Genomic DNA, 56214 nt, shown 5'->3' with positions numbered 1-56214 from the left:
CCGGGCCGGTGATCGCCGCGCTGAACGGCCACGCCCTGGGCGGCGGGGCCGAGGTCGCGGTGGCCGCCGACATCCGGGTCGCGGCCGACGACATCCGGATCGGCTTCAACCAGGTGGCCCTGGCGATCATGCCGGCCTGGGGCGGCGCCGAACGGCTCGCCTCCCTCGTCGGCCGGGGCCGGGCGCTGATGCTGGCGGGCTCGGGCGAGATCCTCGGCGCCGCCGAGGCCGAACGGGTCGGCCTGGTGGACCGGATACTGCCCCGCGCCTCCTTCGAGAAGGGCTGGCACGCCCTCGCCTCGTCACTGGCGAACGGCTCGGCGCCGTCCATCAAGCGGGTCATGGCAGGCGTCTCCCCGGACGAGGCGGCGCGCGCCTTCGCCCGGCTGTGGGTGGCGGACGCCCACTGGGAAGCAGCGGAAAGGGTGATGAACCGTGGCAGATGAAGTGCAAGTCGAGACGAGCCGCACCGGCCTGGTCGTACGCCCGCCGGACCCGGCCGGGATGGCCGTCCTCTACCTGCACGGCGACCCGTCCTTCTCCGGCGAACCGGAGCAGGCGCTCGAGGCCGCCGAGCGCCTCAGCCTGCGGACGAGCGCCACCGTCGTCTGCGCCCGCTACCGCCCCGTCTTCCCCTCCGCGCTCGTGGACGTCCAGACCGCCTACCACTACGGCCAGGCCATGGGCGGCCCGGTCGCCGTGGCAGGCGAAGGCGCAGGCGCCGGCCTGGCCGCCGCCCTGCTCATCCGCCTACGCGACGCCGGATCCACCCTCCCCTCCTGCACGACACTCGTCTCCCCGCTGCTCGACCTGAGCCTCCAGGCCCCGAGCCTGCTCTTCAACGCCAGTGCCAACCCCGAGTTCGACCTCACCGAACTCCGCACCCGAGTCACCCGCTACACCGCCGACCGAGACCTCACTGATCCTTTCGTGAGCCCCCTGCACGGCAACCTCCACGGCCTGTCCCCCGTCCAACTCCTCACCGCCGGAACCGACCCCCTACTGGACGACGCCCTGGCCTTCGCCGCCCGCGCCGCCCACTCCAGCGTCTCCGTCGACCTGCGCGTCCACCCGGACGCCGCGACCCTGCGCACCGAGACCATCCCCGCCATGGCCGCCTTCATCAGGACCCACACCCATGCGGACCACATCGCCCGCCCCGCCTGACCCCGCGTGAACGGCACGGCTGAGTCGCGAAGCCAGCGGATGACCGCAGCGACGAACGCCTTGACCGCCGCTTACCGCCCGGCCGCGGTCTGCGCGTTGGGCTCGCCCCGTCCGGGGGCGCGTTCCCGTCCCGTCCTCCAGCTGCGACCCAGCCCTCGTCGACCTTCCGCGCGAATGGAAACCGCCCTGGCCTGCTGCTTCCGACGTCCGTGGCGCTCGAGGCCGCTTGCGGCAGTGTGCGGACGCCGTGCGGAACCACCCGGGTGGTCTTCGAGCGGAGGCGCTACAGGCCCAGGGCCGCCACGACCAGGGCGGTGACGGTGTCGCGGTGGCCGGGGGTGTTCTCCCAGTGGAGGGCGCGGCCGGTTTCGACCACCACGCCGAGGCCCGCGTGGGCCAGGATCCGGGTCCGGCGGGGATCCAGGTCGGGGCGGGCGAGGCGGAGCTGCTGCTCCCAGACGGCGATGTGGTCGCGTTGGGCGAGGGCGAGCGGGCGGCGGACGTCCGGGGGGAGGCCGGGCATCTCGGCTCTGGCGACGCTGGTCATCGCGGTGTACTCGAAGCTGTAGGCCACATAGGTCGCCGCCAGGGCGTGCACCGACTCGTGGGGGTCCGCCACTCCGTGCAGGTTCTGCTCGACGGCCTGGCCCAGGATTCCGGCGGCCTGCAGGCAGGCCGCCGCCAGGATGTCGACCTTGCTGGAATAGTGCCGGTAGAGCGCGGAAGGGGCCACCCCGACCGCTTTCGCGATCTGCCCGCTCGTGACATCGGCGAACCCGTCCCGGGCGAACAGCGGGATGGCCGCCGCGAGGATCTCCGCCCGTCGCGTGCGCGGCACGGGCCGGGCGGGCAGGTCGGCCGAACGGACGCGCCCGTCCGGAACCGCATCGGCCGCCGCCACCCGGAGCGCGGCCGAAAGGAGCACCTCCTCCAGGCGGCGCTGCGCGATGGAGGTGCGGTGCGTCGTGACGGACCCGATCGCGCCGAGCGCCGCGACGGTGCGCAGCCCCTCCAGCGGCAGCGGGTGCTCGCGGCGCACCGCCACCGTCACCTTCTCGACGACCTGCGCGAACTTGGCCCTGACCCGCCGGCGGTCTTCGTCCTCCAGATACCGGGACAGCCACCGGTACACGCCGCCCGACTCCCGGCGCTCCACCGTCACCCGGACGACCGCGCCGAGCACCTCCGCCAGCGAAGCCTCGGGGGGCACCTCGTCGAGTGCCCCGGCGAGCCTCGTCACCATCGAGTCCGCGCACTCGGCGAACAGCGCGTACTTGTTCGGAAAGTGCCGGTACAGGGCGGCCGCGGTGATGCCCACTCCACCGGCGATCTCCTCCATGGAGGCCGCGTGGTAGCCCCGTTCGCTGAACACCGGGCCGGCGGCCTCGATGATCTGCTGCCTGCGGTTGCGCGGACGGGTCGCCACGCCCGGCGCCGGCGTCACGGCGACACTCGCTGAGAATTGCAGACGAACATGGCCATACCGCAGTCAACCACACGGTGATGGCCATGCGCGCAGCATCGATCACCCGGTGTGCATCGTTCAGGCCCCGGTGCGGAGGCGGTCCGCCAGCCGGGTGGCGTTCATGTAGGCGATGGCCTCGATGGAGACCATGGGGTTCACACCGGACGAGGTCGGGAAGCAGGAGGCGTCCGCCACCACGACGTTGGGCACTTCCCAGGTCGCTCCGTCGGGGTCGGTCGCGCTCGTCTTCCGGTCGCCGCCCATGCGCGCGGTGCCCATGATGTGCAGGGCGGCGATCGCGCAGCGGCCCGGCTGGAGGCCCGCGGAACGGCAGGCCGCGACGAACTCCTCGTAGGTGCTCCGTCGTCCCGGCTCGTAGGACGGCCCGGACTGGTGCGCCGAGGAGATCCGGCGGGCTCCGGCGGCCTCCAGGATCCGGGTCGCGCCCTCGATCCCCTTCTGAAGGTGGGCCGCGTCGTGGTCCGACAGCCGGTAGTGCGGCACGGGCTCGCCGTCACGGGCCACCTTGACCTCGCCGGAGTCGCGGTCCCGGGTGATGATCCCGATCCCGCCCGTGCGGGCCAGGTCCTTCGTCGCGGCCAGGTGGGCGGCGCCGCCGCGCCAGTTCATGAAGCCCTGCAGCGAGGCGGGGTTGCCCGGACCGGTCTCGTAGATGACGCCGTACCCGTCGCCGTCGAGGTCGCTGTCCTGGCGGGAGTACCGGGTCTGCATCCCGCCCTCCCACGGGCGGATCTCCTCGTCGAAGAGGCCCCACACGGCCGTGGCGGGGTGCAGCCGCAGGTGGCGGCCGATGGTCGGGTCGGTGAACCCGGAGCGGCGCAGCAGCGCCGGGGTCTGGACGGCGCCCGCGGCCACCACGACGGCGCGGGCGTGCACGGTCACCGCGTGGCCCTGGCCGGTGACGCCGCGCACGCCGACGGCGCGCCCGCGCTTCGTCTCGATGGTCCGGACGTCGGTGTCGATGACCAGCCGCGCCCCGGCGGCCTCGGCGTCGGCGAGCCAGGTCTTGGTGACCGACTGCTTGGCCCCGGGCCGGCAGCCGTACCCGCACCGTCCGCAGTCGGTTCCCATGTCGCAGCCCACCACGTTGCGGGGCATCGCGTCGACGTGCCAGCCGAGTGCGCGCAGGCCGCGCTCCAGGACCTCGTCACGGGCCGAGGGAGTGCTGTGGTCGGTGTTCACCGAGAGCCGGCTCATCACCGCGTCGGTGGCGCGGGTGTACTCCTCGTCCGCGAACTGCCCGGCGCCGAGGGCCGCCCACTCGGCGCGCACTTCGTCGGGTGTGGGGAAGGATGTCGTCCAGTTGACGACGGTGCCGCCGCCCAGGCACGAGCCCGCGACGAGCGCGACCTGGCCCTCGGCGGTGGAGGCCGGACCGGCCGCGTACAACCGGCTCAGGCCTGCCAGCTCCTGTCCGTCGAAGTCGGCGTCGTCGTAGTAGCCGCCGCGTTCCAGGACGACCACGCTCAGGCCCGCGGCGGCGAGGACCCCGGCCGCGGTGCCGCCTCCGGCACCGGATCCGACGACCACGACGTCGCAGTCGAGCGCGGTGTCGGCGGTCGGCGACAGCGGGGAGAGTTTCGGGCGCGGTGCGGACGCCAGTGGCCCCAGGGGGCCGGGGTATCCGATGGCGTCCCAGACCGGCGAGGTCCCGGTCGGGCCGGGGGCCAGCATGTAGGCGGAGGTCGCCAGGCCGCGCAGGGACTGGAACAGCACCCGTTTGGTCTCCGAGGACGAGTCGCCCAGTCCCAGCAGCACCCGTTCCCGCTCCGCGGCGGCCAGCCGCGAGAACCGGCGCCCGCCCGTGCCCAGGACCAGCCCCATCGCACGCGAATCCCACAGGGACAGCAGCAGCTCCAGCTGCTTGCGGTCCCTGGCGCGGGGCTGGCCGCCGGCGAGCGCCTCGGCGATGTCCACGGCTCCCAGCGCGCCGGCGGACGGGATCGCCGCGCCGTCGCCGGGAGTGAAGGTGTCGCAGATGGCGGTGAGCGCCGCCCGCTGTCGAGCGTCGAAGGTCATGAGCGTCCCTTGTCTGCGGAGGAGGGCCCGTCGGCCAGGGGGTGTGAGCCGCATCACGCGGGGCATGAAAGTACCTAAGACTGAGATTGACGTCAATCTCTACCTTTCCCGCCAGCGAGCCGCGGGAGGCGGCACCGCGTGCGCCGCTGGTAACGTCACTGCCTCCAACGATCGTCGAGACGAGGTGCAACCGTGTCCGCCGAGAGCGACGGGGCGAGCAGGAGACGCACCCGTGTCGACCGGCGCCGCGAGACCACGCCGCGGCGCCTTCGCGACGCGGCGCGCGTCGTCTTCGAGCGGGACGGCTTCCACAACGCCCGGCTCTCCGACATCAGCGCCGAGGCGAAGGTCGGGGCGGGGACGCTCTACAACTACTTCCGGTCCAAGCACGATCTGCTGTTCGAGCTGATGAAGGATGTCTCCGCCGATCTGACCGGGACCGCGCCCGATCACGCCGGCGCCCAGCAGGACCCCGTCCGCCGCATCGAGGAGGTCAACCGGATCTACCTCGAGGCGTTCCGGCGCAACGCCCGCGTGCTGCAGGCGGTCTACCAGGCGCGCGACGAGGACGAGCGGCTCCGGGCCCAGTGGGACGAGGTCGCCGACCACTTCCAGAGCAGGGCCACGCGGGCGATCGCCGCGTGGCAGAAGGCCGGCCTGGCGTACGGGGATCTGGACCCGCGCCACACCGCGCACGCCCTGACGCTGATGGTCGAGCGCGTGGTCATGGCCTGGTCGTACGAGGGCATCGAGTACGACGCGGAGACCCTGATCGCCACCATCAACAAGATCTGGATCCGCTCGCTGGGGCTGGCGGGCGGCGCCGGGCCGCGCCCCGGTACCGCCGCGCGGCCCGGCGCCGAGTAGGACGCGGCCCGCCTTCCGGGCGAGACGCTCGGCCCGATCGTTCCCACGCGGCGCTGAGAAGTACCCCGACGCGGCCGACCGCACACCTTCGCGTAACCGAAAAAATCACCCAAAACAGACCCTTGTCGACCCCGATCCGCCTGGCTATGTTAATTGAGATTCACCTCAGTTTTCCTTCATTCACCCGGTCGATCCGCTCCCACCCCCCAAGTCACAGACGTGCCGAGCTGCCGTCTTGGCTTTACGCGGAAGTAGGTAAGTAAATGGAGAATCTCAGCAGAAGGCGTGCCATGTCGCTCGGCGCCGCCCTGGGGCTCACCGGCCTCGCGCTCGAAGCACCCACGCTGTGGTCGTGGTCGTCCCTGGGGTCGATCGCCAAGGCCGACGCGGTCACCGACCCGTTCCAGGTGTGGGACCCCGCGGCGGACCAGGTCGCGGCACGGCTGCTCGCCGACGGCTCGATCCCGGCGGTCAACGCCGCCTGGGACTCGTGGCGCCTCAACAAGGACCCGCTGCCGTCCGGCATGCCCGACCACCTGGTCTCCTACCTCCAGCAGGTCAACAAGCTCCCCGCATGGGCCGACCGCAGCAAACTCGCCCGGGCCCAGACGCTCTACAAGCGCCTGAGCGGCTACCTGTTCATCTCCGAGAGCCTCGGCAGCGGATTCCTGAGCACCGTGATCCCGCGGGAGGCCCGCTCGGTCTACTGGTCGGCGGGCGGCGCCGACATGCAGGACCGCGCGGCCAAGACCTTCACCTTCGGATACGACCTGCACCACGAGGACGCCTTCGACCCGGAGGGCGCCTTCATCACCTCCGCCAACAAGACGCGCCTGGTGCACGCCATGGTGCGCAACCTGCTCCCGCTCTCACCGCAGTTCCAGGCGACCACCGACCAGCCGTCGCCGATCAGCAACGGCGACATCCTGGTCACCTTCCACTCCGTGGGCACCGTCGCGTGGAAGAACATGAGGAAGTGGGGCGTGCGGTACTGGTCCGCCGACCAGGAGGCGGACCTGCACGCCTGGCAGGTCGCCCTCTCCCTGCTCGGCGTCCAGGACCGGTTCATCCCGCAGACCTGGAAGGACGCCGAGGAGCAGGCGGAGCAGATGCTGTGGCCCAGGGTGGCCCCCACGGTCGAGGGCAACGCCCTGGCCCAGATGCTGCTCGACGCCGTGGCGGGGCTCGGCACGGAACTGAGCACGGGCTTCGTCAGCGAGATGGTCCGCTACCTCATCGGCGACACCTACTGGCGCTGGCTCGACCTGCCGGCGGACCTCGCCGCACGTGTCCTGATCAAGGCCAACTGGCCGCTCTACGTCGCCTTCCGCGAAGGCCTGTCCCTCGTCGCCCCCAGCAGCTTCAACCTCTTCGACGGGTTCGTCCGCGGCATCTCCATGCTGTACCTCAACAACGGCTCATCGACGACGCACACTCCCATCACCCTCCCCTCGGCGAACCGCCCCGGCTCCTGACCGCTGAACCCCACCCGCCTGTGCGGGCCGGAAGGCGTGCCGCCTTCCGGCCCGGTCCGCGGTGCCGGTGGTCGTCCGGCTCGCTCAGGTGACGGCGCCGGCGGTTTTGAGTTCGATGATGCGTTCCCAGTCCAGGCCGAGTTCCAGGAGGATCTCCTCGGTCTGGGCGGCGAACTCCGGGGCGGGGGCCAGGTCGGGGGCGGTGACGTCGAACTGCACCGGGTTGGCGACCAGTTCCAGCTCTCCGGCCTTGAGCAGGTAGTCGTTCGCGCGGACCTGGGGGTCCGCGCCCACCTGGAGGGAGTCCTGGACGGGGGCCCAGGGGCCGGCCAGGGTGGCGAAGCGCTCGGTCCACTCCGGGAGGGTGCGGGAGGCGATCACCTCGCGGAGGATCTCGACGGCCTGCGCGGTGTTGGCGGCGATGAGCTCGCCGGTGGTGAAGCGCGGGTCGTCGATGAGGTCGGGGCGGTCGATGTGGCGGCACACGTCGGCCCAGAACTTGGCGGGCTGCAGCATGACGAAGGAGATGTGGCGGTCGTCGGCGGTGCGGTACAGGCCCGAGAGGGGGTTGGCCGTCGAGCCGTGGGTGCCCAGCGGAGGCGCCTGCCACGCCCGGTCCAGGTGCAGGGACAGGGCGATGCCGTGGCCCATGGCCCACAGGCCGCTGCTCAGCAGGGAGACGTCCACGACCGACGGCTCGCCCGTGCGCTCGCGCCGGAACAGGGCGGCGGCGATGCCTCCGGCGAGGTTCGTGCCGGAGATGGTGTCGCCGTAGGCGGGGGCGGGCGGGTTGATCAGCCCTTCCGAGCCGGCCGGCGTGATGCTGGCGGCGGTGGCCCCGCGCGCCCAGAAGGCGGTCATGTCGTAGCCGCCGCGCTCGGACTCCACGCCGCGCGGGCCCAGCGCGCTGCCCCGCGCGTAGACGGCCTTCGGGTTCACCTCGCGGATGTCGTCCACGTCGATGCCGAACTTCCGCCGGTGGCCGGGCAGGAAGCTGGTGAGGAACACGTCGGCGCGGCGCGCCAGCTCCAGCAGCACCTCCCGGCCCTCGGGCGTGGACAGGTCGAGGCCGATGCTGCGCTTGCCGCGGTTGGCGTGCTCGATGTTGGGGTTCGGGTCGCCCTCGACCTTGAACGAGCCGGTCTGGCGGAGCCCGCGCTGCGGGTCGCCGTTGACGGCGTGCTCGACCTTGACGACGTCGGCGCCCCAGTCGGCGAGCACCGCCCCGGCGGACGGCACGAAGCCGTACATCGCCACCTCCAGGACGCGGACGCCCTCCAGCGGCCTCACGCGACCACCGCCGCCAGGGTCTTGATCTGCAGGAACTCCTCAAGCCCCTGGACGCCCATCTCGCGGCCCAGGCCCGACTGCTTGTAGCCGCCGAAGGGCGCGTCGGGCGCGAAGTAGTTGCCGCCGTTGATGCTGAACGTGCCGGTGCGGATCCGGCGCGCCACCCGCAGCGCTCTCTCCTGGTCGCGGCCGTGCACCGCGCCGGAGAGCCCGAAGATGGAGTTGTTGGCGATGCGCACCGCGTCCTCCTCGTCGGTGTAGGGGATGACGGCGAGGACGGGCCCGAACACCTCGCTCTGCGCGATCTCGCTGTCGGGGTCGACGTTCGCCAGCAGGGTCGGCCGGTAGAAGTAGCCGGGGTCGACCTTCTTGCCGCCGGTCACCAGGGTCGCGCCCGCCTCGACGGCCCGCTGGACCATGCCGTGCACCTTGTCGCGCTGCTTCTCGCTGATGAGCGGGCCCATGTAGGTGGCCGGGTCTCCGGGGTCGCCGTACTTGACGCGCTCCATGGACGCGGCGACCTTCGCCGTGATCTCGTCGTGGCTCTCCCGGGGCACGAGCAGCCGGGTGGTGAGCGCGCAGCCCTGCCCGGCGTGCGAGCAGATGGTGAACGCGGCGAACATGGCGGCGGCGTCGAAGTCCGCGTCGTCCAGGACGATCATCGCGGACTTGCCGCCGAGCTCCAGGAACACCCGCTTCAGGGTGCCGCTCGCCGCGGCCATGATCTGGCGGCCGACCTGGGTGGAGCCGGTGAAGCTGACGATGTCCACGTCGGGGTGGGTGGTGAGCGCCTCGCCCACCGCCACCTCGGCCGAGGAGAGGACGTTGACCACGCCGGGCGGGATGTCGGTGTGCTCGGCGATGAGCTCGCCGAGGGCCAGCGTGACCAGCGGCGTGTCCGGCGCGGCCTTGAGCACGACCGTGCAGCCGGCGGCGAGCGCGGGCGCGAGCTTGGCCAGCGCGAGCTGGTTGGGGTAGTTGTACGGCAGGATCGCCGCGACGACTCCCCCCGCCTCCTTCTCGATCCAGCGGCGGTGGCGCTGCCCGCGCTCCTCGATCTCGCCGAGCTCCTCGCTCAGGGGGTAGGTCCGCAGCAGGTCCGCGTAGTAGCGGACGATCTTGATGGGCGCCTCGAGCTGGTTGCCGTGGGTGAGCATGCGGCTGGCGCCCGCCTCGGCGATCGTCAGCTCGCGCAGCTCCTCCTTGTGGTCGACCAGCGCCTGGTGGAGCTGGTCGAGGCAGCGCACGCGCAGCTCCCGGTCGCCCGCCCAGTCCGTGGCGTCGAAGGCGCGGCGCGCGGCCGCGACCGCCGCCTCGGCCTCGGCGACCCCGGCGTCCGGGGCGTGGCCGAACACCTCCCCCGTCGCCGGGGCGTACGACGGATACGTCCGTCCGGCCTCCACCAGCTTCCCGTCGATGAGCAGGCGCTTCACCACGCCCGCCCCCTTCGCGTCAGTTCCCATGCCGCCTCCTCGTCACGGAGTGGAAACTACATTCTCAATTATTGCAAATCAAGCTCTAGCACACAGGCCCCGAGGACGGGACTTCCGGAAGCGCCACCCTGGAGAGTAATGTTCTCGTATTCGGAAGGGAGATTCTCGTGATCCTTGCGGCAACACCGGCCCCCTCTCCCGGAGGTGGGGCATGAGGACCGCGGTAGTGACCGGCGGCGGCTCGGGCATCGGCCGCGCCATCGCCGAGCGGCTGAGGGCCGACGGGCACCGGGTCGCCGTGCTCGACCTCAACCCCCCGGACGACGGCCTCTCCCACAAGGCCGACGTGACCAGCCGGGAGCAGGTCGACGAGGCGCTCGCCCGCGTCAGGGCGGACCTGGGGCCCGTCACCATCCTGGTCAACGCGGCGGGGCTCGACGGGTTCAAGCGCTTCACCGAGCTGTCGTTCGACGCCTGGCAGCGGGTGATCGACGTCAACCTGAACGGCGTCTTCCACTGCGTCCAGGCGGTGCTGCCCGACATGCTGGAGGCCGGCTGGGGCAGGATCGTCAACATCTCCTCCTCCAGCGCCCACTCCGGGCAGCAGTACATGGCGCACTACGTGTCGGCCAAGTCGGCGGTCAACGGGCTGACCAAGGCGCTGGCCCTGGAGCTCGGCCCCGCCGGCGTCACCGTCAACGCGGTGCCGCCGGGCTTCATCGACACCCCCATGCTGCGCAAGGCCGAGGAGCGCGGGCTGCTCGGCGGGACGATCGAGGACCACATCCGGCGCACGCCCGTCCGCCGGGTCGGCACGCCCGAGGACCTCGCCGCGACCTGCTCCTTCCTGATCTCGGAGGAGGCCGGCTACATCACCGGGCAGATCGTGGGCGTCAACGGCGGGCGCAACACCTGACCCGCCGCCCCCCACCACCACCAGCGAGCACCGAGGAGACGATGTGACCGGGCCGTCCGGGCGCCCCCTGCCCCAGCTCACCGAGGAGACCGCCTTCTTCTGGACGTCCGGGGCCGATGGCCGGCTGCGGCTCCAGGAGTGCGGGTCCTGCTCGGCCCTGATCCACCCGCCCCAGCCGGTCTGCCGGTACTGCCGGAGCCACGACAGGGGGGTGCGGGCCGTCTCCGGGCATGCGACGCTCATCGGCTTCACCGTCAACGAGCGGTTCGGGCCGCCCGGGCTGCCCGCGCCCTACGTCGTGGCGCAGGTCGCGGTCGAGGAGGACCCCCGGGTGCGCCTCACCACCAACGTCGTCGGGTGCGACCCCGCCGAGCTCACGCTGGGCATGCGGATGGAGGTGGTCTTCGAGCGGGTCGAGGACGTGTGGCTGCCGCTGTTCCGGCCCGCCGCCGACCAGGGCGAGCCCGCCCCGCCGGTCCGCGACGAGATCGAGCCCGACCAGATGTGGCGCCACGTCCGCCCCATGGCCACGCCGGAGAAGTTCGAGGACAAGGTCGCCCTCACCGGCATCGGCGCCTCCCGGATCGGCCGCCGCCTCATGGCCGACCCGCTCTCGCTGACCGTCCAGGCGTGCGAGCGGGCCGTCGCCGACGCCGGGCTGAGCCTGGACGACATCGACGGCCTGGCCACCTATCCGGGCGCCGGGCCGTTCGGCGGGTTCGGCGAAGGCGGCGTCACCGCGCTGGAGTCGGCGCTGGGCATCCGGCCCACCTGGCACAACGGCGGCGGCGAGACCTTCGGGCCGGGCGGCTCGGTCATCGCCGCGATGATGGCGGTCGCCACCGGCATGGCCCGCCACGTGCTGTGCTTCCGCACCCTGTGGGAGGCCACGTACAACGAGCTCATGCGGCAGGGGAAGATCACCCGGTCGGGCGGGCGGTCGGGCGGGTCCGGGGCCTGGCGGATGCCCTTCGGCTCGGTGTCGGCGGCGCACACCCTGGCGATGAACGCCCAGCGGCACTTCCAGCGCTACGGCACCACCCGCGAGACCCTCGGCTGGATCGCCCTCAACCAGCGCGCCAACGCCGCGCTCAACCCCACGGCGGTCTACCGCGACCCGATGACGATGGACGACTACCTGAACGCCCGTCCCATCACCACGCCGTTCGGGCTCTACGACTGCGACGTGCCCTGCGACGGCGCCGTCGCGGTGATCGTCTCGGCCAAAGACGCGGCCCGGGACCTGGCCAAGCCGCCGGTGCTCGTCGAGGCGGTCGGCACCCAGATCATCGAGCGGATCGAATGGGACCAGAGCACGCTCACCCACGAGCCGCAGGTGCTCGGGCAGGCCGCGCACATGTGGACGCGCACCGACCTGCGGCCCGCCGACGTCGACGTCGCCCAGCTCTACGACGGCTTCACCATCAACTGCCTGTCGTGGATCGAGGCGCTGGGCTTCTGCGGCATCGGCGAGGCCAAGGACTTCCTCGACGGCGGCAAGAACATCGCCCGCGACGGCGTCCTGCCGCTGAACACCCACGGCGGTCAGCTCTCCCACGGCCGCACCCACGGCATGGGCCTGCTGCACGAGGCCGTCGTCCAGCTGCGCGGCGAGGGCGGGGAGCGGCAGGTGCCCAACGCGCGGACCGCCGTGGTCAGCAGCGGCGGCCTCACCCCCAGCGGGGCGATCCTGCTCAGGACCGCGTCGTGACGTCCGGCGGTTTCCGCGTCGTCCGGGTCGGCGGCATCCCCGTGTCGGCGCTGGTGCAGGAGGCGGAGCGGCCCCGCGCCGTCGTCCTCGCCCTGCACGGCGGGGCGACGAGCAGCGTGTACTACGACGCGCCGGACCATCCGCGGCTGTCGCTGCTGCGGGCCGGTCCCGCGCTCGGCTTCACCGTCGTCGCGCTGGACCGGCCGGGGTACGGCGCCTCCGCGCCCTACAAGGAGGAGCTGGCCTCGCCCGAGCAGCGCGTCGACCTGGCCTACGGGGCACTGGACCTGCTGCTGGAGTCCTCCGGCGCGGGGGTGTTCCTGATGGCGCACTCCAGCGGGTGCGAGCTGGCCGTCCGCATGGCCGGCGCCGAGCGGGGCGCGGACCTGCTCGGCCTGGAGATCGCCGGCACGGGGCGGCACCGCCACGAGCGCGCCATGCGGCTGTGGCGGGAGTGGGACCGCGCGCGCTCCGCGGGTCCCGCCCTGCGCGAGCTCCTGTGGGGTCCGCCTCGCGCCTACCCGGAGGGCCTCGTCGGCGGGGCCCGGATCGCCTCACCCGCTCCCGCGTACGAGGGCGTGGAGGCCGAGGGCTGGCCGGAGAACCTCCCGGAGCTCGCGGCCCGGGTACGCGTCCCGGTGCACTACAGCCTCGGCGAGCACGAGATGTGGTGGCGTCCGGGGGCCGAGGCGCTGGCGGACGTCGCGTCCCTGTTCACCGCCTCCCCGCGGGTGGCCGTCCACGAGCAGGTGGGCGCCGGCCACAACCTCAGCCTCGGCCACTGCGCCCTGGCCTACCACCTTGAGGTCCTGTCGTTCGTCGAGGAATGCGTCCTGGCCCGCGGGGCCGCGGAGCGCGAAAGGGTGAGCCCCCGGTGAGAGAACCCCTCCGTGTCGTCCAGTGGGCCACCGGGAACATCGGCACCCGGTCGCTGAAGAACGTCATCGAGCATCCGCGCCTGGAGCTGGCCGGGCTCTACGTGCACTCCGAGGGCAAGGCCGGAGTGGACGCCGGGGAGCTGTGCGGGCTGGAGCCGACCGGCGTCCGGGCCACCCGCGACCTCGGCGAGATCACGGCGCTGGGCGCGGACTGCGTGCTGTACATGCCCGCCGCCTGCGACTTCGACGAGGTCTGCCGGCTGCTGGAGTCCGGCGCGAACATCGTCACCACGCGGGGCGAGTTCCACCGCCCCGACGGCATGGACCCCGCGGTCCGCGCGCGGGTCGAGGCCGCGTGCGGGCGCGGCGGCTCCTCGATCCACAGCACCGGCAGCAGCCCCGGGTTCATCACCGAGGCCGTTCCGCTGGTGCTCGCCTCGATCCAGCGGCGGCTCGACTCCCTGACCATCGACGAGTTCGCCGACCTGTCCCGGCGCGACTCGCCCGGCCTGCTCTTCGGCGTCATGGGTTTCGGGCAGCCGCCCGCGGCCCTGCCCGAAGGGCGGCTGACCCACGGCAGGACCAGCTTCGGCCCCTCGCTGATGCTCGTCGCCGAGGCTCTGGGGATGCCGCTGGACTCCCTGGAGGCGGGCGGGGAGGTCGCCGTCGCGCGCCGTCCCGTCGAGATCGCGGCGGGCACCCTGAAGGCCGGTACGGTGGCCGCCCAGCGCATCACGGTGTCGGGCATGCGAGGCGGCCGTGCGGTGCTGAACTTCCGCGCCACCTGGTACTGCACCACCGACCTCGACCCCGCCTGGAACGTACGATCTACCGGCTGGAGCGTCCGCGTCGACGGGGACGCCCCGCTCGACGTCGAGCTGCGCTTCCCGGTGCCCCTCGAGGAGATGGCGGCGGTGTCCCCCGGCTACACCGCCAACCGCGCCGTCAACGCCGTGCCCGCCGTCTGCGCCGCCCCTCCGGGCATCCGCACGAGCACCGAGCTCCCCCAGGTGATCGCCGAGCTCGGCTGATCTGGGATCATCATCGGCAGGATGCCGATCTCGAACGCGGTACCTTTCCGGGGACCGCCCGCTGAGCCGCCGCCGGCTCGGGACACCGCCGCGCCGGGCGATGCTCCCGGGCCAGGCGGTGTCATCCCGTGCGCGGCGCTCCCGTGACGGCGCTGCTGCTGCGCGACGTGGAGGTCGCCGGGCGCCGTGCCGACGTGCGCCTCGCCGGAGGCGTCGTCGCCGGGATCGGCGCGGGCCTGCCCCCTCTTCCGGGAGAAGAGGTGCTGGACGGGTGCGGCGGCGCGCTCATCCCCGGGCTGCACGACCACCACATCCACCTCATGGCGACCGCCGCGGCCGGGCGTTCGGTACACGTGGGCCCGCCCGAGGTGTCCTCGCGCGCCGAGCTCGCCGACGTGCTGCGGCGCGCCGACGCCGCCCTGCCCCCGGGCGCGTGGCTGCGCGCCGTGGGGTACCACGAGTCCGTCGCCGGCGACCTGGACCGGGAGGCACTGGACGGGCTCCTCCCCCACCGGCCGGTACGGGTGCAGCACCGTTCGGGGGCGCAGTGGAGCCTGAACGGCGCGGCCTGCCGCGCCGTCGGCCTGGACGACGGGCGGCTTCCCGAGGGCGCCGAGACGGACGGGGCCGGGCGGCCGACCGGGCGGCTGCTGCGCGCCGACGTCTGGCTGCGGGAGCGGCTCCCGGCGGAGCCCCTCCCCGATCTGGCCGGGCTGGGACGCCGGCTGGCCCGTTCGGGCGTCACCGGTGTCACCGACGCGACGCCCGTCGAACGCGTGGCGGACCTGCGGGTGCTGGCCGAGGCGGGACTGCCGCAGCGGCTGACGCTCACCGGCGGCCCCGCGCTGGCCGCGGCGGACTTCCCCGCGGGTGTGGCGCGCGGCCCGGTCAAGCTGGTGGTCACCGACCACGAGTTCCCCGAACTCGGCGCGCTGGCCGCGGCGATCGAGGCCGCGCACCGCGCGGAGCGGCCGGTGGCCGTGCACTGCGTCAGCCTCGTCGCCCTCGTCCTGGCCCTCGCCGCCTGGGAGCAGGCGGGCGTGCGGCACGGCGACCGGATCGAGCACGCCTCGGTGGTGTCGCCGGAACTCGTCCCGGTCCTGGCCGAACGCGGCCTGACCGTGGTGACGCAGCCCGGGTTCGTCGCCGAGCGCGGCGACCGCTACCTGCTCGACGTCCCTCCGGAGGACCACGCGGACCTCTACCGCTGCGGCTCCCTGCTGGCGGCGGGCGTACCCGTCGCCGGAAGCACCGACGCCCCCTACGGCCCGCCCGATCCCTGGCGCGCCGTCAAGGCCGCGATCGAGCGCCGCACGGCGGGCGGGCGGGTCCTCGGCGCCGGGGAGCGGATCCCCCCGCGCCGCGCCCTGGAGCTCTTCCTCACGCCGCCCGGCGCTCCCGGGGGGCGGCCGCGAAGCGTCGTTCCGGGCGTCACCGCCGATCTCGTCCTGCTGGCGGCGCCGCTGGGCGACGTGCTGACCGATCCTTCATCGGACGCGGTCGTCCGGACGTTCTTCGCCGGTACGCCGTTCCCGGCCTGAGAATCCGCGGCCTTCAGCAGTCGCTCCAGAACTCCTCGAGTTCCTCGCGGGAGAGCGCCTCGTAGGGGCGCCCGGGCATCGGTCGGCCGGTCTGGAGCGACCAGATGGTGTAAAGGCACAGGGCTATGGGGTCCTCTTCCGCGGGCTGCGGCGCGGGGGGCGTCTCAGGCACGGATCTACGATCCGCCCGGGGGCGGATCTTTCTTATGAAAAACCTCATTATCCAGACAAACCCGGATGCTCTAGTTACTCAACTCCTCTTACTGAAGTAACTTTACTTCACACTGAATATTGAAATCCGACATGTGCACGGGTTGCGAAACCCGCGTCGCGGCAGGATGCTCGGCATCGAACCGGAGTACGAGGATCCTGCGGAGGACCGATGCCCCACGGGTCCACCGAAGAGGTGGTGGCCGCCTTCATCGCCGAGCTCAGGGCGGTCTGGGCGGCGGCCTCGCCCACCTATGCCGCGGTGGAGCGGCACGCCGAGGAGCTCAGGAGGCGGCCGGCCCCGCACGGGCGGCGGATCGTCCCGCTGCCCGCGGCCACCGTCAACGACCTGCTCACCAAGCCGCGGCGCCGGCTGCCCCGCTGGGAGATGACGGCCTCGCTGCTGACCGTGCTCCGCGAGATCCTCGCCGAACGCGGCGAGGACCCCGACCGCGCCGGCACCCTCGCCCTGTGGAAGGCGCGGCACGAGGCGGCGCTCACGGCCATGGACGGGCTCCGCGGCCGCGGGCGCGGGCGAGGGGGCCCGGTGGGCGTGGCCTCCGGCGCGCCCGACCCCGAGGAGCAGGCGCGGGAGCGCCTGGCGATCGAGGACGCCCAGCGCGCCACCCTGCTGAAGGCCGCCGGGAGCGGGAAGCCGCAGTGGTGGCACCCCTACCGGGACGTCGTCCCCGCCGGGGCCGCGGCCTACCTGTCACTGGAGCAGTCGAGCCACCGGCTGCAGATCTACGAGCCGGGCGCCATCCCCGACCTGCTGTGGACCGAGGAGCACGCCCGGCGCGCGGCGCTGTGGGAGGACCCCGGCGCGCCGGAGGAGCTCATCGCCCGGAAGGTCGCGTTCCAGCTGAGCCGCCGCCGCATGCTCCTGCGCGGCGAGCCCGCCCGGCTGTGGGTGCTCCTGGACGAGGCGGCGGTCGCGCCCTTCGGCGACCGCGCCCTGTGGCGCGCGCAGACCGAGCACCTGCTCGCCCTCGCGGCGCTGCCGAACGTCAGCCTCCAGCTCCGCCGGTCGGAGCCGGACCGGGCGCTGATCGGCGGACCGGTCCGGCTGCTGCGCTTCCGCGAGACGGAGTTCCCCGACGTCATCTGCCTCCGGCAGGACGGGAACACGCTCTGCCCGCCGGAATCCCGTGTCGTCCAGCACTACACCGCACTTCTGAAAGGGCAGTTCTTCACCGCGGAGACCCCCGAAACCTCCCTGCAAATCCTCAGCGATCTCCTCAAGTGGCGCCATTAGTACCAATAGGTATATATCTCCTATACCTAGCCAACGGCCTTCGCCTTCTGTTGTCATGGGGAACCGTCCGAGCACCACCCGATGCCCTCCGGAGGCCCGACGTGACCGGGGAAGAAGAGCGCTTCGCCTGGCATGAGGCAGAAAAAGACCTCTACTCGGGGATCGACACGTCGGTACCGCACTCGGCCCGCATCTGGAACTACTGGCTCGGCGGCAAGGACAACTTCCCCGTCGACCAGCAGGCGGGCGAGGAGTACGTGCGGGTCTTCCCCGGCATCATCGAACTGGCCCGCCACTCCCGCGCCTTCCTGACCCGCGCCGTGCGCCACCTGGCGGCCGAGGAGGGCGTCCGCCAGTTCCTGGACATCGGCACCGGCCTCCCCACCCACGACAACACCCACGAGGTCGCCCAGCGCGTCGCCCCCGGCGCGCGCGTCGTCTACGTCGACAACGACCCCCTGGTCCTCCTGCACGCGCGCGCCCTGCTGACCGGCACCACCGAGGGGGTGACCGCCTACGTCGAGGCCGACCTGCACGACCCCCCGTCCATCCTGGAGAAGGCGGCCGCGACCCTGGACCTCACCGGCCGCCCGGTGGGCCTGATGCTCATGGGCATCATGGGCCACATCCCCGACGACGACGCCATCAAGCAGATCATCGACGCCCTCCTGGCCCCCCTCCCCTCCGGCAGCTTCCTCGCCCTCTACGACGGCACCGCCACCGACGACGACTTCGCCGAGGCCCAGGAGGGCTACGACGAGACGGGCGCCGTCCCCTACCGCCTGCGCCGCCCCGAACAGGTCATCGGCTGCTTCGACGGCCTGGAGGTCCTCGACCCCGGCATCGTCCCCGTCCACCTGTGGCGCCCCGAGCCCAGCCCCTTCGCCCCCGGCCCCCCGGCCCACGCCTACGGCGGCGTCGGCCGCAAACCCTGACCCCGGCGGAACGCCGAGGGCCGGCGCCGCTCGCGGGGCGAGGGCGCCGGCCCGGGGGTCGCGGGTCCTACCGGGAGGCCGGTGCCTCCCGCAGGGCCTGGGCCAGGGCGGTGAGGTCGGGGGCCTCGGGCAGGCCGTAGGTGAGTTCGGTGATGCGGTCGGCCTGGGCGGGGGTGAGGAGGCGGGTGGCGTTCAGGTGGAACTTGGCGGCCAACTCCTCGGAGCTCAGCGGGTTGCCGGGACCGCCTCGGTTGACGCTGACGCGCTCCTCCAGCACCTCGCCCGAGGCGAGGCGGACGCGGAGGACGGCCGGGAACTGGTGGGGGAAGACGCGGTCGCACTCGGCGTCGGGGACGCAGTGCACCTTCGCCGCCAGGGCCAGGCGGGCCGGGACGGCGTCGGGCTCGTCGGTGAAGTCCTCGTGGAAGAGGCCGAGGCCGCCGCCGCCCAGGAGCGCGGCCGCGACCGTGTAGGGGCCGGAGAACGCGGCGTGGTAGCCGGAACGGGGGTGGATCTTGTCCTCGCGGGGTTCGCCGATGGTGCGCAGGACGGGGGTGGGCGCGCCCAGCTCGATGCGGTCGATCTCCGAGACGTCCAGGCCGCGCTCGCGCAGCCGCCGTGCCGCGTCGACGCCGGCGTGGGTGAAGTGGTTGCACGGGTAGGGCTTGAAGAAGATGCCCGGCAGCTCCCACTTCTCGCCCAGGCCGTCCAGCAGCGGCTCCAGGTGGTACTGGTCGCCGCAAAACGCCTGGAGCAGGCCGAAGCGGCCCTCCAGCACGGTGGGCGGGCCGGTCAGGCCGGTGCGGGCCAGGCCCGCGGCGGTGACGGCGGCGTGCGCGGCCCAGCCGCAGTGCACGCGCTTGACGGTGCCGCCGGTGCGGTTGGCCTCCAGCAGGCCCGAGCCCATGCTCGCGGCGATGCCCAGCGCGTCGGCGACGCCCTGCGCGCCCAGGCCCGACAGCATCGCCCCGGCCGCGGCGCCGCCGAGCGCGCCGCAGATCGCGGTGGCGTGCAGGCCGCGCTCGAAGAACACCGAGTTGCCCAGCTCCGCGTCGTATCCGGCCATGCCGACGCGGACGGCGATCTCGACGCCGACGCCGATCGCGTCGAGCAGCTGCGCGCCGGTCGCGCCCCGCGACTCCGCGACGGCCAGCGCCGCGGGCACGACCGACGCGGACGGGTGCAGCACCGACGGCAGGTGCGTGTCGTCGAAGTCGAGGGAATGCGCGAGCGTGCCGTTCAGCAGGGCCGCGCTCGGCTCCGGCAGCGGCTCGGCGAAGCCGATCGCGGTGGCGCGGCCGCCGCCGCCCCACTCGCGGACCAGCGCGCCGACGGCCTTGGCGGGCGGCTCGCCGGTGGCGGCCAGGCTGTTGCCGAGCACGTCGAGGACGCGGCGCGCGGCGTCGGCGCGCAGTTCGGCGGGCAGCCCCTTGCTCCGGACGCCTTCGGCGAACTCGCCGAGCGTCTGGACGAGCGGCGCGGTCATGCGCTCACCGCCGCGAGCGGACGGACCGGGGAGCCGGTGCCGCCCTTGATGCGCAGCGGGGCCAGCACGAAGACGAACTCGTGGATCCCGACCTCGGCGATGTCCTCCAGGTAGAGGTGCTCCATGATGTAGATGCCGTTCTCCACCAGCAGCACCCGGTGGACGGGCAGGACCGCGTGGCCCGCGCCCGCGGGGATCTGCTCGTAGGCGGTGGTGTCGGAGCCGGTCGCGACGATGCCGCGGGCGGCCAGCCACTCGGCGGCCTCCACGGTCGCGCCGGGCACGCCCTCGGCCTTGCTCATGTAGGCCTCGGGGTCGCCGAAGTTGCGGGCCCAGCCGGTGCGGACGAGCGCCACGTCGCCCGCGCCGGGCTCGACGCCCGCGCGCTTCGCGGCGGCCTCCAGGTCCGCGGCGGTCACCCCGTAGCCGGGCGGCAGCGTCGGGACGCCGTGCACGGCCGCGACGTCGAGCAGCACCCCGCGGCGCAGCAGGCCGGGCAGCTTCTCGGCGCCGTGCTCCTTGAACGCGCCGCCGAGCTGGGCCTCGGCGGCGTCCACGCCGCCGTGCAGCCTGCCGCAGTGGCTGACGTGCGAGAGCGCGTCGATGTGGGTGCCCACGTGGCCGCCCGTGACGATGATCTCGTTGGCCGCCGAGCCTCCGTCGGGGCGCTCCATGTCGCCGTGCCGGCGGATCAGCGTCATCCGGAAACCGGGGTGGTTGGGCGAGCACGGCATGCCGGTGAAGAACGGATGGCCGAGCTCGATCAGCCGGACGCCGCCGGCGACGGCCGCCAGCAGCGGATCGGTGGTCTGGGTCATGGGACGTCGCCTTTCTTGGCGTTCTCGCGGTCGGCGGCATCGGCGAGGCGGAGCAGCCAGCGGGCCCGCTCCACGATCGCCCTGTCGACGAACCTTCCTGAGGAATCGATCCAGGCGGCCTCTCCGGCCGCCCCGGTGAACCGGCCGAGCAGCTCGCGCGCCCACTCCGTCTCCGCGGGATCGGGCGCGCAGACCTCGTGCACGACGGGGACCTGCGCGGGGTGGATGACCGAGCGGCCGAAGAAGCCGCCCTCGCGGCCCGCCTCGGTGTCGGCGCGCAGCCCGTCGAGGTCGCGCACCGCCGTCCAGACGCTCTGCGCCGGGCTGGGCAGCCCGGCGGCGCGCGCCGCGACGACGATGCGCGACCGGGACCAGGCCAGGGCCCGGCGGCCCGCCCGCAGGTCGGCGCGCAGATCCGCCTCGCCCAGCGAGATCCCTGCGACCAGCGGGTGGGCGGTCGCCAGCGCCAGGGCGTTCTCCACCCCGAGCGCCGACTCGATCAGGGGGTGCACCGGCACGCCGAGCCGGTCCGCGACGCGCCGCAGCCCGCCGGGGTCCTCGCTCTTGGGCACCCGGACGCCGGCGAGCGCGCCGGGCGCGGCGGCCAGCTCCTTCAGGTCGGCCTCTCCCGCCGGGGTGGCGGGGTCGTTGATCCGCACGTGCGCGGCACGCCCCGAGGCCAGGACGTCCAGCACGTTGCGCCGCGCCTCGTCCTTGGCCGCCGCCCCGACGGCGTCCTCCAGGTCGAGGACCACGGCGTCGGCGGGTCCGGCCAGCGCCTTGTCCATCCGGTCGGGCCGGTCCCCCGGCACGTACAGCCAGCTGCGGATCACTTGATGACGCCCTTGGCGCGCAGTTCCGCGAGCTCGTCGCCGGTGACGCCGTAGCGCGCGAGGAGCTCCTCGGTGTGGGCGCCGACGGGCGCGCCGGCGGACTCGATGCGGCCGGGCGTCTCCGAGAGGCGGAACAGGATGTTCTGCATTTTGATGGGACCGAGCTCGTCGTCCTGGACGGTGGCGATGGTGCCGAGCGCCTGGAACTGGGGGTCGGCCATGATGTCGGCGGCGTCGTAGATGGGGGCGACGGCGGCCTGCGCCTCCTCGAACGCCTTGATGACCTCGTCGCGGTCGCGCTCGGCGATCCAGCTCCCGACGGCCTCGTCGAGCTCGTCGGCGTGCTCGGCGCGCTGCGCGCCGGAGGCGAACCACGGCTCGTCGATGTACTCGGGGCGGCCGACCAGGCGCATCACGCGCTCGGCGATCGACTGGGCGCTGGTGGAGATGGCCACCCACCTGCCGTCGCGGGTCTGGTAGGTGTTGCGCGGCGCGTTGTTGCTGGAGCGGTTGCCGGTGCGCTGCTGCAGGAGGCCGAGCTGGTCGTAGTTGATGATCTGCGGCCCGAGCAGGGTGAGGATCGGCTCGATGATGGCCATGTCGACGACCTGGCCGCGGCCGGTGGCCTCGCGGGCGCGCAGCGCGGTCATCACGGCGAACGCGGTGGTCAGCGCGGTGATGCCGTCGGCGAGCCCGAACGGCGGGAGGGTCGGCGGGCCGTCGGGCTGCCCGGTGATGGCGGCGAAGCCGCTCATCGCCTCGGCGAGGGTGCCGAAGCCCGGCCGCTTGGCGTAGGGGCCGATCTGGCCGAAGCCGGTGACGCGGACCAGCACCAGGCGCGGGTTGATCCGGCTGAGCTCGTCGTAGCCCAGGCCCCAGCGCTCCAGCGTGCCGGGGCGGAAGTTCTCGATGACGACGTCGGCGTCGGCGACCATCCTGCGGAAGATCTCCTGGCCTTCGGGCGAGCCCAGGTAGAGCGTCATGGCCTTCTTGTTGCGGCCGATCATCTTCCACCAGAGGCCGACGCCGTCGCGCTGCGCGCCGTGGCTGCGCACCGGGTCGCCCTTGGGGTGCTCGACCTTGACGACCTCCGCCCCGAAGTCGCCGAGCAGGGTCGCGGCGAGGGGGCCCGCGAACAGGGTCGCGGTGTCGATGACCCGGATGCCTTCCAGCGCGCCTGCCATGGACGTGCACCTTCCTCTCGTCGTTCCGCTTAGCGGAACACTCTCGGCTCGCCTTCCCGGAGAGCGTCCCGGTCAAGGCTTTTTCAAGTTCGCACTGGTTACTGGCTATAGTCAAGTTCGCCAAGGATATTGACCCGCGACCGGGCCGGATGTCACGCTGGACCAGACCCCCGGCAACTGTTTCTCTTAGCGGAACAAGCACGGGAGCTGCGGGTCAGGAAGGAACCCAGTGAGCGGAACGGAATTCGACGGGCCCGACCTCGTCGTGGCGGGCGCCGGAGGCGGCCTCGCCGGCGCGCTGCGCGCCGCGGAGCACGGCCTGAGCGTCCTGGTGGTGGAGGCCAGCGAGCACTACCGCCGCGGCAACAACACCTCGATGTCGACCGCGATGTTCCCCGGCGCGGGATCCCGCTGGCAGGCCGAGGCCGGGGTGGCCGACTCCCCCGAGCTGTTCGCCGCCGACATGGCCGCCAAGACGAAGGGGCAGGTCGACGCCCGGCTCGCCCGTACGCTCGCCGGGGTCAGCGCCCCGCTCGTGGAGTGGCTCAACGACGGCGTCGGGCTGCCGATGTCGCTGGTCACCGACTTCACCTACCCCGGCCACTCGGTCACCCGCTGCCACACCGTGCCCGGCCGGCACGGCAACACCGTGATCGACCACCTGGCGCGCCGGGTGCGCGAGCACCCGAACATCGACATGCTCGTCCCCGCCCGGCTCACCGACGTGCTGACCGGCCCGGACGGCGCGGTGCGCGCCGCCGTCGTGCGCATGCCCGACGGCGCCGAGGAGGAGATCCCCACCCGCGGGGTCCTGCTGGCCACCAACGGCTACGGCGCCGACCGCGAGCTCGTCGCGCGGCACCTGCCGGAGATCGCCAAGGCCCTCTACCAGGGCGGCGAGCACTCCCGGGGCGACGCGCTGCGGATCGGCGAGCGGCTCGGCGCGGCCACCGGCTACCTGGACGCCTACCAGGGCCACGCCGGTGTCGCCGCCGGGGCGAGCACCCTGGTGACCTGGGCCACGATCGTCCTCGGCGGCATCCTGGTCGACCTGACCGGCCGCCGCTTCGGCGACGAGAGCCGCGGCTACTCCGAGTACGCCGCCGAGCTGGCGGCGCGGCCGGGATCGACGGGCTGGATCGTCATCGACGAGACCGTCCACGAGCGGTGCCTGGCGTTCCAGGACTACCTGGACGTCGTCGAGTCCGGCGTGCTGGTGCGGGCCGAGGGCGCCGCCGCCCTCGCCGAGGCGACCGGGCTGCCCGCCGAGGCGCTCGCCGCCGAGCTCGCCGCGTCCGCGTCCGCCGCCCGCGGCGAGAGCGAGGACCCGCACGGACGCACCCGCTGGGAGCGCCCGCTGGACCCCCGCTACGTCGCCGTCCGCGTCCTGCCCGCCCTCTTCCACACCCAGGGCGGCCTGATCGTCGACGAGCACGCCGCCGTCGTGGACGCGCGGGACCGGCCGATCCGGGGCCTGTACGCCTCGGGCGGCGCGGCCGCGGGCGTCTCCGGCCACGGCGCGGCCGGATACCTCGCCGGCAACGGCCTGCTGCCCGCCTTCGGGCTCGCCTACCTGGCGGCCGACGACCTCGCCCGCACACTCGCGGGCTGAAGAACTCCCCCCTTTCCCCCACTACACGCACGCGGAGGAGACCGCCCATGGCGTCCATCGAGCTGCTGATCAAGAACGTCCGGGTCGTCCGCCCCGGGGACGCCGACGGGACGCCCCCGCCGGTGGACATCGCCGTCAACGACGGGACCATCGTGCGGGTGGGCCCCGGCCTGCCCGAGGACGACGCGGCCACCGTGGTCGACGGCCGCGGGCTGCTGGCCTTCCCCGGCGTGGTCGACGCCCACCAGCACTGGGGCATCTACAACGACCTGGCCACCGACACCCGCACCGAGAGCCGCGCCAGCGTCCAGGGCGGCGTCACGACCGCGCTCACCTACATGCGGACCGGCCAGTACTACCTGAACAAGGGCGGCAGCTACAAGGACTTCTTCCCCGAGGTGCTCTCGCTGTCGGAAGGCAGGGCCTACACCGACTACGCCTTCCACCTGGCGCCGATGAGCGCCCAGCACATCGGCGAGATCCCGTACCTCGTCGAGGAGCACGGCGTCACCTCGTTCAAGATCTTCATGTTCTACGGCAGCTACGGCCTGCACGGCAGGTCGACCAGCCAGAGCGAGTTCCTGATGATCCCCGAGAACGAGCGCTACGACCTCGCGCACTTCGAGTTCGTCATGCGCGGCGTGCAGAACGCCCGGGAGATCCTCACCGAGTACGCCGACCACCTGTCGCTGTCGCTGCACTGCGAGACCGCCGAGATCATGACGGCGTACACCAAGATGGTCGAGCAGGACGGCTCCCTCTCCGGGCTGCGCGCCTACAGCGCCTCCCGCCCGCCGCACTCCGAGGGCCTGGCCGTCACGATCGCCTCCTACCTGGCGCACGAGACCGGCCTGCCCAACATCAACCTGCTGCACCTGTCCGGTGAGAAGGCCCTGTCGGCCGCGCTGACCATGGCCGGGGCGTTCCCGCACGTGGACTTCCGCCGCGAGGTCACCATCGGCCACCTGCTCGCCGACGTCGACACCGCCAGCGGCATCGGCGGCAAGGTCAACCCGCCGCTGCGCGAGCGCTCGGACGTCGACGCGCTGTGGCGGCACATGCTCGCCGGCGAGATCGACTGGGTGGTCAGCGACCACGCCTGCTGCCGCGACGAGCTGAAGTTCGGCGCCGACCGCGGCGACGTCTTCCTCGCCAAGTCCGGGTTCGGCGGCGCCGAGTACCTGCTGCCCGGCCTCGTCGGCGAGGGCGTCAAGCGGGGGCTGTCCCTCCAGGCCGTCGCCCGCATGTCCTCCGCCAACCCGGCGAAGCGCTACGGCCTGCTGCGCAAGGGCGACATCGCCGAGGGCTTCGACGCCGACATCGCGCTGGTCGACCCGGAGGCCGCCTGGACGGTCCGCGCCGCGGACTCCGAGTCCACCCAGGAGTACACGCCGTTCGAGGGCTTCACCATGACGGCGAGGGTCACCGACACGTTCGTGCGCGGCAACCGGGTGCTGGCCGACGGCAAGGTCGTCGGCGACCCCGTGGGCCGCTACCAGCCGCGCGGCCGCTGACCGTACAGGCGAGGCCCCGCGGACGAGGACGTCCGCGGGGCCTTTTCCGCATCCACCGAAGCCGACCGAGACCTAGGATCGAGACGTGACCGAGAAGACCGATTCGGCCCGTGCCGCGGTGCGGGCCGCGGAGAGTCCTGGCACCGAGACGGCGGCCCGCGTCGCCGACGTGCTCCTGCTCTTCGCCGGGGGACCGCAGTACCTGGGCGTCAGCGCCATCAGCAGGGAGCTCGGGCTGTCCAAGGCGGTCGTGCACCGCATCCTGCAGTCGCTGGTGTCCCGCGAGATGCTGCGGACCGATCCGGGGGTCCCGGGCTACCGGCTGGGGCCCGCCGCGGTGGCGCTCGGCGCCAGCGCGATGAGCCGGTTCGAGACCAGGACCGCGGCGATGCCCGTCCTGAGCCGGCTGCGCGACGCGACCGGGGAGACCACCACCCTGTCGGGGCTGGTCGGCGAGGAGCGGGTCTACCTCGCCCAGTTCGAGAGTCCCCACGAGGTCAAGATGACCGTCGACCTGGGCGTGCGCTTCCCGCTGCACGCCGGCTCCTCCGGCAAGGCCATCCTGGCGTTCCTGCCCGAGGCGCGCCGGGAGGCGCTGCTGGCGCGCCCGCTGCCCCCGCTCACCGAGCGCACGGTCACCGACACCGGCGCGCTGCGCGCCGAGCTGGCCGAGATCCTGCGCATGGGCGTGGCGGTCTCGGCCGGGGAGCGCCGCTCGGACGCCGGCTCGGTCGCCGCCCCCCTGTTCGGTCCGGACGGCGAGCCGCACGGCTCCATCAGCGTGTGCGGCCCCCGCCACCGCTTCACACCCGAGCGGGTGGAGCTGTGGCGGGGGCTCGTGCTCGCCGCCTCCGAGGAGATCGGCCGGAGCTGGACCTGGTCGCGCCCCGCGGGGTGAGCCGCTACCAGAGCTCGGGGTCGCTCTTGGTGCGGGCCGAGGGGTTGAGGGCGTCGCGGATCGCGTCGCCCAGCAGGTTGAACGCCACCACCACCAGCATGATCGCCAGGCCGGGGAAGACCGTGGCCCACCAGGTCAGGCGCAGCGTGGTGCGCGAGTCCGACAGCATGCTGCCCAGCGAGAAGTCCGGCGGCTGCACGCCCAGGCCCAGGAGGCTGAGCGCGCTCTCCACCAGGATCATCACGCCGGCGCTGGTCGACCACAGGATGATGACCGGGCCGAGCACGCTGGGCGCGATGTGCCGGAAGAGGATCGCCGGGGTGCGGGCGCCGATGGTGTGCGCCGCGGTGACGAAGTCCATGCGCTTGGTCTGGGAGACCGAGTTGACGATCGTGCGGGCGTAGTTCGCCCAGCCCCACACCGCCAGGATGATCATCAGCTTGACGATGCCGGGGCCGACGACCGCGGCGAGCGCGACACCGACCGCCACGAACGGGATGGCGAACTGGATGTCGGCCAGCCGCATGAGCAGCATGCCGACGCTGTTCTCGAAGTATCCGGCGAGCAGGCCGAGCACCAGGCCGCACAGGGCGGCGCCGGTGGCGGTCACCACGCCGACGACGAGGCTGAGCCGCAGCCCGTACAGCAGCCGGCTGAACACGTCGCGGCCCAGGGTGTCGGTGCCCAGCAGGTGGCCGCCGTCGCCGCCCAGCCAGACCGGGGCCTGGCCCGCCGCGGCGAGGTTCTGGTGGGTGGGGTCGTGCGGCACGATCCACGGGGCGAAGACCGCGATCAGCACCAGCGCTCCCAGCAGCGGGATCGCGATGCGCCCGGAGGTGTCGCCCCACACCCGGCCGAGGATCTCGGCCAGCCGGCCGCGGCTGCGCGGAGCGGGCTTGGACTTGGCGACCGGGACGGTGGCCGTGGTCATGGGGTCCTCCCTGTCGTCATGGGGGTCACGCCGCGGCCTTGGCGCGCAGCCGGGGGTCGATCAGCCGGACGATGAGGTCCATGGCGATGTTGACCAGGGTGATGAGCATGGCCATGCAGAACACGCTGGCCTGGACCAGCGGGAAGTCCTGGTTGCCGACGCTGCGGATGAGCAGCGCGCCCAGGCCGTTGTAGCCCAGCAGCGGCTCCAGCACGAGCAGGGCGCTGAACAGGAACGAGAACTCGATGCCCAGCCAGGCCAGCAGCGGGGGCATCGCGCCGGGCAGCGCGTGGCCGAACAGCACCTTCCACGGCGGCACGCCCTTGGAGCGGGCGGTGAGCACGTGCCCCTCGTTGAAGGAGTCCAGGAGCTGGCCGCGCACCAGCCGGGCGGTGGTCGACACCGCCGCGAGGGTCAGCGCGAGCACCGGGATCACCAGGCTGGACATGCCCTCGCTGCCGGTGGCCGGCAGCCACTGCAGGTTGACCGCCAGCAGCAGCACCAGCAGCAGCGCCATCCAGAAGTACGGCACGCTGCCGGTGACGAACGCGCCGACCATCAGCAGCCGGCCGGAGAGGCGGCTGGGCTTGAGCGCCGCGGCGATGCCGATGCCGAAGGACAGCAGCACGCACAGCACCAGCGACGGGATCACCAGCCACAGGCTGGGGCCGAGCCGCTCGGCGACCATCGTCATGGCGGGCTGGCCGAAGGAGAACGACTGCCCGAAGTCGAAGGTGACCGCGCTCAGCAGCGCGTCGCCGTACTGGACGAGGAAGGGCGCGTCGAGGCCGAGGCGCACCCGGGTCGCCTCGATCATCGCCTCGCTCGCGTCCGGCGGGGACATCAGCTCGGCCGGGTCGCCCGCCAGCCGGGACAGCACGAACAGGAAGGTGGTCACGCCCCAGGCGACCACGGCCACCAGCAGCAGCCGCCGGACGGCGTATCCGATCATCGGGGTCCCCCCGCGGCGGCAGCCTCCATGACGCGCTCGAGGAAGGCCCTGCGGTCGGCGGCCAGCCGGGCGCTCAGCTCCGGCCCGGGCTGGAAGAGGTCGAGGTCCTCGCGGGTGACCGAGCCGCGCTCGGCCAGCAGCTCCTCCAGGACGGTGAAGCGGTCGCGCAGGACCCATAGTTCGGAGGCGACCTCCATGAGCGCGTGGAACACCCCGTCGAGGTGCTGGGAGCGTTCCAGGTGCACGGGGTTCTCGGCGGCGAATCCGGGCATCGTCATCCGCCTTTCTTGAGGGTCATCAGGTCGGTGTCGGGAAGGACGAGCGGGGGCGGCGCGGGCACCGCCCGGTGCCCGAGCTCGCCGCCGAGCCGCAGCTCGCCGGGGAAGTGGCAGGCCGCCTGGCGGCCTTCGGCCACGGTGACCAGCGGCGGCGCCTGCTCGACGCACCTCGCGGTGGCCAGCGGGCAGCGGGAGCTGAACGCGCAGCCGGCGGGCCGGTCGACGGGCGAGGGGATGTCGCCGCTCGGCAGGATGCGGTGCTCGGCGTCCCGCTGCATCGAGGCCAGCACCGCGGTGTAGGGGTGGGCGGGGTCGGTGAACAGCTCGGCGGCGGGGCCGATCTCCACCACCCGGCCCAGGTACATGACCGCGATCCGGTGGCTGAGGTGCCGCACCAGGGCCAGGTCGTGGGTGATGAACAGGTAGGCCAGACCGCGCCGCCGCTGCAGGTCCTGCAGCAGGTTGACGACCTGTGCCTGCACCGAGACGTCCAGGGACGCGGTCGGCTCGTCCGCCACGATCAGCGACGGGTCGAGCATCAGGGCCCGCGCGATGCCGACGCGCTGGCGCTGTCCGCCGGAGAGCTCCTGCGGGTAGCGGCCGGCGAACGCCGGGTCCAGGCCCACCTGCTCCATCAGCTCGAACACCTTGCGGCGGCGCTCGGCGGCGTCGCCCGCCCTGTGCACCTGCAGCGGCTCGGCGAGCACGTCGCCCACCCGCTGGTAGGGGTTGAGCGAGGTCGACGGGTTCTGGAAGACCATCGCCATGCGGCGGCGGACCGCGGTGCGCAGCGCGGAGCCGCGCAGCGCGGTGACGTCGCGGCCCTCGAACTCGATACGGCCCGCGGTGGGCTTCTCCAGCCGGATCAGCATCCGGGCGACGGTGGTCTTGCCGCTGCCGGACTCGCCCACCAGGCCCAGGGTCTCGCCGCGGCGCACCTCGAAGGAGACGCCGTCGACGGCGCGCAGCGTGCGGCCGCCGCCCAGGCGGAACTCCTTGACCAGGCCGTCGACCCTGGCGACGTAAGGCTCAGTGCTCATCACGGGCTCCTGGGGTGATCGGGCCGTACCCTTCGGCCAGCAGGCAGGCGGCGGTCCGGCCCGGCGCGACCGGACGCGGCTCGGGGCGCGCCGACCCGCACACCTCGTGCGCGCTGGGGCAGCGGGCGGCGAAGGCGCAGCCGGTCAGCCTCTCGGCGGGGCCGGGCGGACGGCCCTCGATGGTGTGCAGCCGCCCGCCCGGCTCGTGGGAGCCGGGGGCCGAGCGCAGCAGCGACCAGGTGTAGGGGTGGCGCGGGCGGGTCAGGACCTCGGCGGTCGGCCCGGACTCCACGACCTCGCCCGCGTACATCACCACCAGCCGGTCGGCCAGGTCCGCGATCACGTCCAGGTCGTGTGTCGCGATCACGATCGACAGGCCGAGTTCCCGGTTGAGCTCCTTGAGCAGCTCCAGGATCTGGGCCTGGGTCGTCACGTCCAGAGCCGTGGTGGGCTCGTCGCAGAACAGGACGGCCGGTCCGGCCACCAGCGCCATCGCGATGACGATGCGCTGGGACTGCCCTCCGGAGACCTCGTGCGGGTAGGAGTTCATCCGGGAGGCCGGTTCGGGGATGCCGACCCGGGCCAGCATCTGCTCGGCCAGCCTCCGTGCCGCGTCGCGCGACAGCGAGGGGTCCGCCGTCCGCGCCGACTCGACCAGCTGGGCGCCGATGCGCTTCATCGGGTGCAGCGAGCGCCACGGGTCCTGGAACACCAGCCGCGCCCGCTTGGCGCGCAGGTCGCGCAGCCTCCGCTTGGGCATGGCCAGCACGCCCTGGCCGTCCAGGAGGATCGTGCCCTCCACCTGCGCGCCGGCGGGCAGCAGCCGCAGCGCGGCCATGATCGAGGTCGATTTGCCCGACCCCGACTCGCCCGCCAGCGCCACGATCTCGCCCTTCCCGACGTGGAAGGTGGCGTCGCGGATGATGCGCAGCCGGCCTCTGCCGGTCGGCAGCGTCACCCGGACGTCCCGCATCACCAGGGCGTCCTCGCGGGAGCCCTTCGGGGACGGCGCCTCCGCCGTCTCCAGCAGTCCCTCGCTCACGTCGGCTCCTTCCGCTCCAGTGGACGGCGGGCGATGGTGACCCACGGGTAGTTGCCCGGGCCGAGCGGCTGCTGCCGCACCTCGGTGAACCCGGCCGCCTCGGCCGTCTCCACCAGGTCGGCCGTGGCGGTGGTCCGCCACCACGGCTCGTTTCCGTTCTCGGCGTCCCAGTCGTCCAGCCAGGCGTTGTAGGCGGACCGCTCGCGGTACGGCGCGACGTCGGAGAACACCAGGTCGCCGCCCGGCTTCAGCAGCCGGAAGGCCTCCGCGAAGACCTTGCGGAGCGCGTGCGGGGGGATCTCGTGCAGCAGGATGAACGAGGTCACCAGGTCCTGGCCGCCCGCGGGCAGGCCGGTGTCCTCGGCCGCGGCCCGCACGAGGTCCCAGGTCAGCCCGCGGTCGGCGGCCCTGCGCTGGGCGTAGCGCAGGGACGCCTGGGAAAGGTCGACGCCGGTGATCCGGGCGCCGGGGTAGGTCTCCGCCAGCTTGAGCGTGTACTGGCCGGTACCGCAGCCGAGGTCGCAGATGGCGGCGTATTCCGTGCGCGGGGCCGCGGCCGCGACCTGGCCCCGCTGGCGGAAGATGTCGCCGTAGGCGGGCACCAGCAGGTACCGGTAGACCAGCTCGTGGTGCACGAACCCCATGTGCTCGTGGCCGTCCCACCCTCCGGTGGTGCCGTGGAACTCGTACTTCCAGTACCGCGGCACCACCTCGTCGCCCCGGTCGGTGATCGCCGCGGGATCCGGTGCCTGCGCGAGCTCCAGCAGTTCCTCGCGCTGGGCCTCGAAGGCCGCGACGGCGCGCGGGGTGAGCCGGCCGCGGCCCCAGGCCAGGGCCGCGCCGATCACCCCCGGCTCGGCGGAGCCCGCCAGGGCCCGCTCCGCCGCCGCGCGCAGCTCGCCGATCTCGGGATCGGCGGCCTCGCCCCACGACGCGGCCTCGGGGGAGGCCTCGATGCGGGCTTTGACCCGGTCCCGCAGCGGGTCGAGGGCGGCCCGCTGGGCGGCGAGGAACTCCAGCTCGGCCCGGCCGCGCTGGTGCAGCCTGAGCTCGGGGTTCATCCCGTCGGGAACCGGTGCGGCGATCACGTCCGGGGACAAGGGTCAGACCTCCTTGGCCACGTCGTCGAGCAGGAGCATCAGCCCGTTGCCGTTGTCGAAACCGCTCACGCCCTTGCGGTAACCGCCGACGGTGGGAGCGCCGTAGGTGTAGAGGATGTAGGCCTGGTCGTTGAGGTACCGGGCGCACTCGACGAGCTTCTTCTCGCGCTTCGCGGTGTCCATCTCGGTCCGCTCGGCCTGCAGCAGCTCGTCCCACTTGGCGTCCTTGACGAACGGCTTCTTCGACGAGGAGACGTGGTTGAACATGCGGTCCGCGTCGAAGATGCCGGTGTAGGACGCGCCCCGGTAGAAGATGTGGGCGTCGGAGCCGTTGCGGAACGACTGCACCCAGACCGGGACCTCCACCGAGGTGATCTTCGGCTTGAAGCCGGCCTCCTGGAGCTGCGCCCCGACCGCCTCGAACAGCTTCTTGTAGAGGTTCATGCCGAAGATCTCGACCTCGGCGCCCTGCGCGCCGGCCTCCTTGAGGAGGCTCTTGGCGCCCTCGAGGTCGTAGGCCGGGCGGGTGATCGACTTGCTGTTGCCGAAGACGCCCTCGGCCGAGACCTGGCCGTCCTCCAGCACGCCCGCGCCGTAGGTCAGCGCGTCCATCAGCGCCGGGGCGTTGATCGCCTTGATCGCGGCCTGGCGCACCCGGATGTCGTCGAAGGGGGCCTTGGTGGTGTTCAGCTGGAACATGTTCTGGTTGCCGCTGAAGTCCGCGGCGACCGTGAGCCCGTCCTGGCCGCTGAGCGTCTTCAGGCTCTCGGCGCTGAGGTTCTGCGCCGCGTCGATCTCGCCCGCCTCCAGCGCCGAGGCGAGCGCGCCCGCGTCGGTGAAGTAGCGCAGGAAGATCTCGGACGTCTGCGGCTTGCCGCCGTAGAAGGCGTCGTAGGCGGCGAACTCGATGCCGCGGTCCACCCCGAACGAGTTGATCTTGAACTGGCCGGAGCCGATCGGGCTCGCGTTGAAGCCGTCCTCGCCGACCTTCTTCCAGTGCGCCTCGGGCACCACGAAGATCTGGCCGAGCCGGGCCAGCAGCAGCGGGTCGGGCGCGCTGGTCTCGATCCGCACCGTGGTGGCGTCGATCTTCCGCACGTCCTTCACGCCGGTGAGGAACAACGCGCCCGCGTACTGCTCGGCGGTGACCTCGGTGAGGCTGAAGACGATGTCGTCGGCGGTGACCGGGGAGCCGTCGTGGAACGTGACGCCCTGGCGCAGCTTGAACTTCCAGACCGTGTCGCTGGTGCGCGACCACTCCTCGGCGAGCCGGGGCGCCGCCTCGGTGTCGCCGCGCAGCTGGCGCACCAGCGTGTCGAAGGCGTTGAACTGGAAGGTGGTGTACTGCTCGTTCATCGGGTTCAGCGTGTCGTCCACGATGACCGTGCCGATGGTCAGCAGGGAGGCCTTGGACCCGCTCCCGTCGGAGCCGCCCGGGCCGCCGCAGGCGCTCAGCGCGCCGCCGGCCGCGATGAGGCCGCCCAGGGCCAGGCCGCCGCGCAGGAAGTTCCTGCGGTCGATCGCCCGGCCCTGGCCGGAGAAGAAGCTCTTGCTCACTTGCCGTTCCTTATGATTCGACGGCCGCGACCGCGGCCTTCACCCGGGTGTCGGGGTCGAAGACCGCCCCGAACACGCGCCCGACCAGCGCCTCGCGCTCCTTGCGCAGCTTCGCCGCGAGCTCTTCGGACGGCCGCAGCCCGTCCACCGCGGCGGGGTCGACGCAACCCCGCTCGGCCAGCAGGTGCTCCAGCACCAGGGTGCGGTCCTTGAGGATCCACAGCTCGGAGGTCAGCTCGGCGATCATGCGCGCGAGCTCGTCCAGCCGGTCCGAGCCCAGGTAGCTCTGGCCGCTCACAGGCCGCCCTCCTTGCTTCCGCGGACGATCCACGGGTAGTCGCCCTTGTTCAGGCCGTAGGCCTTGACGTCGGTGAAGCCGACCTCCTCCATCAGGGCGGGCAGGTCGAGCTGCAGGTAGGAGCGCATGAACGGCTCGCCCCGGTGCTCGGTCTCCCAGTCCAGGACCACCGACCGGAAGGCGCCGTTGCGCTCGAAGGGCGCGATGTCGCCCATCACCAGGTCGCCGCCGGGCTCCAGCACCCGGAGCATCTCCCGGAGGATCTCCTTGGTGGCGTGCGGCGGGGTCTCGTGGAAGAGGGTGAAGATCGAGACCAGTCCGACGGAGGCGTCCGGCAGGCCGGTCTCCTCGACCGGCGCCTGCAGCAGGGTCCAGTCGTGGCCCTCGTGCACCGCGCGGGCGCGGGCGTAGCGCAGCTGGGTCTCCGACAGCTCGACGCCGATGATCTCGCTGTCGGGGAAGACCTGGGACAACGAGGTCAGCATGCGGCCGTTGCCGCACCCGGCCTCCAGAACCGTCCCGTAGTCCCGGCGCGGGGCCTCCATCGCCACCTGGGTGCGCTGGTCCTGCAGGTTCTCGCCGGTCCGGACGGCGCCGACGCCGCCGGGCATGAGGACGTAGCGGTAGCCCAGGTCGTGGATGACCACGCCCATCAGGTCGTGGCCGTCCCAGCCGCCGGTCGTCAGGTGGAAACCGGCGCGGAAGTAGGCGGGGACGTTCGCGTCCGGGTTCAAGGTGAGCGAACCGGGCGCGTCCTCGGGGACGTCCAGCCACTCCTCGATCACCGGGCGGGACTCCTCGGCCGCCGGGATGGCGCGGACGTAGATCTCCTCGGCCACGTACCGGGTGAAGAGGCGGTCGAAGAGCCAGGGGGCGTGGTCGGCCAGCTTCTCGTTCACCGAACGGCGCCGGTCGGCCGGCTCCGCGGGGGGCTCGGGCTCCAGCTGCGCGTACCGCTCGGCGGCCGCGGGCTGGAGCACTCCGCCGGCGTAGCCCTGGAGCGCGCCGAGGAATTCGAGTCCCGCACGGGACCTCTGCTGTACGGGGACGTCCAAGAGAACCTCCTTCTCGCAAGGGGGGAACAAGGGGGATGAAAGGCGTAGGGGGAATGTCGGAGAGGGCGGAAAGGGTCAGGCGGGAATGCGGGCGTCCGGGGAGACGCGGGAGGCGAGCATCGAGGAGCGGAGCAGATGCTCCCGGGCCAGCCGCGGGTCGGCCGAGACGCGGCGCAGGTGGTCGTTGCGGCGCCGCCGCTCCGCGGGGTCCTCCTCGCGGAGCATGTCCCGGTTCTCATGGGTGACGACCCGCACGTAGTCGTGCGCGACGGACCTGCGGGTCTCCTCGTAGGCGTCGAGCAGCGCGGTGTCCCCGGCCTCCGCGGCCAGGATCGCCTCGGCCGCCATGGCGGCGTCGTGGATCCCGCTGTTCATGCCCATGCCGCCGAGCGGGTTGTTGAGGTGGGCGGCGTCGCCCGCCAGCAGCACCCGGCCGTCGCGGAACCGCTCGGCGACCCGCTGGTGCACCCGGTAGATGCGGGAGTGGACGATGTCGTAGCCCTCGGCGCGGGGCGCGATCTCCTGGAGGCGGCGCTGGATCGCCGCGGGGTCCAGGGCGTCGGCGGCGTCCTGCTCGCCCGGCGGGATCGGGAAGAGCGCCCGCCAGTGCAGCGGGGTCCGCAGCAGCACCAGCCATTCGCGCGGGTCGGAGATGTAGTTGACCGACGCGATGCCGGGGATGAGCTCGGCGAAGTCGGCGCTGGTGGAGACCACGAGGAACTGCTCGGGGTAGGTGATGCCGGGGAAGCCGATGCCCAGGGCGTGCCGGATCGGGCTGTGCGCGCCGTCGGCGGCGATCGCCCAGCGGGCCCGGTACTCCACTTCCGGGGCCTCGGGGTCGGCCGAGCCGGCGACCCGCACGACGGCCTCCTCGCCGTCGGTCGCGGCCGAGCGCACGTGGGCGTTCTCGAACAACCGGACGTTCGGCAGCTCGGCGAGCCGGTCGCGGATGATGCGCACCAGGTTCTGCTGCTCGCTCTGCAGCCGGTACGGGAACGGGGTGTCCCCGGCGATCTCGGCCAGGTCGAAGTGGGCGACCAGGCCCTCGGTGCGGTCGCGGTACTGGTAGGTGTCGGACACCAGGCCGACCTCGTGCAGCGGCGCGGAGACGTCCAGCCCGTCGAGGATCTCCAGGGTCGGGGGGTGGAACGTCGAGGCCCGGGACTCGCCCAGGACGCCGTCCCCGGCCAGGCCCGCCTCGAAGACCGTCACGCGCAGGCCGTCGAGGGCGAGGGCGAGCGCCGCCGTGGCGCCCACGGGGCCGAGGCCCACGACCACCACATCGGAATCCTCCGGCGGCCGCGAGTCGTTGAAGCCGAGAAGCACGGAACCTCCAAAACTGCCAGCTCTCACACTGCGGTAACCATGCACTCGATATGCGGGAACGGTAACCAGCAGAAAGCGGCAAGTCAATGCTTTTCGGACAGGGTTTAACCGACCGATAACACGCAAAGATCGCCGAAACACAGCCGAAACATCGGAGAAGCACGGCGTCACCGTGCGGAAACGAAGGTCGCGACCTGCGGAAACGCGGACGGCGCGGCTCAGCCGCGGTGCGCGCGGTCCACGAGCGACTGGGAGATGTCCGCCGCGCCGGAGACGACCAGGTCGGTGATCCGGGCGCGGTCGGCGTGCTGCAGCCGGAAGAGCGGGCCGGCCACCCCGAGCGCGCCGACCACCTCGGCGCCGTCCCTGATCACGGCCGAGGCGCCCCAGATGCCCTCGTCCACCTCGCCGAAGCTCTCCAGCCAGCCCAGCCGGGCCACGACGTCGACGTCGGCCCTGATCTGCTCGCGCTCGGCGTCGGCGAGCCCGCTCATCGCCGCCAGGTAGCGCTCGCGCTCGGCGGTGCGCATGGAGGCCAGCAGCACCCGGGAGGCCGAGCCCTGGTGCAGGATCATCGGCTGGCCCCGGTCGAACTGCAGCCGCACCGGGTGCTGCGACTCCACGCGGTCCACGCAGATGGCGCTCCAGCCCACCCGCTTGATGAGGAGGGTGGTCTCACCGCCGGCCTCGGCCACCGCCCGCAGGACCGGCTTGGCCAGCACCTCCAGGGAGTCGCCGGCCTCCCGCGCGGCGCTGGCCAGGCTGACGAACCGCCAGCTCAGCCGGTACTCCCCCGGGCGCGCCTCCTCGACCAGGCCCTCCTCGCGCAGGACCGACAGGTAGCGGTAGACCGAGCTGATCGGCATGTCCAGCTCGGCGGCGAGCTCGGCGGCGGAGCGGGTGTGCCGCTGCGGGCTGAAGGCCAGCATCAGGTGCAGCACCTTGCGCGAGCTCTCCGCTCCGCTGCGGCGGGAGGAGCGGCCCTGGCCCGGCACCGCGTCCGCGACGGCCTCCTCGGACACCCCCGCCTCCTTCACTCCGGTGGCCGCGGCTTGACCTTGGCCGGTGTCGGGTTCTAGCTTGTCTCACATAACAATAAACACTCTCTCACACTGCGGGAACCGGGTACCTGTTCGTCACCCACATCCCGGAGGCACCCGCCATGATGCGGCACATCGTCCTGTTGCAGTGGACCGAAACGGCCACTGACCAGCAGAAGCGAGAGGCGGAGACAGCTTTTCACAACTTGCCCGCCAGGATTCCTGAGATCTTGGACTTTTTCGGCGGATCCGACCGGGGACTCACCGGCGGCGCCCACGACTTCGCCGCGGTGTTCACCTTCGCGGACGTCGAGGGATGGCGCGCCTACCAGGACCACGAGGCGCACAAGGCGCTGGTCGCCGACCACCTGAAGCCGATCCTCGCCGGTCGCGCGGTCATCCAGTTCGATGACTGAGGGGGCCGGAGCGGCGTTCACCCGCGACGCGCTCGCCGACGACTACCGGGAAGCGGGCTTCGGCGGGAGCCTCGGCCTCGGCACGCGCCCCGCGCTGGTCGTCGTCGACCTCGTCCGCGCCTACACCGACCCGGAGTCGCCGCTGTACGCCGGAGCCGAACGAGCCGTGGAACGGACGGCGACGCTGGTACGCGGCGCCCGCGAACTCGGGCACCCGGTCGTCTTCACCTACGTCGAGTACGCGCCTGGCGGCGCCGACGGCGGCCTCTTCTACCGCAAGGTGCCCGCGCTCCGGCTCTTCGAGCGCGCCTCGCCCTGGGGCGACCCGCCGGAGGAACTGGTGCCCGAGCCCGGCGACCTGGTGATCGTCAAGAAGTACCCGTCGGCGTTCTTCGGCACAGCGCTGGCCTCCACGCTGACCGCGCTGGGCGTCGACTCGGTCGTCATCACCGGGACGAGCACCAGCGGCTGCGTCCGCGCCACCGCGCTCGACGCGCTGTGCCACGGGTTCCGGCCGGTCGTGGTGTCCGACGCCGTGGCCGACCGCGACCTCCGGCCGCACGAGGCGGCGCTGTTCGACCTGGCCGCCAAGTACGCGGACGTCCACGAAGCTGTGAAGGTAGGGGAGTTGTGGAACAGAACGACATGACCTCCCGCAACGTCCATCCCGCCGACCGGCTGCGCGCCCGCCTCGCCGCCGGCACCCCGCTCCTGGCCGCCGGCTGCCACGACGCGCTCTCCGCGCGCCTGGCCGCCCAGGCCGGATTCGAGGCGATCCACCTGTCGGGCGCACTGGTCAGCGCCGTCACCTTCGGCCTGCCCGACCTGGGCTACGTCGGCGCGAGCGACATGGTCGACGCGCTGCGCCGGGTCGCCGCGGGCACCGACCTGCCGATCATCGCCGACGCCGACACCGGCTACGGCGACCCGCTCCAGGTGGCCGAGACCGTCCGCCGCTACGAGCGGGGCGGGGCCGCCGCCCTCCACCTGGAGGACCAGGTCATGCCCAAGCGCTGCGGCCACATGGCGGGCGTGCGGCTGGCCGGCCTGCCCGAGACCGTGGCGCGGCTGCGCGCCGCGGCCGGCGCGCGCGAGCGGCTGGTGCTCATCGCCCGCACCGACGCGCTGAACGCCGCGGGCGAGGACGAGGCGCTGCGCCGGGTCGAGGCGTTCGCCGCGGCCGGAGCCGACGCGGTCTTCGTCGAGGGCGCCCGCGACGCCGCCACCGTCCGGCGGGCGCACGAGGCCTCCGGCGGGCTGCCGGTCGTCGTCAACTTCTCCGCGGCCGGGCACGCGCCCGAGCCGATCGACGACCTGGCCGAGGCCGGCGCCCGCCTCGCGCTCTTCCCGGTCGCCGCCGCGCTCGCCGGGGCCGCCGCGATGAGCGCGGCCTACCGCGAGATCCTCAGCGGCCGCCGCGCCCCCGAACCCCCGCTGAGCTGGGGTGACTTCACCACCGTCCTGGGACTGCCCGACCTCGCCGAGCAGGAGGAGCGCTGGCGTCCCGCCGAACCCGAGGAGACCCCGTGACCACCGTCCTGGCCGACCGCCACGTCTTCGGCGTGATCGTCCCCTCCACCAACACCGCGGTGGAGGACGAGTACTACCGCTTCCGCGCCCCCGGCGTGTCCTTCCACGCCGGACGCATCCTCATCCGCAACGCCGTCCTCGACTCCGACGAGGACATGGAGAACTTCCTGGTGGACCTGCGCGGCGAGATCGGCGCCGCGGTGGAGTCCGTCCTGACCTGCAGGCCCGACTCCCTCATCATGGGGATGAGCGCCGAGACGTTCTGGGGCGGGGTGGAGGGCAACGCCGAGTTCGAGCGCTGGATCAAGGAGATGTCCGGGCTGGACGTCGTCACCGGCGCGTCCGCCACGCACACCGCGCTCCAGCGGCTCGGCGTGCGCAGGATCGGCGTGATCACCCCCTACCAGCCGGTCGCCGACGAGCAGGTGCGCGCCTACTTCACCGAGCTCGGCTACGAGGTGCACGCCGTGCACGGCCTGAAGTGCGGCTCGGCCACCTCGATCGCGGAGGTGACGCCGGAGGAGATCCGCGCCGCGTTCGCGAAGGTCGACGGGCCCGGCGTGGAGGCGCTCGTCCAGGCGGGCACCAACCTGCCGGTCATCGGCGTGGCCGCCGCGCTGGAGGAGGAGCTGAACAAGCCGGTCGTCCCGATCAACGCCGCGTCCCTCTGGCACGCCTACCGGACCCACGGCATCAAGGACCGCATCCCGGGCGCCGGCCGGCTGCTCGCGACGCTGTAAGAAAGGAAGAAGAGATGGCGAAGGTAAGGGTCGCAGCCGCCCAGTTCTTCTCGGGACCGGACCCGCTGGCCAACCTCGAGCTGGCCGCGGGCTACGTCCGCGACGCGGCGGCGCGGGGCGCCCGGCTGGTCGTCCTGCCCGAGAACGCCAACCGGGTGCGTGACTTCTCCTCCCGCGAGGAGTGCTGGGAGCACTCCGAGGACCTCGACGGGCCGTTCGTGACGGGCCTCGGCGCGCTCGCCGCCGAGCTCGGCGTGTACATCGCGGCCGGCGTCGACCTGCGCGGCGAGAGCGCGCCGACCGTGCACATCGGATCCGTCCTCCTCGGGCCCGACGGACGGATCATCGGCGTCCACCACAAGCACGTCCTGTGGGACTACGAGTACACGCTCTTCACGCCCGGCAACGCGCCGTACCAGGTGCACGACACCGAGATCGGCCGGATCGGGCTGCTGCTGTGCGCCGACGGGATCGTCCCCGACACCCCGCGCGCGCTCGGCCTGCTCGGCGCGCAGATCCTGTGCAACTCGCTGAACTCCCGCGGCCCCGACGAGTACCGCGTGCACGTGCCGCTGCGCGCGCTGGAGAACCGGGTCTGGCACGTGGCCGCCAACACCGTCGGCGGCCCCGAGCACGAGTGGCCGTGGATGGGCGGCAGCCAGATCGTCGCCCCCGACGGCACCCGCCTCGCCGACGCCGGGGAGGACGAGCCGGGCCTGGCGATCGCCGACATCGACGTCGAGCTCGCCGACGACAAGCGCATGCCCGGCGTGGGCGACGTGTTCGCCTGGCGGCGCCCCGACCTGTACGGCGCGCTCACCCGCCCGCTCGACGAGGTGCCCGCCGCGGCCATGTACGGGCCGGCCCCCGCCGACATGCCGTCGCGTCCGCTGCCCGTGGCGCTGCTGCAGGTCAGCTGGGTGCGCAACACCGAGTGGACGGTGCTGCGGGCCCTCGGCCAGGTCGCCTACGCCGGCGGGCGGGGGGCGCGGCTGGGCGTGCTGCCCGAGCTGTTCTGCCTGGAGCCCGGCGAGGCCGCCGAGGACCCCGGGCGGGCGGCGAACCTCTCCCGCGACGTCCTGCAGCGGCTCGCCGTGGCCTGCGCCGAGGCCAAGCTGTGGCTGGCCGTCAACCTGGTGGAGGCCGACGACGGGAAGTACTACTCGACCGTCTTCCTCCTGGACGACGCCGGCACGCTCGTGCACCGCTACCGCAAGACCCACCTCACCGACGAGGACCGCGCCTGGGCGACCCCCGGCGCGGAGCTGTCGGTCGCCGACACCCCGATCGGCCGCATCGGCTTCATGATCGGTGAGGAGGTGTGGGTGCCGGAGGTGGCGCGGGTCCTGGCCGTCGAGGGCGCCGAGCTGATCGTCCACCCGACGTCCTGGACGACGCCCGACGCCATGCACGTCGCGGCGACCGAGCGCACCGAGGAGAACCGCGTCCACCTCGTCTCGGTCACCCGCCTGGACTGCCCCGCCGGCCTGGGCAGCCAGATCGTCCGCGCCGACGACTTCCGGCCCGGCCAGCCCATCGCCGTGATGCGCTACCCCACCGGCTACTGGACCCGCCCCGGCTTCGAGGAGCAGCTCCTGCTCGACCTCGACCTGCGCGAGTCCAACGACAAGATGATGGGGTACCACCTCGACCCGCTGGCCACCCGCGCCCCGCAGCTGTACGGCTCCTTCACCGCGTCCTGACCGCCCGCCGCCCCGGCTTTCCGGGCCGGGGCGGCCGCGGTTTCCCGCCATGTGACATACCTGGTGAAACGGGTGGCCGGAAACGCTCGGTGACGCTAGCGTGACGGCCAAACGGCAAGAGCGGGCGCGGGGGTGGGAGTGCGGCCGGGTGCCAACCGGAACAAGGTGCTGCTGGGGCTGCTGCCCTACGCGGTGATGGGGGTCGTCGCGGTGGCCGACGCCGTGAGCGGACCGGAGTACGGGTTCCTCCCCCTGCTGTCCCTGGGGCCGGCGTTCGCCAGCCTGAGCGGCGGAGTGCGGCGGGCGCTGGCGATCGGCGCGCTGGCCCTGGTGCTGTGCGCGGTGCTCGCCGTTTACAACGACATCCTGTGGACGCGCCAGAACCACGTCACCTGGGGCACCCTCATCGGCGTGACCGGCGCGAGCGTCCTGGCCAGCATCTTCCGCCAGCGCCGCGAACGGGAGCTGGCCAACGTCCGCTCCATCGCCCAGGCCGCGCAACGCGTCCTCCTGAAACCGGTACCGCGCCAGGCCGGCCGCCTGCGCATCGCCGTCTCCTACACCTCCGCCGTCGCCGAGGCCCTGATCGGCGGCGACCTCTACGAGGTCACGGCCTTCCCCGGCGGCGTGCGCGTCATCGTCGGCGACGTCCAGGGCAAAGGCCTGGAGGCGGTGGAGACCGCCGCGATCGTCCTGGGCGCCTTCCGCGAGGCGGCCCCCGACGAGTGCGACCTCCGAGCGGTCGGCGCCCGCCTGGAGCGGGCCCTGAACCGCCGCCTGACCGGCGAGGACTTCGTCACCGCCATCCTCGTGGAGATCCGCGACGACGAAGCGGTCCTCCTCAACTACGGCCACCCCGCCCCCCTCGTCCTCCGCGCCGACGGGACCTCCCTCTTCGCCGTCCCCGAGGCCGCCGCTCCCCCGCTGGGCCTGGCCGACCTGAAACCGGACCCGCCCCTGCCCTACGGCCTCCCCTTCACCTCCGGCGACCAGCTCCTCCTCTACACCGACGGCGTCATCGAGGCCCGCGACCGCTCCGGCGAGTTCTACCCCCTCCCCGACCGCGTGGCCCTCCTCAAGGCCGACGACCCCGAACAGGCCCTGGAGAACCTCCGCCGCGACCTCCTGGACCACCTCTCCGGCCCCCTCCAGGACGACACCGCCATGCTCCTCATCCGCTGCCGCACCCACCTGGAGGCCCTGGAAACCGAGGCCCGCTGACACCCGCCGCCTTCGACGCCGCGGGCCTCAGTCCCGCCAGCCGTGCGGGTCGAGGCTCTTGCCGTGTCCGTTCGGGCAGCGTCCGAAGCCGCTGGTGCTCGGATTCCAGCAGCCGTGGCAATAGCCGGCGTCGCATTCGGCGCAGAAGCCGGCGTCATCATGAAAGCCCGCCTCGTGGACCTGCCGGTAGGACAGCGGAGGGGTGAACGCCCGCGAGATCCGCCGCGCTCTCGCTTCATCGATCAGGTCGCCCCGGCCGTTGCAACCGACGACGCCCTCGAAGACCAGCCACCACTTCCCGGGCCCCAGCGCGGCCTCTCCCCCTCTCGGGGTCTCACCGGGCCCGTAGACCTCGACCCGCGCGGCCACCGCACCGCAGCGCGCACACCTCACCTGCATCCTCGCGGCCTCCTTCTCCTTGCCGACCAGGTATACCGGTCAGAGTCCCCGATCTCAGTCGTCTCGGATGGCACGCTCCGGCCGCCCCGGCAAGAAGAAGAACGCCCCTGCCGTGGGGGGTGCGGCAGGGGCGGGCTCGTGCTGGTCGGGGCTAGCGGACGGGCAGGCCCGTGACGGCGCGGCCGATGACCAGGCGCTGGATCTCCGAGGTGCCCTCGAAGATGGTGAAGATCTCCTTCCCGCCGAACCACGACCTGCACGAGAACCGCACATAGGCGCTCTGACCTGCGAGAAGAGCTTTCCTCGCCTGTAGTTGTTCTTCAACGTCTTTCCGGGCCTCACGGAACACCGACGGAACAGGATCTGCTCCAGAGATTGGACTCGAACCAGCTGGACGCCGTCCAGCCCCGTCCGTGGCCGCCCATTCCCCGGCTAGACCAGCTCATCCCGTCCCGCTCGGCCCAGCCCCGTTCAGGCCCTCTTGCTCCCCGCTTGGCTCCCGTACGGCCGTCCAGCCGATCACGGCTGTGGGCTGTCACCGAATCGCGACCTGGGCAAGGTTACGCTTTGCAGCCATCTCCGGATATTCAGCGAGATCCGCCGCCCTTCCTCCCGACCGTCAGTACGTCAGGCACCAAATCTCCTCAGGCCCTGACCAGACTCCTACGATGCCGAAAATCGTTCATTGATCGGAACACTGAAATATACATTCACTGGATAGGAGAATTATGGAGATAGCGAGAAGATATCGCCGTTTTAAATGGCCAAAAATCAAGGTGTACGGCCCTCGCTCTCGTAGCGATATCAAGCTCCTTTCTGTACAGGAATTGGAGCGGCTCACAGTTGCGGCGTCCGCGAATCCAAAATGGAGTGCTGAGGGCCGCCCTGAATGGCTCCAGAAGCATCGAACCAGCATAAAGAGCTTGATGATGACAGTCTTCGGTACGGAAGGGGAGACCGCTTATCGATGCATGGTCATGGCCGTAATGGATGATCGGTCGAAATGCAACTTCACTTTGGATGTTTCTGTCGGTGACTTCGACCGTCTGCCGGATGTGCCACTGGAAGAGGTCATTTCTCTGGCCCATAGATACCTTCTAGGCTTCCCGCCACTCGAGCTTGACCCGGCGCAGAAGGAGGCATGGCGTCGGCTGAGGAGAAGCTCCGATGGTTGAGCCCCTGCTGCATGTGGCCACCTTCTCGCACGCTTTCGCTCCGATGCCACCCGACTCGTACGTGCAGTGCGCAGACCTCGCTCCGGAGTGCTCGTCCGCGCGAATGGCGAGACGCTGTGACGGAGGGATTCGCGCGGATGAGTGCTCCGGCCCGCGGGGGGCTGGGGGCCGCGAGGCCCCCGCTTCGGGCTCGACCAACCCCCAAGCCCTTCCCCAGCATCCGCCCCTGAGGTCTTCCCGTCTGCCGTCGTCCCACGCCCCGCGCGACCGGGCAGGCCCTGAGGGGTGAAGGTGGAGCCCCTGACTTGGAGGAACGACCTCCGCCCCTCAGGGCCTGGCTGGTAGTCCCCCTGGATGGGACGTCGGCAGACGGGAAGACCTCCCCACCCTCGCCCCTCCCCTCCTCCCGGAGCCGGAGTTCCCCGCCGGAGGCGCCCGCCCTTCCCTGGAGCCCAGAGGCCCCTGACTCGTCGGACAGGTGTCGCCCTGCTTTCCGAAGTTCTGGGCTGTGACGGTGCAGGAGCTCCTTCGCGAGCACCTGGAGGCGGACGACGGACAAGACTTCTCCCCCCTTTTGGTGGGAGGCGGGATCGAAGGCATGAGAAGCCTCACCGTTCCGCGCCATCGGCGCGGGCCGACGCCGCCCCCGACGGGTGGGCCCGAAGAGGCCAAGCCCGGCGGGGAGCGAGCGGCGGCAACCCTCCCCGGATCAGCCCCGGATCACGCGCTACTCGAACCAGTCGGCCTCGCCCCGCCCGATCCCACCGACCAACCTCCGGGGAAGAGAAGCCCCGCCGTCGGCGCCCAGCCCCTCCAACTCTCCGCGGAACTCCTCCTGCACGTCACGGCGGACCGTGGAAAGCGGGTGTCACCTCCGACGAAGGGGCCCGGCTCCCCACCCGCCGCGCGCAGCGGGGCGGGCTTGATGACGTGAAGAAACTTGGAACACCACGAAGCGGAGTCCTTCAGCCGACTCGATGCTCTTCAAGAAGAAGGGCGATCTCCGATCTCACTGAATCAACGGCTGCGGGTTCGCGGTCAAAGTAGTCGTTCCAGAAGCCAGGGCGTTGCCATGCCGCTGGTGCAAACCTCATGTGTCCCGCATTCATGGAAACGGTCCAGCGAGAGGAGACCCGCTGGTCAACAGTCTCAAACATCTCAGGAGCCCACAGAGTCCCCGGATCCTCTTCGTGATCACCCCAGATCCGGACGCAGTAGTAATCCGGCCCTGCCATGATCTCCAGGACTGTGTAGAGACCGCCTACATGGATCCCCGGATACTCCTCAACTTCGTCTTCGTCCCCTTTTGGGCTGATGATCTTCACGCATCTGACGATCATTCGCCAAGGGTACGGGTGCCGGGGTCGTCCTCTGGAGTCCTCTTAGCGAAGAGTTCAGGCAATGAGTCGGCCTGGAAGCCGACGATGCTGACCCTTGCTCGTCATGCCACGGGTAGGCGGTACGTCAGTTCGTACCTGTCTCCGGGGAAGACGATGTCGCAGGTCTCGACCGGCTTGCCGTCCACGAAGTGGGTCCGTTCGATGACCAGGACGTAGGCGGTGTGGGACGGGAGGTTGAGGCGTTCGGCCTCTTCCAGGCGGGCCGCCCGGGCATGCACCTTCTCCACGACTTCGGTCACGTGCCGGCCGATGAGGTCCATGCGGGCGACGACGCCGACCGTGGGGCTCTCTTCGGGGAACTCGATCGGCGTGCCTGCGGTGACCTCAAGGGGCTCCCATGAGGTCGAGATCTGGATCGGCTCGCCCTCGGCGAAGAAGCGGTAGGTCGTCTGCATGACGGGTGCGTCCGGAGCGACATCCAGCCGGCGGGCGACGGCGACCGATGCGGCCGTGCGCGAGCTGCTGTGCTCCCAACCGCCCTACTAGCCCGACTTCGTCGCGTCGCTCTTGAACGGAGAGGTGCTGGCGGCCTTCTGGCGCGAGTACCTCGTCGAGCTGTCACGGACGATCCGGTGGACCTCCTTGACGAAGCTGCCCTTGCCCGAGTGGCTGACGATGAGTCCTTCATTGCGCAGGACATCGATCGCCCGCCGGGCGACGACGCGCGACACGTCGTACTCGGCCATGAGCTCGGTCTCAGACGGCAGCTTCTCACCTGGGGCCAGGACACCATCAAGGATCTTGACCCGGTAGTCACCCGCGATCTGCTGGTAGAGCGGCTCTCCCCAGCGCGGCACTGCATCACCTCACTCTGGTCCTGTCCGCCAAGCCTCACAGGGTTTACCGTTCAGCGCTGCTCGACAGCGACTGGAGACAGGAGAATCAGGCGTCTGTGGCTGGTGGGATCGGCACCTTGTAGGCCAGGGTGTACCGGTCCGCGGCGACGATGATGTCCGCGGTCTCGACCGGTAGGTCGTCGGCGTAGTAGGTCCGCTCGATCGCCAGGACCGCGACTCCGGCGGGGACTCCCAGGTTCTCGGTCTCGTAGGGGCGCGGGGCCCGAGCGGTGACTTCCTCAGTGACGTGGGTGATGGTGACGCCGATGGAGTCCATCCGGGGGATGACGCCTGTGACAGCTCCGGCCTCGGGCTGCTCGATGGAGGTGCCCTGGGTGATGGCCAGGGGCTCATAGGACGTCGAGAGCATGACCGGGGTGTCGTCGGCGAAGAAGCGGTAGTTGGTCCGCATCACCGGATCGCCTGCGGTGATGTTCAAGCGGGTGGCGATCGCCTTCGGGGCCGTCGTCGCCCTCGACTGGTACTCCCACTCCGGTTCTTGGCCCGCGGCTTTGGAGGCTCGGGCGAACGGGGAGCTGGTGGGGCGGGAGCCGTAGAAGTCTCCGACGATCCTTCGCTGCTGAGGCTTCAGTGCTCGGACGAAGGTGCCGGCGCCTTGGCGCTTGACGACCAGGCCTTCGGACGCCAGGACCTTGACTGCATCGCGGACGACGATCCGCGACACGCCGTAGTCGGCCATCAGGTCGGCCTCGGAGGGGACGCGGTCTCCCTCCTGGAGGGAGCCGTCCAGGATCTGGCTTCTCAGGTCATCGGCGATCTGCAGGTACGCGGGTCGGCCTTGGAACTCGGGGATGGTCTCTCCTCTTCTCGATCTGACAAGTATCCCGTCCTGCTGGCCTCAAGCCTAGAAGTTCCTCACTACGTACTTCAACCAAGGGTGTTGCAGCCTCGTCCTACTCGTTATAACGTCTAGAGGAGTCAAGCCCGCAAGCAAGGAGTCAACGAGTGAAGAACATCCCGGTGGACACGTCGAACATGGAGTTCCGGCTGGCGGACGACGTCCAGCCCAAGATGAAGAACCGCGAGACCGGCGAGATGAAGATCAACCGTCAGGGCGTCCCGGTGTACGAGGCGACGGTGATGGTGCGTCGGCCGGAGCGGCGGGCGGAGCTGATGACGGTGTCGTTCCCGTCGGCGCAGCTGCCGGACCTGCATGCGGGCATGGCGGTGGAGCTGGTGGACCTGGTCGGGTTCTGGTGGGAGGCCAACGGCCGTCAGGGCCTGTCGTTCTCGGTGACCCAGATCCGGCCCGTGGGCGCGGAGCAGTACGCCGCCTGACTTTCAAGACTCCCGGGGAGCGGTTCCCGTGCCTGCCAGCCTGCCGCTCCCTGGGTCACTCACCCAAGGGGAACGCTCATGTCCAAGACGAACTGCAACTGCTGCGGCCAGTTCGATGACTGCAACAGTGCCGGTCTATGTGACGGGTGCTGGTGTTCCGGTTGCGACCGGTTCGGCGAGGCATGCATCTGCCACGTCCTGAACGAGCTCGACTACTAGCCGGAAATGCCACGGGGCGGATCCCTCAAGCCTGCCAGCTCTGGTCCGCCCCGTGGTCTCACTCACCCGAGGAAGAACCTCGGTCCCCTTCCGTGAAAAGCCTCGTCAGCCATCACTGAAAGGTGACTTCAGTATGTCTGCTCTTGAGTTGTCGGACTACGTGTACGGCTCGGTTCCGTTTGCTTCCGCTGCGGCTGGTCTGGCCTGGCGGCAGTGGGCACCCACATCGTTCTGGTACGCGGTCGGGTTCCCCGTCTGCGCGGTGCGCACCTACGGGACGTGGCACAACGTCGCCTTCGGCTGCGGGTTGACCAAGCGGCGCCGGGCGGTCCGCTGGTCCCTGGACGGGGTGCCGGGCTTCGACTCCGCCGGGAGGATGCGCCAGCGCCGTCGCCTGCGCAAGGTCGACGTCGACAAGGCCCCGCGGCTGGGGATGATGCGCCCGACCCGGGTCGGATTCACGGTGACGCTGCGGCTGGTCGACGGGCAGACGCCCGAGACGGTCACGGCCGCGCTGCCCGCGCTGGCGCACGCCTGGCGCTGCCACTCGGTTCGCGTCCTGTCGTGGACGCCCGGCAAGGTCACCATCGTCGCCACCGATGCCGATCCGCTGACGGACGTGCCGCTCCCCCAGCTGGCGGACGGGCTGCTGCGGGTGCGCATCGGGAACCTGGAGACGGGCGAACCCTGGGTGGTCGACTTCCGCCAGGTCCCGCACTGGTTCGTGGCCGGTGCCACCAACTCCGGCAAGTCCACCTGGCTCAACGCCCTCATCCTCGGCCTTGCTGCACAGCTCGCCGACGGCTCCAAGCTGCCCGAGCGGTTCGACCCTGCCGCGGTGCGCGGTCGTGGCGTGGCGCTGGTGGGCCTGGACCTCAAGGGCGGGGTGGAGTTCACCCCGTACGAGATGCGCATGTCCAAGCTCGCCACCGAACGGGACCAGTGCGGGGACCTCCTGGAAGACCTGGTCCTGATGGTCCGTCTCCGGATGGGGCTGTGCCGCCACTTCAAGACCCGCAACATCTGGCACGAGCGCATCCCCGACAAGCTGCGGCCGACTCCGATCGTGGTCCTGGTCGACGAAGTCGCCGAACTCTTCCTGATGGCCGACAAGTCCCAGAAGGACGAAGTCGCGCGCGTCTCCACGCTCCTGCTGCGCATCGCCCAGATCGCCCGCGCGTTCGGGATCTACCTGGTGGTGTGCGGCCAACGCATGGGCTCCGACCTCGGGCCCGGGGTGACCGCGCTGCGCTCCCAGCTGACCGGCCGCGTCTGCCACCGCGTCAACGACGACGCCACCGCCGAGATGACCCTCGGCGACCTCGACAAGGGCGCGACCGTGGCCGTGCGCTCCATCCCGCCCGACATGCCCGGCGTCGCCGTCGCCGTGGGCGCCGACGGCCGATGGCGCCGTGCCCGCTCCGCCTACATCACCGAGGAGCAGGCCGAAGCCGCGGCCGAGCGCTACGCCGTGCTCACCCCCTCGTGGGAGGACCTGCTCACCGAAGTCCCGCCGTATGCCGAGCAGCTGCCCGAGCTGGACGAGCTCGACGCCTTCGACGCCGAGGAGTCCCGGTCATGAGCCGAGCCCGCCGCCTGGGCAGGAGCGTGGTCCACCTGGTGATGGATTCGGGGCCCGTCGTGGTCCTGGCCATCATCGCCGCTGCCGGGTCCTTCTCCCACATCCGCAACCTCGCCGAACGCCAAGGGCAGGAGGGTTGGAAGGCTTGGGCGGTCGCGGTGTGCATCGACCTGCTGTGCGTCATGGCCGCCCGGGAACGCCACCGCGACGCCGTCATCGGCCGCACCTCCCGCGGCTGGGTGTCCTGGCCCGTCGTCGTCCTGGCCGGCGGCGTCATCCTGACCCTGGCGGCGAACCTGGCTGAGGCCCGGCCCGGCTGGTGGGCGCACATCCTGTCCGCCGTCCCGGCCGCCGCGTTCCTCATCGCCGTCTCGATGCTGGAACGCCGCGCGGGCTACCGCCCCGAACCGGCCGCCGACCTGCCCGACCCTGAGCCCGTCCAGGTCGGTCCTGAGCCGTCCCGGACGGAGGTCGTCCGTGAGGACCCGGTTGCCGGTCCTTCCGTCCCGGCTCTGGCTCCCGCCGCCGAACCCGTCCCGGAGTTGCCCGCCGTCCCGGCCCGTCCGGCTAGTCCGCCGCCTGCGGCTAAGGACGGGCCCGCTCCGGCCCTGCTCGACCTCGCCCGCCAGGTCGCCGATCAGCACCAGGCCAAGACCGGCAAGCCCATCACCCGAGACCAGCTCAAAGCCCGCCTGAGGGTCGGGACCGACCTGGCCACGACCTTGCACCGCACCATCCGAACCGCCTCCTGAAAGGAGCACCCATGACCCACCACCCGACCGGCGAAGCGTGCGCCAACTGCACCGCCCCTCTGGACCTGACCGTCGGCTGGCTGTGCCAGAGCTGCCACGACGACATCTTCCACATCGACTGACCGGAGCGACCGTGACCGCCGAACCCGCCGTCTTCGCCGCCGTCTTCGCGGCCCTGTACGCCGCTCATGAGCTGGGCGACCACTGGGTCCAGACCCACCACCAGGCCCTCACCAAAGGCCGCCTCGACACCACCGGACGCCTGGCCTGCCTGCGGCACGTCGCCTCCCTCACCGCGGTCAAGGTCGCCGCCCTCCTGCTGGTGGCGCTGGTCTGCGGGATCGTCTTCCCCTTCGGCGGCGCCCTGGTGGCCCTCGCGCTGGGCGTCGATGCCGTCTCGCACTACTGGGCCGACCGCCGTCACACCCTGGCCGCGCTGGCCGACCGCATCGGCAAGGGCGACTTCGTCCGCCTCGGCGACGGCTTCGCGGCTCCGGCCGGTACCGGCGCCTATGCCCTCGATCAGTCCTGGCACATCGCCTGGCTACTGGTCACCAGCTTGCTCGCCTCTCTCGGCACCGCCTGACCTCTACTGCCTGGAAGGAGGAGCCATGCCTCTCAACGCCTGCTGCTGGTGCGGCGGAACCGGCGTCTACGGCTGGAACGAGACCTGCGAGCACTGCAGCGGCTCCGGCCACTGCTGACCCCCATCGACCTCACGAGAAGGAAGGAGGAAGCGATGTACGACCCCGAGCAGGACGACGAGGAAGCGGCCTACTGCTGGGTCTGCGGCGACGACGGCCGCACCGCGGGCCTGTCCTGCATGACCGCCGCCGACATGCTCTGACGCGGACCCGGGAGGCGTTGCAGCGCCACCCCGGGCCCTTGACCGACACCACCTGACAAGACCAGGAGTGACAGCCCGAATGAAGGTTATCGACAACGACCCGACCCGCAACGGCGGGAGCCAGGGCGACCTGTCCAACTCCGGCGGCACCGGAGCCCGCGGCGAGGCCCAGGGCGTGCGCGACGCCTACGACCGGGGAGGCCGCAAGTGAAGCGTCTCCTGACCGCCCTGCGCGGCAGGTTCACCTGCACCATCTGCCAGCAGGACTACAGCACCTCGGGCGCGTGCCCGAACTGCGGGTGGTGGTAGCCATGGCGACCTCCGGCAAGACAGTGATCTGCGACCTGTGCGGGACGTCCATCCAGATCCTGAGGTCCGGGTCCGGTGGATGGGCCGTTCACCCGGCAGGCGGCGGAGACTACTGCGCGACGTGCGCACCGATGGCCGCAGGCCGGAACTAGGGAGCACGCGATCATGACAGCCTCTTGCTGCCCGCAGTGCGGGCGTGACGGCCTCTGGAACGGCCAGTCCGGCGTGGTCTCCGGCGACGTCCAGAAGATCGAGGACCGCTACCGCGACGCCCAGGGCCACGAGTGGAAGGTGGAGCGCTGATGATCGCACTCGCCTCCCGCTGGGTCTGTGTCCGGTGCGGGACCTACCACGCGAGCAGCTCGCCCTGCTCCACCACCGCGGCCCGCGAGGCCGACCGGTGAGCGCTCAGTGCCCGCAGTGCGGGAAGCCCGGCACCTGGTCCGGAAGCAGCGGTCTGGTCACCGATGACGACGGAACCCAGAGCGTCACCGACACCTACCAGTGCCCTCAGGGCCACGTCTGGACCAGCACCGTCACCTACGAATGATCCCCGTCCCGGGGCCCGGGTCCCTGCTCGTCAGTTGACTCGGGCCCCGGCCTCTCCTTCTCCCCTGCGCGCTACGCCTCGGTGTTCTCCGGCCCTCGGTGCGCAAGGGACGTGATCAAAGGAGTCCCGTGTCCCGCTCTGACACCCTGCTCTCCGGCTCCTCGGCCTCACCCGAGGAGTTGATCGGCACAGCGTTGAAGGATCTGTCCCGTAGTTCTCCGGCCGTGCTGCGGCGCTGGCTCGACCAGGTCCACACCCTGCGCGGCTGCTCCCAGCCCGTCCGCCTGGTCGGCGAGAAACTCACCCTCGACGGCCGTACCGGCGAGGTCCTCTCCCACTACAGCACCAGCGCCGAGCCGCACGGCCAGTTGATGGTCCGGTGCAAGAACCGGCGGCACTCGCGCTGCCCGGCCTGCTCCGAGGAGTACCGGGCCGACACCTTCCACCTCATCCGCTCCGGCCTGGCCGGCGGCAAGGGCGTCCCCGAACAAGTCGCCGCCCATCCTCGAGTGCTGGCCACGCTGACCGCTCCGCCCTTCGGCGCCGTGCACTCCGGCCTCGGCAAGGACGGCAAACCCCGCACCTGCCACCCTCGACGGACCGGCCCGGCCTGCTGGCGCAAGCACAAGGACGACGACCCGCTGATCGGCCAACCCCTCGACCCCGAGGACTACGACTACGTCCACCACGTGCTGTGGAACGCCTGCGCGGGCATCCTGTGGCGGCGCTTCGCCATCTACCTCCGCCGCCACCTCGCCCAGCACGCGGGCATGACGATCACCCGCTTCAACGAGACCGTCAGGGTCTCCTACGCCAAGGTCGCCGAATTCCAGAAGCGCGGCGTCGTCCACTTCCATGCCGTCATCCGCCTCGACGGCCGCGACCCGCACTCCCCTCCGCCGCCTTGGGCCAGCGTCGAACTCCTCCAGGCGGCCATCGTCTCGGCCGCTGCCGCCGTCCGCTACGACCTGCCCGGCTACGAGACGACACTGCGATGGGGCCGCCAGGTCGACGTCCGCCCGATCGACTCCGACCTCGAACTCACCGAACAGGCCGTGGCGGGCTACGTCGCCAAGTACGCCACCAAAGCCACCGAGACCGCGGGCGGCCTCGACAAGCCCGTCCGCTCCGCCGACCTCGGCCGCCTCCAAGACCTCGGCGCCAACCCGCACGCGGCCCGCCTGATCCGCACCTGCTGGCAGCTCGGCGACCTCACCCGACACCCCGCCTACGCCGAACTCCGCCTCCGTAAATGGGCCCACATGCTCGGCTTCCGCGGCCACTTCACCACCAAGAGCCGCACCTACTCCACCACCTACGGCGCGCTCCGCACCGCTCGGGCCGACTACCGCCTCCAGCAGCTCGGCCAGGAGCACGACCCCGAAACCACCCTCGTCATCAACCACTGGACCTACGCCGGTCAGGGCTTCACCCCCGCTGAGGCCGCTCTCGCCGAGTTCACAGCTGGTCCCTCCACGCAGCGAAGGAGCAGGAGCACATGAGCGTGATCGAGCGCCTGTGGAGCGTCGAAGACGTCGCCCGCTATCTCGGGGTGCCCGTCAGCACGCTCTACCAGTGGCGACACAAGGGAGTAGGCCCCAAAGGACGCCGCGTCGGCAAGCACGTCCGCTACGACCCGGCTGCCGTCCGGGCCTGGTTCGAGAGCCAGGAATAGCCGTGGGCTTCACCAAAGACCTCTGGACGCGCCCGGACCCCACAGGAGCCAAGGACAAGAACGGCAAGCCCGTCCGGCTCCGCAACGACCGGTGGGGCAAGGGCAAGCGCTGGCTCGCCTGCTGGATCGACCCGGACGGTTCGGAGAGGTCACAGGCGTTCCGCACGAGGGTCGAGGCCGACCAGCACTGGAAGGCCATGGAGACCGACATCCGCCGCGGGGACTACCACGACCCCAACGCAGGCAAGGTGCTCTTCGACGACATCGGCAAACGCTGGATCGGCTCCCGTGTCGTCGACCCGTCCACCAGGCTCCGCTACGAGACGGTCTACCGGCTGCACGTCGAGCCGTACTTCGGACGGCGGCAGGTCCGCACCATCAAGCCGTCGGAAATACAGGCCTGGCTCGGTCAGCTCTCGGAGCGCTTCGAGCCCTCGACGCCCATCGCGGCCTTCCTCGTCCTCCAGGGCGTCCTGGACCTGGCCGTCGCGGACGGCGCCATCAAGAAGAGCCCCGCCAAGTCGCCCGTGGTCCAACGGCCCAAGCAGCATGCCCGGGAGATCTCGGCATGGAGCGACGAGCGTGTCCGCCGGGTGATCGAGGCCCACCCGGACGGGCTGCGCTGCATCCCCGAGCTCGGGGCCTCCTGCGGCATGCGGGAAGGCGAGATCTTCGGCGTGGCTCTCGAGGACTTCGACTTCGCCGAGAAGGTCCTCCGCGTGCGGCGGCAGGTGAAGTCCCTCAACGGCCTCTTCGTGTTCGCGCTGCCGAAGAACGACCGGGAACGCCTCGTCCCCCTGCCGGACTGGACGATCGCCTCAGTCCAGCGCCACATCCAGACGTATCCGCCGCGCGCATGCACGCTCCCATGGGAGAAGCCTGACGGCCCGCTCCGCACTCACCGGATCCTCTTCCGGTGGCCGCTGGACGGCGGGCACGTCAACTCCCGCACCTACGCGGAGCAGGTCTGGAAGCCCGCCCTCGTCGTCGCCGAGGTCATCTCGCCGCCCACCAGGACCCCGCGGCCGGAGAAGCCCGGCCTGGACGGCAAGCGGCGCACCCGGCTGCGCTACGCCACGACCCGGCGTGAGGGCACCCACCAGCTCCGCCACTACTACGCCAGCATCACGCTGGCCGGCGGCGTCTCCATCAAGGAGCTCGCCGAGTACCTCGGCCACTCCGACCCGGCCTTCACCCTCCGCCGGTACGCGCACATGCTGCCCAGCTCGCACGAGCGGGCCCGCAGCGTCATCAACGAGCACTTCGGGTTCCGGCCGGAACAAGACTGACGACGGAACAGGCACGGAACAGAGCCTGATTTCCCGCCTTCGGGCGTCCGTACGAACAGATGTGCCCCTGCCGTGGGGGGAGCGGCAGGGGCACGTTCGTGCTGGTCAGACCTAGCGGACGGGGAGGCCCGTGACGGCGCGGCCGATGACCAGGCGCTGGATCTCCGAGGTGCCCTCGAAGATGGTGAAGATCTTGGAGTCGCGGTGCATGCGCTCGACGGGGTATTCGCGGGTGTAGCCGTTGCCGCCGAGGATCTGGATGGCCTCCTCCGTCACGCGGACGGCGGTTTCGGAGGCGTGGAGCTTGGCCATGGAGCCTTCGGCGTTCTCGAAGGGCTTGCCCTGGCGGGCCATCCAGGAGGCGCGCCAGATGAGGAGGCGGCTGGCGTCGACGCGGAGCTTCATGTCGGCGAGCTTGAAGGCGATGGCCTGGAAGTTGCCGATCTTCTGGCCGAACTGCTCGCGCTCGCGGGAGTACTCGAGGGCGTAGTCGTAGGCGGCGCGGGCGACGCCGAGGGCCATGGCGCCGACGGTGGGGCGGGTGGTCTCGAAGGTCTTCATCGCGGCCTGGCCGGCGGCGCTCTTGCCCTCGCGGACGCGGGCGATGCGGGCGTCGAACTTCTCCTTGCCGCCGATGAGGAGGCGGCCGGGGATGCGCACGTTGTCGAGGATGACCTCGGCGGTGTGCGAGGCGCGGATGCCGTGCTTCTTGAACTTCTGGCCCTGGGAGAAGCCGGGGGTGTTCGGCGGGATGATGAAGGAGGCCTGGCCGCGGGAGCCGAGCTCGGGGTGGACCGAGGCGACGACGATGTGCACGTGGGCGATGCCGCCGTTGGTGGCCCAGGTCTTGGTGCCGTTGAGGACCCACTCGTCCTTGGCCTCGTCGTAGACGGCGCGGCAGCGGATCGAGCCGACGTCCGAGCCGGCGCCCGGCTCGGAGGCGCAGAACGCGCCGAGCTTGACGTCGTCGGGGGTGCCGAACATCTGCGGCGCCCACTCGGCGATCTGCTCGGGGGTGCCGGTGGTGGCCAGGGAGGCGGCGGCCAGGCCGGTGCCGGTGATGGCCAGCGCGATGCCGGCGTCGCCCCAGTACA

General features: G+C 71.8%; 56 protein-coding genes and 1 pseudogene (2 of these 57 only partly in view). 31 read left to right on the top strand and 26 right to left on the bottom strand.

Annotated features, from left to right (window positions below; translation table 11 throughout):
• A protein-coding gene (locus tag ABD140_RS01300) for an enoyl-CoA hydratase/isomerase family protein (protein ID WP_344235741.1) crosses the window boundary here: on the top strand, nucleotides 1–446 show its 3' portion. It extends 277 nt beyond the left edge of the window; the window shows 446 of its 723 coding nt (coding positions 278–723); the start codon falls outside the window, past its left edge; it ends in the stop codon at nucleotides 444–446.
• Nucleotides 436–1167 (top strand): alpha/beta hydrolase fold domain-containing protein, encoded by a 732-nt coding sequence (locus ABD140_RS01295; protein WP_344235739.1) that lies wholly within the window; start codon nucleotides 436–438, stop codon nucleotides 1165–1167. The genes ABD140_RS01300 and ABD140_RS01295 overlap by 11 nt, the downstream gene beginning before the upstream one ends.
• Before the next feature lie 283 nt (nucleotides 1168–1450).
• Here the strand turns inward: ABD140_RS01295 and ABD140_RS01290 are convergent, their stop codons facing one another.
• Both ABD140_RS01290 and ABD140_RS01285 read right to left on the bottom strand, forming a co-directional pair.
• Entirely contained in the window at nucleotides 1451–2611 is a 1161-nt protein-coding gene (locus ABD140_RS01290; protein ID WP_344235737.1) for a TetR/AcrR family transcriptional regulator, read from the bottom strand.
• A 99-nt stretch (nucleotides 2612–2710) separates the two neighbouring features.
• A complete protein-coding gene (locus ABD140_RS01285; protein ID WP_344235735.1) occupies nucleotides 2711–4672 on the bottom strand; it encodes a GMC family oxidoreductase N-terminal domain-containing protein in 1962 nt (653 codons plus the stop codon).
• 192 nt (nucleotides 4673–4864) lie between these two features.
• Between ABD140_RS01285 and ABD140_RS01280 the strand changes: the two genes are divergently transcribed.
• Both ABD140_RS01280 and ABD140_RS01275 read left to right on the top strand, forming a co-directional pair.
• A complete protein-coding gene (locus ABD140_RS01280; RefSeq protein WP_344235733.1) occupies nucleotides 4865–5539 on the top strand; it encodes a TetR/AcrR family transcriptional regulator in 675 nt (224 codons plus the stop codon).
• 290 nt (nucleotides 5540–5829) lie between these two features.
• Complete coding sequence (locus tag ABD140_RS01275) at nucleotides 5830–7014, top strand: oxygenase MpaB family protein (RefSeq protein ID WP_344235731.1); 1185 nt, start codon at nucleotides 5830–5832, stop codon at nucleotides 7012–7014.
• 84 nt (nucleotides 7015–7098) lie between these two features.
• Here the strand turns inward: ABD140_RS01275 and ABD140_RS01270 are convergent, their stop codons facing one another.
• Entirely contained in the window at nucleotides 7099–8304 is a 1206-nt protein-coding gene (locus tag ABD140_RS01270) for a CaiB/BaiF CoA transferase family protein (protein WP_344235729.1), read from the bottom strand.
• Nucleotides 8301–9767: an aldehyde dehydrogenase family protein gene (locus ABD140_RS01265; RefSeq protein WP_344235727.1), complete on the bottom strand. Its 1467-nt coding sequence runs from the start codon at nucleotides 9765–9767 to the stop codon at nucleotides 8301–8303. The genes ABD140_RS01270 and ABD140_RS01265 overlap by 4 nt, the downstream gene beginning before the upstream one ends.
• 181 nt (nucleotides 9768–9948) lie before the next feature.
• Between ABD140_RS01265 and ABD140_RS01260 the strand changes: the two genes are divergently transcribed.
• From ABD140_RS01260 to ABD140_RS01240, 5 genes are all read left to right on the top strand, one after another.
• Nucleotides 9949–10653 (top strand): SDR family NAD(P)-dependent oxidoreductase, encoded by a 705-nt coding sequence (locus ABD140_RS01260; protein WP_344235725.1) that lies wholly within the window; start codon nucleotides 9949–9951, stop codon nucleotides 10651–10653.
• A 43-nt stretch (nucleotides 10654–10696) separates the two neighbouring features.
• The gene (locus tag ABD140_RS01255) at nucleotides 10697–12364 is read left to right on the top strand and encodes a thiolase C-terminal domain-containing protein (RefSeq protein WP_344235723.1); all 1668 of its coding nucleotides are present in this window, start codon (nucleotides 10697–10699) and stop codon (nucleotides 12362–12364) included.
• Entirely contained in the window at nucleotides 12361–13242 is an 882-nt protein-coding gene (locus ABD140_RS01250; RefSeq protein ID WP_344235721.1) for an alpha/beta hydrolase, read from the top strand. The genes ABD140_RS01255 and ABD140_RS01250 overlap by 4 nt, the downstream gene beginning before the upstream one ends.
• Nucleotides 13239–14273, top strand: coding sequence for an NAD(P)H-dependent amine dehydrogenase family protein (locus ABD140_RS01245; protein WP_344235719.1), 1035 nt, complete (start codon nucleotides 13239–13241; stop codon nucleotides 14271–14273). Before ABD140_RS01250 ends, ABD140_RS01245 begins: the two co-directional genes overlap by 4 nt.
• Before the next feature lie 128 nt (nucleotides 14274–14401).
• Nucleotides 14402–15814: an amidohydrolase family protein gene (locus ABD140_RS01240; RefSeq protein ID WP_344235717.1), complete on the top strand. Its 1413-nt coding sequence runs from the start codon at nucleotides 14402–14404 to the stop codon at nucleotides 15812–15814.
• Nucleotides 15815–15827: 13 nt separating this feature from the next.
• Here the strand turns inward: ABD140_RS01240 and ABD140_RS01235 are convergent, their stop codons facing one another.
• Nucleotides 15828–15986, bottom strand: coding sequence for a hypothetical protein (locus ABD140_RS01235; RefSeq protein ID WP_344235715.1), 159 nt, complete (start codon nucleotides 15984–15986; stop codon nucleotides 15828–15830).
• 210 nt (nucleotides 15987–16196) lie between these two features.
• Here ABD140_RS01235 and ABD140_RS01230 point away from each other — a divergent pair, with 210 nt between their 5' ends.
• Nucleotides 16197–17279 carry a DUF5753 domain-containing protein gene (locus tag ABD140_RS01230; protein ID WP_344235713.1) on the top strand — a complete coding sequence of 361 codons (1083 nt, stop codon included), beginning with the start codon at nucleotides 16197–16199 and terminating at the stop codon, nucleotides 17277–17279.
• 101 nt (nucleotides 17280–17380) lie between these two features.
• Entirely contained in the window at nucleotides 17381–18214 is an 834-nt protein-coding gene (locus tag ABD140_RS01225) for an SAM-dependent methyltransferase (protein ID WP_344235711.1), read from the top strand.
• Nucleotides 18215–18281: 67 nt separating this feature from the next.
• On the opposite strand, the gene ABD140_RS01220 is transcribed toward ABD140_RS01225, so the two are convergent.
• From ABD140_RS01220 to ABD140_RS01205, 4 genes are read right to left on the bottom strand one after another with little or no spacing between them, the layout of a single operon-like run.
• Nucleotides 18282–19700: an MmgE/PrpD family protein gene (locus tag ABD140_RS01220; protein WP_344235709.1), complete on the bottom strand. Its 1419-nt coding sequence runs from the start codon at nucleotides 19698–19700 to the stop codon at nucleotides 18282–18284.
• Nucleotides 19697–20518, bottom strand: a complete 822-nt coding sequence (locus tag ABD140_RS01215; protein ID WP_344235707.1) for a cyclase family protein — start codon at nucleotides 20516–20518, stop codon at nucleotides 19697–19699. The genes ABD140_RS01220 and ABD140_RS01215 overlap by 4 nt, the downstream gene beginning before the upstream one ends.
• Nucleotides 20515–21351: an HpcH/HpaI aldolase/citrate lyase family protein gene (locus ABD140_RS01210; RefSeq protein WP_344235705.1), complete on the bottom strand. Its 837-nt coding sequence runs from the start codon at nucleotides 21349–21351 to the stop codon at nucleotides 20515–20517. The genes ABD140_RS01215 and ABD140_RS01210 overlap by 4 nt, the downstream gene beginning before the upstream one ends.
• Complete coding sequence (locus tag ABD140_RS01205; protein WP_344235703.1) at nucleotides 21348–22535, bottom strand: CaiB/BaiF CoA transferase family protein; 1188 nt, start codon at nucleotides 22533–22535, stop codon at nucleotides 21348–21350. The genes ABD140_RS01210 and ABD140_RS01205 overlap by 4 nt, the downstream gene beginning before the upstream one ends.
• Before the next feature lie 229 nt (nucleotides 22536–22764).
• Here ABD140_RS01205 and ABD140_RS01200 point away from each other — a divergent pair, with 229 nt between their 5' ends.
• The 3 genes from ABD140_RS01200 to ABD140_RS01190 all read left to right on the top strand — a co-directional run bounded on the left by ABD140_RS01200 (nucleotide 22765) and on the right by ABD140_RS01190 (nucleotide 26559).
• On the top strand, nucleotides 22765–24147 hold the full coding sequence (locus ABD140_RS01200) for an FAD-dependent oxidoreductase (protein WP_344235701.1): 1383 nt from the start codon (nucleotides 22765–22767) through the stop codon (nucleotides 24145–24147).
• A 47-nt stretch (nucleotides 24148–24194) separates the two neighbouring features.
• Entirely contained in the window at nucleotides 24195–25661 is a 1467-nt protein-coding gene (locus ABD140_RS01195; RefSeq protein WP_344235699.1) for a dihydroorotase, read from the top strand.
• 85 nt (nucleotides 25662–25746) lie between these two features.
• Nucleotides 25747–26559, top strand: a complete 813-nt coding sequence (locus tag ABD140_RS01190) for an IclR family transcriptional regulator (protein ID WP_344235697.1) — start codon at nucleotides 25747–25749, stop codon at nucleotides 26557–26559.
• Nucleotides 26560–26563: 4 nt separating this feature from the next.
• On the opposite strand, the gene ABD140_RS01185 is transcribed toward ABD140_RS01190, so the two are convergent.
• From ABD140_RS01185 to ABD140_RS01135, 11 genes are all read right to left on the bottom strand, one after another.
• Nucleotides 26564–27490 carry an ABC transporter permease gene (locus ABD140_RS01185; RefSeq protein ID WP_344235695.1) on the bottom strand — a complete coding sequence of 309 codons (927 nt, stop codon included), beginning with the start codon at nucleotides 27488–27490 and terminating at the stop codon, nucleotides 26564–26566.
• A gap of 25 nt (nucleotides 27491–27515) precedes the next feature.
• On the bottom strand, nucleotides 27516–28442 hold the full coding sequence (locus tag ABD140_RS01180; protein ID WP_344235694.1) for an ABC transporter permease: 927 nt from the start codon (nucleotides 28440–28442) through the stop codon (nucleotides 27516–27518).
• Nucleotides 28439–28720, bottom strand: coding sequence for a hypothetical protein (locus ABD140_RS01175; protein WP_344235692.1), 282 nt, complete (start codon nucleotides 28718–28720; stop codon nucleotides 28439–28441). The genes ABD140_RS01180 and ABD140_RS01175 overlap by 4 nt, the downstream gene beginning before the upstream one ends.
• The gene (locus tag ABD140_RS01170) at nucleotides 28717–29760 is read right to left on the bottom strand and encodes an ABC transporter ATP-binding protein (RefSeq protein WP_344235690.1); all 1044 of its coding nucleotides are present in this window, start codon (nucleotides 29758–29760) and stop codon (nucleotides 28717–28719) included. The genes ABD140_RS01175 and ABD140_RS01170 overlap by 4 nt, the downstream gene beginning before the upstream one ends.
• A complete protein-coding gene (locus ABD140_RS01165) occupies nucleotides 29750–30802 on the bottom strand; it encodes an ABC transporter ATP-binding protein (protein ID WP_344235688.1) in 1053 nt (350 codons plus the stop codon). Before ABD140_RS01165 ends, ABD140_RS01170 begins: the two co-directional genes overlap by 11 nt.
• Nucleotides 30799–31902 (bottom strand): class I SAM-dependent methyltransferase, encoded by a 1104-nt coding sequence (locus ABD140_RS01160; RefSeq protein ID WP_344235686.1) that lies wholly within the window; start codon nucleotides 31900–31902, stop codon nucleotides 30799–30801. Before ABD140_RS01160 ends, ABD140_RS01165 begins: the two co-directional genes overlap by 4 nt.
• Nucleotides 31903–31905: 3 nt before the next feature.
• Complete coding sequence (locus tag ABD140_RS01155; protein ID WP_344235684.1) at nucleotides 31906–33459, bottom strand: ABC transporter substrate-binding protein; 1554 nt, start codon at nucleotides 33457–33459, stop codon at nucleotides 31906–31908.
• Between the two features lie 10 nt (nucleotides 33460–33469).
• Nucleotides 33470–33757 (bottom strand): hypothetical protein, encoded by a 288-nt coding sequence (locus tag ABD140_RS01150; protein WP_344235682.1) that lies wholly within the window; start codon nucleotides 33755–33757, stop codon nucleotides 33470–33472.
• On the bottom strand, nucleotides 33754–34812 hold the full coding sequence (locus tag ABD140_RS01145) for a class I SAM-dependent methyltransferase (protein ID WP_344235680.1): 1059 nt from the start codon (nucleotides 34810–34812) through the stop codon (nucleotides 33754–33756). Before ABD140_RS01145 ends, ABD140_RS01150 begins: the two co-directional genes overlap by 4 nt.
• Before the next feature lie 75 nt (nucleotides 34813–34887).
• Nucleotides 34888–36093, bottom strand: coding sequence for an FAD-dependent oxidoreductase (locus ABD140_RS01140; RefSeq protein ID WP_344235678.1), 1206 nt, complete (start codon nucleotides 36091–36093; stop codon nucleotides 34888–34890).
• 263 nt (nucleotides 36094–36356) lie between these two features.
• Nucleotides 36357–37160 (bottom strand): IclR family transcriptional regulator, encoded by an 804-nt coding sequence (locus ABD140_RS01135; protein WP_344235676.1) that lies wholly within the window; start codon nucleotides 37158–37160, stop codon nucleotides 36357–36359.
• Nucleotides 37161–37300: 140 nt separating this feature from the next.
• Here ABD140_RS01135 and ABD140_RS01130 point away from each other — a divergent pair, with 140 nt between their 5' ends.
• The 6 genes from ABD140_RS01130 (at nucleotide 37301) to ABD140_RS01105 (ending at nucleotide 42788) form a co-directional block, all read left to right on the top strand.
• Nucleotides 37301–37594 (top strand): Dabb family protein, encoded by a 294-nt coding sequence (locus tag ABD140_RS01130; protein WP_344235674.1) that lies wholly within the window; start codon nucleotides 37301–37303, stop codon nucleotides 37592–37594.
• A complete protein-coding gene (locus ABD140_RS01125; RefSeq protein ID WP_344235672.1) occupies nucleotides 37587–38243 on the top strand; it encodes an isochorismatase family protein in 657 nt (218 codons plus the stop codon). The genes ABD140_RS01130 and ABD140_RS01125 overlap by 8 nt, the downstream gene beginning before the upstream one ends.
• A complete protein-coding gene (locus ABD140_RS01120) occupies nucleotides 38225–39124 on the top strand; it encodes an isocitrate lyase/PEP mutase family protein (protein WP_344235670.1) in 900 nt (299 codons plus the stop codon). The genes ABD140_RS01125 and ABD140_RS01120 overlap by 19 nt, the downstream gene beginning before the upstream one ends.
• Nucleotides 39121–39864, top strand: coding sequence for a maleate cis-trans isomerase family protein (locus tag ABD140_RS01115; RefSeq protein ID WP_344235668.1), 744 nt, complete (start codon nucleotides 39121–39123; stop codon nucleotides 39862–39864). The genes ABD140_RS01120 and ABD140_RS01115 overlap by 4 nt, the downstream gene beginning before the upstream one ends.
• A gap of 14 nt (nucleotides 39865–39878) precedes the next feature.
• The gene (locus tag ABD140_RS01110) at nucleotides 39879–41567 is read left to right on the top strand and encodes a nitrilase-related carbon-nitrogen hydrolase (RefSeq protein ID WP_344235666.1); all 1689 of its coding nucleotides are present in this window, start codon (nucleotides 39879–39881) and stop codon (nucleotides 41565–41567) included.
• Between the two features lie 132 nt (nucleotides 41568–41699).
• A complete protein-coding gene (locus ABD140_RS01105; protein WP_344235664.1) occupies nucleotides 41700–42788 on the top strand; it encodes a PP2C family protein-serine/threonine phosphatase in 1089 nt (362 codons plus the stop codon).
• 27 nt (nucleotides 42789–42815) lie between these two features.
• Here ABD140_RS01105 and ABD140_RS01100 read toward each other — a convergent pair whose 3' ends face one another.
• The gene (locus tag ABD140_RS01100; RefSeq protein WP_344235662.1) at nucleotides 42816–43187 is read right to left on the bottom strand and encodes a hypothetical protein; all 372 of its coding nucleotides are present in this window, start codon (nucleotides 43185–43187) and stop codon (nucleotides 42816–42818) included.
• Between the two features lie 728 nt (nucleotides 43188–43915).
• Between ABD140_RS01100 and ABD140_RS01095 the strand changes: the two genes are divergently transcribed.
• The gene (locus ABD140_RS01095) at nucleotides 43916–44362 is read left to right on the top strand and encodes a hypothetical protein (RefSeq protein ID WP_344235660.1); all 447 of its coding nucleotides are present in this window, start codon (nucleotides 43916–43918) and stop codon (nucleotides 44360–44362) included.
• Between the two features lie 965 nt (nucleotides 44363–45327).
• On the opposite strand, the gene ABD140_RS01090 is transcribed toward ABD140_RS01095, so the two are convergent.
• From ABD140_RS01090 to ABD140_RS01075, 4 genes and pseudogenes are all read right to left on the bottom strand, one after another.
• Nucleotides 45328–45687: a hypothetical protein gene (locus ABD140_RS01090; protein ID WP_344235658.1), complete on the bottom strand. Its 360-nt coding sequence runs from the start codon at nucleotides 45685–45687 to the stop codon at nucleotides 45328–45330.
• A 116-nt stretch (nucleotides 45688–45803) separates the two neighbouring features.
• Nucleotides 45804–46214 (bottom strand): annotated as a pseudogene (locus tag ABD140_RS01085) (UTRA domain-containing protein); the annotation flags it as partial.
• A gap of 30 nt (nucleotides 46215–46244) precedes the next feature.
• Nucleotides 46245–46559, bottom strand: coding sequence for a GntR family transcriptional regulator (locus ABD140_RS01080; protein WP_344235656.1), 315 nt, complete (start codon nucleotides 46557–46559; stop codon nucleotides 46245–46247).
• A gap of 85 nt (nucleotides 46560–46644) precedes the next feature.
• Entirely contained in the window at nucleotides 46645–47376 is a 732-nt protein-coding gene (locus ABD140_RS01075) for a GntR family transcriptional regulator (protein WP_344236415.1), read from the bottom strand.
• A gap of 188 nt (nucleotides 47377–47564) precedes the next feature.
• Between ABD140_RS01075 and ABD140_RS01070 the strand changes: the two genes are divergently transcribed.
• The 10 genes from ABD140_RS01070 to ABD140_RS01025 all read left to right on the top strand — a co-directional run bounded on the left by ABD140_RS01070 (nucleotide 47565) and on the right by ABD140_RS01025 (nucleotide 55120).
• Nucleotides 47565–47897 carry an SCO3933 family regulatory protein gene (locus ABD140_RS01070; RefSeq protein WP_344235654.1) on the top strand — a complete coding sequence of 111 codons (333 nt, stop codon included), beginning with the start codon at nucleotides 47565–47567 and terminating at the stop codon, nucleotides 47895–47897.
• Between the two features lie 352 nt (nucleotides 47898–48249).
• Nucleotides 48250–49698: an FtsK/SpoIIIE domain-containing protein gene (locus ABD140_RS01065; RefSeq protein ID WP_344235652.1), complete on the top strand. Its 1449-nt coding sequence runs from the start codon at nucleotides 48250–48252 to the stop codon at nucleotides 49696–49698.
• Nucleotides 49695–50450, top strand: coding sequence for a DUF2637 domain-containing protein (locus tag ABD140_RS01060; RefSeq protein WP_344235649.1), 756 nt, complete (start codon nucleotides 49695–49697; stop codon nucleotides 50448–50450). Before ABD140_RS01065 ends, ABD140_RS01060 begins: the two co-directional genes overlap by 4 nt.
• Before the next feature lie 133 nt (nucleotides 50451–50583).
• Nucleotides 50584–51036 (top strand): transcriptional regulator, encoded by a 453-nt coding sequence (locus tag ABD140_RS01055; RefSeq protein ID WP_344235647.1) that lies wholly within the window; start codon nucleotides 50584–50586, stop codon nucleotides 51034–51036.
• 340 nt (nucleotides 51037–51376) lie between these two features.
• The gene (locus ABD140_RS01050) at nucleotides 51377–51508 is read left to right on the top strand and encodes a hypothetical protein (protein WP_344235645.1); all 132 of its coding nucleotides are present in this window, start codon (nucleotides 51377–51379) and stop codon (nucleotides 51506–51508) included.
• Between the two features lie 263 nt (nucleotides 51509–51771).
• Nucleotides 51772–51909, top strand: coding sequence for a hypothetical protein (locus tag ABD140_RS01045; RefSeq protein ID WP_344235643.1), 138 nt, complete (start codon nucleotides 51772–51774; stop codon nucleotides 51907–51909).
• 97 nt (nucleotides 51910–52006) lie between these two features.
• On the top strand, nucleotides 52007–52156 hold the full coding sequence (locus ABD140_RS01040; protein ID WP_344235641.1) for a hypothetical protein: 150 nt from the start codon (nucleotides 52007–52009) through the stop codon (nucleotides 52154–52156).
• A gap of 128 nt (nucleotides 52157–52284) precedes the next feature.
• A complete protein-coding gene (locus ABD140_RS01035) occupies nucleotides 52285–53658 on the top strand; it encodes a replication initiator (RefSeq protein WP_344235639.1) in 1374 nt (457 codons plus the stop codon).
• Nucleotides 53655–53831, top strand: coding sequence for a helix-turn-helix transcriptional regulator (locus ABD140_RS01030; RefSeq protein ID WP_344235637.1), 177 nt, complete (start codon nucleotides 53655–53657; stop codon nucleotides 53829–53831). The genes ABD140_RS01035 and ABD140_RS01030 overlap by 4 nt, the downstream gene beginning before the upstream one ends.
• 2 nt (nucleotides 53832–53833) lie before the next feature.
• Nucleotides 53834–55120: a tyrosine-type recombinase/integrase gene (locus ABD140_RS01025; RefSeq protein WP_344235635.1), complete on the top strand. Its 1287-nt coding sequence runs from the start codon at nucleotides 53834–53836 to the stop codon at nucleotides 55118–55120.
• A gap of 111 nt (nucleotides 55121–55231) precedes the next feature.
• On the opposite strand, the gene ABD140_RS01020 is transcribed toward ABD140_RS01025, so the two are convergent.
• Nucleotides 55232–56214, bottom strand: the 3' portion of a protein-coding gene (locus tag ABD140_RS01020) for an acyl-CoA dehydrogenase family protein (RefSeq protein WP_344235633.1). The gene runs 244 nt beyond the window's last position; 983 of the gene's 1227 nt are visible here — the last part of the coding sequence; the start codon falls outside the window, past its right edge; it ends in the stop codon at nucleotides 55232–55234.

Source organism: Actinocorallia libanotica (assembly GCF_039525175.1).
In the GTDB taxonomy this organism is placed as follows: domain Bacteria; phylum Actinomycetota; class Actinomycetes; order Streptosporangiales; family Streptosporangiaceae; genus Actinocorallia; species Actinocorallia libanotica.
This window is presented reverse-complemented; position numbering and strand designations above follow the sequence as displayed.

Excerpts from the sequence above, each read along its gene's own strand:
- ABD140_RS01285 (WP_344235735.1), bottom strand. The coding sequence starts at position 4,672 with ATGACCTTCGACGCTCGACAGCGGGCGGCGCTCACCGCCATCTGCGAC.
- ABD140_RS01275 (WP_344235731.1), top strand. The coding sequence starts at position 5,830 with ATGTCGCTCGGCGCCGCCCTGGGGCTCACCGGCCTCGCGCTCGAAGCA.
- ABD140_RS01265 (WP_344235727.1), bottom strand. The coding sequence starts at position 9,767 with ATGGGAACTGACGCGAAGGGGGCGGGCGTGGTGAAGCGCCTGCTCATC.
- ABD140_RS01260 (WP_344235725.1), top strand. The coding sequence starts at position 9,949 with ATGAGGACCGCGGTAGTGACCGGCGGCGGCTCGGGCATCGGCCGCGCC.
- ABD140_RS01230 (WP_344235713.1), top strand. The coding sequence starts at position 16,197 with ATGCCCCACGGGTCCACCGAAGAGGTGGTGGCCGCCTTCATCGCCGAG.
- ABD140_RS01220 (WP_344235709.1), bottom strand. The coding sequence starts at position 19,700 with ATGACCGCGCCGCTCGTCCAGACGCTCGGCGAGTTCGCCGAAGGCGTC.
- ABD140_RS01215 (WP_344235707.1), bottom strand. The coding sequence starts at position 20,518 with ATGACCCAGACCACCGATCCGCTGCTGGCGGCCGTCGCCGGCGGCGTC.
- ABD140_RS01205 (WP_344235703.1), bottom strand. The coding sequence starts at position 22,535 with ATGGCAGGCGCGCTGGAAGGCATCCGGGTCATCGACACCGCGACCCTG.
- ABD140_RS01195 (WP_344235699.1), top strand. The coding sequence starts at position 24,195 with ATGGCGTCCATCGAGCTGCTGATCAAGAACGTCCGGGTCGTCCGCCCC.
- ABD140_RS01185 (WP_344235695.1), bottom strand. The coding sequence starts at position 27,490 with ATGACCACGGCCACCGTCCCGGTCGCCAAGTCCAAGCCCGCTCCGCGC.
- ABD140_RS01180 (WP_344235694.1), bottom strand. The coding sequence starts at position 28,442 with ATGATCGGATACGCCGTCCGGCGGCTGCTGCTGGTGGCCGTGGTCGCC.
- ABD140_RS01175 (WP_344235692.1), bottom strand. The coding sequence starts at position 28,720 with ATGACGATGCCCGGATTCGCCGCCGAGAACCCCGTGCACCTGGAACGC.
- ABD140_RS01170 (WP_344235690.1), bottom strand. The coding sequence starts at position 29,760 with ATGAGCACTGAGCCTTACGTCGCCAGGGTCGACGGCCTGGTCAAGGAG.
- ABD140_RS01130 (WP_344235674.1), top strand. The coding sequence starts at position 37,301 with ATGATGCGGCACATCGTCCTGTTGCAGTGGACCGAAACGGCCACTGAC.
- ABD140_RS01125 (WP_344235672.1), top strand. The coding sequence starts at position 37,587 with ATGACTGAGGGGGCCGGAGCGGCGTTCACCCGCGACGCGCTCGCCGAC.
- ABD140_RS01110 (WP_344235666.1), top strand. The coding sequence starts at position 39,879 with ATGGCGAAGGTAAGGGTCGCAGCCGCCCAGTTCTTCTCGGGACCGGAC.
- ABD140_RS01100 (WP_344235662.1), bottom strand. The coding sequence starts at position 43,187 with ATGCAGGTGAGGTGTGCGCGCTGCGGTGCGGTGGCCGCGCGGGTCGAG.
- ABD140_RS01095 (WP_344235660.1), top strand. The coding sequence starts at position 43,916 with ATGGAGATAGCGAGAAGATATCGCCGTTTTAAATGGCCAAAAATCAAG.
- ABD140_RS01065 (WP_344235652.1), top strand. The coding sequence starts at position 48,250 with ATGTCTGCTCTTGAGTTGTCGGACTACGTGTACGGCTCGGTTCCGTTT.
- ABD140_RS01060 (WP_344235649.1), top strand. The coding sequence starts at position 49,695 with ATGAGCCGAGCCCGCCGCCTGGGCAGGAGCGTGGTCCACCTGGTGATG.
- ABD140_RS01050 (WP_344235645.1), top strand. The coding sequence starts at position 51,377 with ATGAAGGTTATCGACAACGACCCGACCCGCAACGGCGGGAGCCAGGGC.
- ABD140_RS01045 (WP_344235643.1), top strand. The coding sequence starts at position 51,772 with ATGACAGCCTCTTGCTGCCCGCAGTGCGGGCGTGACGGCCTCTGGAAC.
- ABD140_RS01030 (WP_344235637.1), top strand. The coding sequence starts at position 53,655 with ATGAGCGTGATCGAGCGCCTGTGGAGCGTCGAAGACGTCGCCCGCTAT.